General features: G+C 45.5%; 41 protein-coding genes and 1 pseudogene. 24 read left to right on the plus strand and 18 right to left on the minus strand.

From position 1 onward, the window contains the following. Positions 1–208: 208 nt before the first annotated feature. The 7 genes and pseudogenes from QUA54_RS03360 to QUA54_RS03390 form a co-directional block, all read left to right on the plus strand. A pseudogene (locus QUA54_RS03360) lies at positions 209–1,066 on the plus strand (RNA-guided endonuclease InsQ/TnpB family protein); the annotation flags it as partial. 1,161 nt (positions 1,067–2,227) lie between these two features. Then, positions 2,228–2,746 (plus strand): phycocyanin subunit beta, encoded by a 519-nt coding sequence (locus QUA54_RS03365; RefSeq protein WP_015175794.1) that lies wholly within the window; start codon positions 2,228–2,230, stop codon positions 2,744–2,746. A gap of 102 nt (positions 2,747–2,848) precedes the next feature. Next, positions 2,849–3,337: a phycocyanin subunit alpha gene (cpcA, locus tag QUA54_RS03370; protein ID WP_172185445.1), complete on the plus strand. Its 489-nt coding sequence runs from the start codon at positions 2,849–2,851 to the stop codon at positions 3,335–3,337. Between the two features lie 148 nt (positions 3,338–3,485). Further along, positions 3,486–4,301, plus strand: a complete 816-nt coding sequence (locus tag QUA54_RS03375; protein ID WP_333189735.1) for a phycobilisome linker polypeptide — start codon at positions 3,486–3,488, stop codon at positions 4,299–4,301. Positions 4,302–4,520: 219 nt separating this feature from the next. Then, positions 4,521–5,390, plus strand: a complete 870-nt coding sequence (locus tag QUA54_RS03380) for a phycobilisome linker polypeptide (RefSeq protein WP_333202056.1) — start codon at positions 4,521–4,523, stop codon at positions 5,388–5,390. A gap of 115 nt (positions 5,391–5,505) precedes the next feature. Then, entirely contained in the window at positions 5,506–5,790 is a 285-nt protein-coding gene (locus QUA54_RS03385) for a phycobilisome linker polypeptide (RefSeq protein WP_333413260.1), read from the plus strand. A 267-nt stretch (positions 5,791–6,057) separates the two neighbouring features. Beyond that, positions 6,058–6,897 carry a HEAT repeat domain-containing protein gene (locus QUA54_RS03390; RefSeq protein WP_333413262.1) on the plus strand — a complete coding sequence of 280 codons (840 nt, stop codon included), beginning with the start codon at positions 6,058–6,060 and terminating at the stop codon, positions 6,895–6,897. 18 nt (positions 6,898–6,915) lie between these two features. On the opposite strand, the gene QUA54_RS03395 is transcribed toward QUA54_RS03390, so the two are convergent. Beyond that, positions 6,916–7,086: a hypothetical protein gene (locus QUA54_RS03395; RefSeq protein WP_333413263.1), complete on the minus strand. Its 171-nt coding sequence runs from the start codon at positions 7,084–7,086 to the stop codon at positions 6,916–6,918. 18 nt (positions 7,087–7,104) lie between these two features. Here QUA54_RS03395 and QUA54_RS03400 point away from each other — a divergent pair, with 18 nt between their 5' ends. Next, positions 7,105–7,731, plus strand: a complete 627-nt coding sequence (locus tag QUA54_RS03400) for a HEAT repeat domain-containing protein (protein WP_333189741.1) — start codon at positions 7,105–7,107, stop codon at positions 7,729–7,731. Here the strand turns inward: QUA54_RS03400 and QUA54_RS03405 are convergent. Together QUA54_RS03405 and QUA54_RS03410 are read right to left on the minus strand one after the other, a co-directional pair. After that, entirely contained in the window at positions 7,720–8,013 is a 294-nt protein-coding gene (locus QUA54_RS03405; protein WP_015175787.1) for a DUF2103 domain-containing protein, read from the minus strand. The genes QUA54_RS03400 and QUA54_RS03405 overlap by 12 nt on opposite strands. 100 nt (positions 8,014–8,113) lie before the next feature. Further along, positions 8,114–8,581, minus strand: a complete 468-nt coding sequence (locus tag QUA54_RS03410) for a response regulator (RefSeq protein WP_333413266.1) — start codon at positions 8,579–8,581, stop codon at positions 8,114–8,116. Positions 8,582–9,010: 429 nt separating this feature from the next. On the opposite strand from QUA54_RS03410, the gene QUA54_RS03415 reads away from it, so the two are divergent. Next, positions 9,011–9,337 (plus strand): antibiotic biosynthesis monooxygenase, encoded by a 327-nt coding sequence (locus QUA54_RS03415; RefSeq protein ID WP_172185429.1) that lies wholly within the window; start codon positions 9,011–9,013, stop codon positions 9,335–9,337. Here QUA54_RS03415 and cas6 read toward each other — a convergent pair whose 3' ends face one another. Both cas6 and QUA54_RS03425 read right to left on the minus strand, forming a co-directional pair. Beyond that, on the minus strand, positions 9,338–10,219 hold the full coding sequence (cas6, locus tag QUA54_RS03420) for a CRISPR-associated endoribonuclease Cas6 (protein WP_333413268.1): 882 nt from the start codon (positions 10,217–10,219) through the stop codon (positions 9,338–9,340). A gap of 157 nt (positions 10,220–10,376) precedes the next feature. Further along, positions 10,377–11,459, minus strand: coding sequence for a class I fructose-bisphosphate aldolase (locus QUA54_RS03425; protein ID WP_333202041.1), 1,083 nt, complete (start codon positions 11,457–11,459; stop codon positions 10,377–10,379). 224 nt (positions 11,460–11,683) lie between these two features. Here QUA54_RS03425 and QUA54_RS03430 point away from each other — a divergent pair, with 224 nt between their 5' ends. The 4 genes from QUA54_RS03430 (at position 11,684) to QUA54_RS03445 (ending at position 16,066) form a co-directional block, all read left to right on the plus strand. Beyond that, positions 11,684–14,320: a M1 family metallopeptidase gene (locus QUA54_RS03430; protein ID WP_333413270.1), complete on the plus strand. Its 2,637-nt coding sequence runs from the start codon at positions 11,684–11,686 to the stop codon at positions 14,318–14,320. 285 nt (positions 14,321–14,605) lie between these two features. Next, positions 14,606–15,022, plus strand: a complete 417-nt coding sequence (locus QUA54_RS03435) for an NUDIX hydrolase (protein WP_333413272.1) — start codon at positions 14,606–14,608, stop codon at positions 15,020–15,022. A gap of 124 nt (positions 15,023–15,146) precedes the next feature. Further along, positions 15,147–15,731 (plus strand): hypothetical protein, encoded by a 585-nt coding sequence (locus QUA54_RS03440; protein WP_333413274.1) that lies wholly within the window; start codon positions 15,147–15,149, stop codon positions 15,729–15,731. Then, on the plus strand, positions 15,719–16,066 hold the full coding sequence (locus QUA54_RS03445) for a hypothetical protein (protein WP_332957936.1): 348 nt from the start codon (positions 15,719–15,721) through the stop codon (positions 16,064–16,066). The genes QUA54_RS03440 and QUA54_RS03445 overlap by 13 nt, the downstream gene beginning before the upstream one ends. A gap of 5 nt (positions 16,067–16,071) precedes the next feature. Here the strand turns inward: QUA54_RS03445 and QUA54_RS03450 are convergent, their stop codons facing one another. From QUA54_RS03450 to petC, 6 genes are all read right to left on the minus strand, one after another. Continuing rightward, positions 16,072–16,554, minus strand: a complete 483-nt coding sequence (locus QUA54_RS03450; RefSeq protein WP_333124331.1) for a hypothetical protein — start codon at positions 16,552–16,554, stop codon at positions 16,072–16,074. Between the two features lie 51 nt (positions 16,555–16,605). Further along, entirely contained in the window at positions 16,606–17,733 is a 1,128-nt protein-coding gene (locus QUA54_RS03455; RefSeq protein ID WP_333413276.1) for an FAD-dependent oxidoreductase, read from the minus strand. A gap of 226 nt (positions 17,734–17,959) precedes the next feature. Then, entirely contained in the window at positions 17,960–18,403 is a 444-nt protein-coding gene (gene psbQ / locus QUA54_RS03460; RefSeq protein WP_333413278.1) for a photosystem II protein PsbQ, read from the minus strand. 111 nt (positions 18,404–18,514) lie between these two features. Continuing rightward, on the minus strand, positions 18,515–19,366 hold the full coding sequence (locus tag QUA54_RS03465) for an alpha/beta fold hydrolase (protein ID WP_333197473.1): 852 nt from the start codon (positions 19,364–19,366) through the stop codon (positions 18,515–18,517). 105 nt (positions 19,367–19,471) lie between these two features. Then, positions 19,472–20,461 carry a cytochrome f gene (gene petA / locus QUA54_RS03470; RefSeq protein ID WP_333197472.1) on the minus strand — a complete coding sequence of 330 codons (990 nt, stop codon included), beginning with the start codon at positions 20,459–20,461 and terminating at the stop codon, positions 19,472–19,474. 159 nt (positions 20,462–20,620) lie between these two features. After that, complete coding sequence (gene petC, locus QUA54_RS03475) at positions 20,621–21,163, minus strand: cytochrome b6-f complex iron-sulfur subunit (protein WP_333189761.1); 543 nt, start codon at positions 21,161–21,163, stop codon at positions 20,621–20,623. 214 nt (positions 21,164–21,377) lie between these two features. On the opposite strand from petC, the gene QUA54_RS03480 reads away from it, so the two are divergent. Both QUA54_RS03480 and QUA54_RS03485 read left to right on the plus strand, forming a co-directional pair. After that, positions 21,378–21,695 (plus strand): DUF3067 family protein, encoded by a 318-nt coding sequence (locus tag QUA54_RS03480; RefSeq protein ID WP_333189762.1) that lies wholly within the window; start codon positions 21,378–21,380, stop codon positions 21,693–21,695. A 411-nt stretch (positions 21,696–22,106) separates the two neighbouring features. Next, positions 22,107–22,415 carry a carbon dioxide-concentrating mechanism protein CcmK gene (locus QUA54_RS03485; RefSeq protein ID WP_106149684.1) on the plus strand — a complete coding sequence of 103 codons (309 nt, stop codon included), beginning with the start codon at positions 22,107–22,109 and terminating at the stop codon, positions 22,413–22,415. Between the two features lie 196 nt (positions 22,416–22,611). On the opposite strand, the gene pip is transcribed toward QUA54_RS03485, so the two are convergent. From pip to QUA54_RS03500, 3 genes are all read right to left on the minus strand, one after another. Beyond that, entirely contained in the window at positions 22,612–23,559 is a 948-nt protein-coding gene (gene pip, locus QUA54_RS03490; RefSeq protein WP_333197470.1) for a prolyl aminopeptidase, read from the minus strand. Between the two features lie 50 nt (positions 23,560–23,609). Next, positions 23,610–24,455, minus strand: a complete 846-nt coding sequence (gene tatC / locus QUA54_RS03495; protein ID WP_333413281.1) for a twin-arginine translocase subunit TatC — start codon at positions 24,453–24,455, stop codon at positions 23,610–23,612. Positions 24,456–24,592: 137 nt separating this feature from the next. Beyond that, positions 24,593–24,742 carry a hypothetical protein gene (locus tag QUA54_RS03500; protein WP_333413283.1) on the minus strand — a complete coding sequence of 50 codons (150 nt, stop codon included), beginning with the start codon at positions 24,740–24,742 and terminating at the stop codon, positions 24,593–24,595. A 31-nt stretch (positions 24,743–24,773) separates the two neighbouring features. Between QUA54_RS03500 and QUA54_RS03505 the strand changes: the two genes are divergently transcribed. Next, positions 24,774–24,938, plus strand: a complete 165-nt coding sequence (locus QUA54_RS03505) for a hypothetical protein (RefSeq protein ID WP_333413285.1) — start codon at positions 24,774–24,776, stop codon at positions 24,936–24,938. A gap of 258 nt (positions 24,939–25,196) precedes the next feature. On the opposite strand, the gene QUA54_RS03510 is transcribed toward QUA54_RS03505, so the two are convergent. The 3 genes from QUA54_RS03510 to QUA54_RS03520 form a co-directional block, all read right to left on the minus strand. Beyond that, positions 25,197–26,144, minus strand: coding sequence for an NAD(P)-dependent alcohol dehydrogenase (locus tag QUA54_RS03510; RefSeq protein ID WP_333413287.1), 948 nt, complete (start codon positions 26,142–26,144; stop codon positions 25,197–25,199). Between the two features lie 47 nt (positions 26,145–26,191). Continuing rightward, a complete protein-coding gene (locus QUA54_RS03515; protein ID WP_333413289.1) occupies positions 26,192–26,338 on the minus strand; it encodes a hypothetical protein in 147 nt (48 codons plus the stop codon). A gap of 207 nt (positions 26,339–26,545) precedes the next feature. Then, entirely contained in the window at positions 26,546–28,696 is a 2,151-nt protein-coding gene (locus QUA54_RS03520; protein ID WP_333413291.1) for an EAL domain-containing protein, read from the minus strand. Between the two features lie 420 nt (positions 28,697–29,116). Here QUA54_RS03520 and kaiC point away from each other — a divergent pair, with 420 nt between their 5' ends. The 8 genes from kaiC (at position 29,117) to QUA54_RS03560 (ending at position 42,626) form a co-directional block, all read left to right on the plus strand. Continuing rightward, complete coding sequence (gene kaiC, locus QUA54_RS03525; RefSeq protein WP_333413292.1) at positions 29,117–30,814, plus strand: circadian clock protein KaiC; 1,698 nt, start codon at positions 29,117–29,119, stop codon at positions 30,812–30,814. A 25-nt stretch (positions 30,815–30,839) separates the two neighbouring features. Next, positions 30,840–31,166: a circadian clock KaiB family protein gene (locus tag QUA54_RS03530; protein WP_333413294.1), complete on the plus strand. Its 327-nt coding sequence runs from the start codon at positions 30,840–30,842 to the stop codon at positions 31,164–31,166. A gap of 30 nt (positions 31,167–31,196) precedes the next feature. Further along, a complete protein-coding gene (locus tag QUA54_RS03535; RefSeq protein ID WP_333413296.1) occupies positions 31,197–31,586 on the plus strand; it encodes a circadian clock KaiB family protein in 390 nt (129 codons plus the stop codon). After that, the gene (locus QUA54_RS03540) at positions 31,561–34,263 is read left to right on the plus strand and encodes a PAS domain S-box protein (protein ID WP_333413298.1); all 2,703 of its coding nucleotides are present in this window, start codon (positions 31,561–31,563) and stop codon (positions 34,261–34,263) included. Before QUA54_RS03535 ends, QUA54_RS03540 begins: the two co-directional genes overlap by 26 nt. A gap of 141 nt (positions 34,264–34,404) precedes the next feature. Then, positions 34,405–39,093: a PAS domain S-box protein gene (locus QUA54_RS03545; RefSeq protein WP_333413300.1), complete on the plus strand. Its 4,689-nt coding sequence runs from the start codon at positions 34,405–34,407 to the stop codon at positions 39,091–39,093. 249 nt (positions 39,094–39,342) lie between these two features. Then, entirely contained in the window at positions 39,343–40,101 is a 759-nt protein-coding gene (locus tag QUA54_RS03550; protein ID WP_333413302.1) for an SDR family oxidoreductase, read from the plus strand. Between the two features lie 182 nt (positions 40,102–40,283). Beyond that, positions 40,284–41,381: a DJ-1/PfpI/YhbO family deglycase/protease gene (locus QUA54_RS03555; protein WP_333413304.1), complete on the plus strand. Its 1,098-nt coding sequence runs from the start codon at positions 40,284–40,286 to the stop codon at positions 41,379–41,381. 540 nt (positions 41,382–41,921) lie between these two features. Next, positions 41,922–42,626, plus strand: a complete 705-nt coding sequence (locus tag QUA54_RS03560; protein ID WP_333413306.1) for a rhomboid family intramembrane serine protease — start codon at positions 41,922–41,924, stop codon at positions 42,624–42,626. Between the two features lie 253 nt (positions 42,627–42,879). Here QUA54_RS03560 and QUA54_RS03565 read toward each other — a convergent pair. Beyond that, the coding region (locus QUA54_RS03565) for an Ig-like domain-containing protein (RefSeq protein ID WP_445301524.1) at positions 42,880–44,416 on the minus strand (1,537 nt) is incomplete at its 5' end.

Genomic DNA, 44,416 nt, shown 5'->3' on the forward strand with positions numbered 1-44,416 from the left:
ATCGTGAATGTCACCAGCATCAGACCGTTCATGGTCAGGTGAGAGTCCGAACAGCGGGTTAAACCCGACTTACTAGGTGTCAGACTAGGAGCCGGATGCAGTGAAAGCTGCACGTCCGCGTTCTGAAGGAGAGGTGTCCTGTGGTAACACAGGCATCGACTCTAATTGTAGGAGAGGGTGGGAAGGCGACTTCCCACTCGACTTCAACAAGTTGTCGTTCGATAGAGGAACTATCACCTTCACTGATGGGTTTGAAGCAGGAAGCTTCAAGATGTGGGGAACTCGTGACCTGCACTTCTACCAGTTGAAGCAGATTAAGCGAGTGCGTGTTGTTCGTAGAGCTGATGGGTACTACGTTCAGTTTTGCCTTGACCAAGAACGGGTAGAGAAGAGAAAGCCAACGGGTAAGACTGTTGGACTTGATGTGGGATTGACTCACTTCTACACCGATTCGGACGGTCAGACAATCGAGAACCCCCGTCATCTGAGAAAGTCCGAGAAAGCGCTCAAGCGTCTTAGTCGTAAACTTTCTCGCACGACCAAAGAGTCGAAAAACAGAGCCAAAGCGAGAAATCGCCTGAGTCGAAAGCACCTCAAGGTAAGTAGGCAGCGTAAAGATTTTGCCGTGAAGTTAGCAAGATGCGTCATCCAGTCTAACGACTTGGTTGCCTATGAGGACTTGCAGGTGCGTAACACGGTTAGAAACAGAAAGCTGTCAAAGTCTATATCTGATGCTGCGTGGTCGGCTTTCCGTAAGTGGTTAGAATATTTTGGCAATGTGTTTGGTGTGGTAACGGTTGCGGTACCACCGCACTACACTTCTCAAAACTGCTCCAAATGTGGGGAAGTCATCAAGAAGTCTTTGAGTCAAAGAACACATCGCTGTCATCATTGTGGTTTTGTACTGTTACGAGACTGGAATGCGGCAATTAACATACTTGAGTTAGCACTCCGTACCGTGGGGCACACGGGAACGTTAAACGCCTCTGAAGACATCGACCTCTGCATTGGTGAGGTAACTCCTCAATGTAAGCCGAGTCGTGGAAAGAGGAAGCCCAAGAAGTGATTCTTGGAATCCCCGTGCGTTCACGCCGGGGAGGATGTCAATACTAAAAATTAGCAATTCCTTCGACTATTAAACAGAAAAGAAGCCGAGAGCAAGAGTGATTTTAGTCCGGGGATGCCAGCGTGCGCCGCAGGTCAAAACCTACCTGAAAAAAAACTTAATCAAACGCTCGTATCCGAACCCATCTATTCCCGTTGTTAACAGAAAAATGGCGCTGCGGTAACAAATCTCGCTCGCCTATGTTGGTTTTCTCACCCTCTACAATGCTCAGCTTGCCACACGCTTGCGTGGGACTATTCTGTGGGAAGCAGAACATATAACAGATAGATGAAGAAAGTTTTTTTGCAACCGCTGCGGGCACAGAGTAGATGCTTGGTCTTGGCTCAAGTCCAAGGACTCCCCATGATACAAGAGAATCTCCGCGTTATGAAAGACCGGGCCGGGTCTTTCAACTTGCAACCGCTGAGTTTGGTCACTAAATGCTGATATTTCCGGCAAAAGCTGAGGCTGTGGCGAGGGGGTTCACAATCTTTTGGATTTTGCCCACACCGAATTCTGCAGCCCTCCTGACATTGGGCAGAATTTTTGGTTTTTTCCCTATTCCCCCAGCCTTCTTTTACCAAAACTTTAATTTACTTAATACTTCTTAACAATTGGGCTTTTCCAGAGAAAGCCCACAAAGGCGATCGGGCCACGGGACGGTTCCGGGCGGTTCCACCCCCACTGCAGGGCGATAGAAGCAAACTCTTTGTTTAGAGGTACCCTCGCGCATCTACCCTCAGAAGGAGATTTGCCCGCAGTTGCCCCGGAGATGTTTACATTCTTAGAGAGATAAGTTTCTGTAATAATTTGTAATAAACAAAGGCGGGCGAGCGTTGTATAAAGATTATCAGAGGGTTGAAACGACAGGCCAAAGTTAACAAAACACTGATTGACAAGGTTTGTCGCATCTCATAAAAGATGTAAAAAATTCTAAGGTTTCTTAAACGTCCGTTACGATGTAACAATAGTGCAGGTAGCGGAAAGGGAGAACTCGATGGAAGCAGCAGATTAGCTGGCATCCAATTTCAACCCTTACAGGCACTCGTAGCCTGAACAAATTTAACTTAACGGTTTTATACCGCAACCAAACTCAATTAACTCAAGTAGGAGAGTTCTTTCATGTTTGACGCATTTACAAAAGTGGTTTCCCAATCTGACGCTCGGGGCGAATTTCTAGCTCAGGGTCAACTCGATGCTCTCAGCAGCATGGTTTCCGACGCCAACAAGCGGATTGACGCAGTAAACCGCATCACCGGCAGCGCATCCACCATCGTGGCCAATGCAGCTCGCACCTTGTTCGCCGAACAGCCTCAACTGATCGCTCCTGGTGGCAATGCGTACACCAACCGCCGCATGGCAGCTTGCTTGCGCGATATGGAAATCATCTTGCGCTACGTTACCTACGCAACATTTGCAGGCGACGCCAGCGTTTTGGACGACCGCTGCTTGAACGGTCTGCGCGAAACATACCAAGCTCTGGGAGTTCCAGGTGGCTCGGTTGCAGCCGGCGTGCAAAAAATGAAAGAAGCAGCAATCGCGATCGCTAACGACCCCAACGGCGTTACCCGTGGTGATTGCAGCTCGCTGATGTCTGAAATCGGCAGCTACTTCGACCGCGCTGCCAATGCAGTCGGCTAAAAATAGCCAAGCGAACATTTCTTGTAAAGAAGCGAGCATCGCATTTTTGCAAACAATCATTTTTGTACAAAAACAACACAACATTAGGGAGAAACCAGAACAATGAAAACCCCTTTGACTGAAGCAGTAACCGCAGCCGATTCTCAAGGCCGTTTCCTGAGCAGCACAGAACTGCAAGTCGCCTTCGGCCGTTTCCGCCAAGCAGCAGCAGGTTTGGAAGCAGCTAAAGCGTTGACCGCCAACTCTCAGCGCTTGATCGACGGTGCAGCTCAAGCTGTGTACAACAAATTCCCGTACACGCAACAAATGCAAGGCCCGAACTACGCTTCTACCCCAACCGGTAAAGCCAAGTGCGCTCGCGACATCGGCTACTACCTGCGGATGGTAACCTACTGCTTAGTTGCAGGCGGCACCGGTCCGATGGACGAGTACCTGATTGCAGGTGTTGACGAAATCAACCGGACATTTGAATTGTCTCCTAGCTGGTACGTTGAAGCTCTCAAGTACATCAAAGCCAACCACGGTCTGAGTGGCGACGCTGCAACTGAAGCGACTTCCTACATCGACTACGCAATCAACGCCCTGAGCTAGATTTGCGTGATGCCCGGGATTGTAAGCTGCTGTTAGCTTAAGTGTTAGCGGTTGTTTACAATTCCGGGCATCTGCGATCGAAGCCTAGTTTTGCAAATACTTTTTTAAGCAGTTTTCAGTTTTTAAACCAAAAAAGGGAGAAGCAAAGATGGCGGGATTAGGTGCAGCAGAACGGTTGGGAATAAAAGCATTTGAAGAAGCGGGACGGGTAGAACTGCGCCCCCACTGGACGCAAGACGATGCGAAAGCAGTAATTCGCGCTGCTTACAGCCAAGTTTTCGGCAACGAGTATTTAATGTCGAGCGAACGACTTACCAGTGCTGAATCTCTGCTGCTGCAAGGGCAGATTTCAGTTAAAGATTTTGTGCGGTCAATTGCACATTCCGAAACCTATCGGAAAAAGTTTTTTTATCCGAACTCGCAAACGCGGTTAATTGAGCTTAATTACAAGCATTTGTTGGGCCGCGCTCCTTACGACGAGTCGGAAATTGCTTTCCACGTTGATTTGTACAATGCAGAAGGCTACGAAGCTGAAATCAATTCTTACATTGACTCCGTTGAGTATCAAGAAAATTTTGGCGAAAGTGTAGTGCCTTACTATCGGGGTTTTGCGACTCAAAGAGGTCAAAAAACCGTCGGTTTTAACCGGATGTTTCAACTGTACCGGGGTTTTGCTTCTAGCGATCGATCGCAAAACCAAACCCAAGCCCGGCTGACTTGGGAAGTAGCGAGAAATATGGCTTCGCCGATATACACGGCCTCCACCGGAAAAGCCCTTGGCGGCACGTCCGGCGGTTCTCGCGACCAACTCTACCGAGTCACCGCAATGCAAGGTTCGGCTAATTTTTCGCCCCAAGTGCGGCGGACTACTACCGAATACCTCGTGCCTTACGAGCAACTTTCGGGCCGCTTGCAGCAAATCAACAAACGTGGCGGCAAAGTGGTAAGTATTACCACAGCTTAAAGTTTGTGTATTGACGTTTTTTTGAAACGTCTTTAGCAAATTAGGACTAAGGCTAAAAAATTCTTCAATTTTATGTGTATAGGTAAGGTGCGCAGTGCGCACCCTACTTTGAGCAGGCGCGCAGTGCGCGCCCTACTTTGAGACATATTAGCCTTAGTCCTAAAAATCTCAAGTGCAACAAAGCTTTAAACTTTTGTCATTAATTTAGGAGAAAATCTGGTGGCGATTACAACAGCAGCGTCCAGACTGGGAACATCCGCATTGAGCGATGCGCCGAAGGTAGAACTGCGTCCGAACTACACCAAAGACGACGTTGAAGCGGTGATTCGTGCCGTTTACCGTCAGGTGCTGGGCAACGACTATTTAATGAAATCCGAGCGACTTATAAGTTCCGAGTCTTTGCTGCGGGACGGCAGTTTGAGTGTACGAGAATTTGTACGCGCTGTAGCTAAGTCAGAACTGTACAAAACCAAGTTTTTCTACAACAGTTTCCAAACTCGGACGATCGAACTAAACTACAAACACTTGCTCGGTCGCGCTACCTACGACGAATCTGAAGTAATTGAGCACTTAGATTTGTACCAAACAAAAGGCTACGACGCTGATATTGATTCTTACATCGATTCAGTAGAGTATCAAGAAAACTTCGGCGAAAGTATCGTGCCTTACTACCGCGGCTTTAACACCCAGCGGGGGCAAAAAACCGTCGGTTTTACCCGGATGTTCCGGCTGTATCGCGGCTATGCAAACAGCGATACATCTCAACTAGAAGGCAATAACTCTCGCTTAGCTGTCGAACTCGGCACTAACACCGCTACGGCTGTAGTTGGGCCTTCTGGCGGTAACGAAGGTTGGGCATATCGGCCTTCTGCCAGAAACGTAACTCCCAGCAGCACTTTCGGCGGCGCGGCAGCTTACGGCAAAGAAGGGCGGCTGGTGCGCGTGGAAGTTTCGGGCATTCGCACGGGTGGCTATCCCAGCGTGCGCCGCAGCAGCAAAGCTTTCATCGTACCTGTTGAGGAGTTGTCCTCGCAAATGCAGAAATTTCAACGCATGGGCGCGAAAATCGCCAGCATTACTCCAATTTAGTCAGTTGGCAGTTGGCAGTTGGCAGTTGGCAGTTGGCAGTTACTAGCTTTTAGTCAACAGTCAACAGTCAACATTCAACAGTCAACAGTCAGAATTACCAATTACCAAAAAGCTTATGTTGGGTCAAATTGTAGCTGGAAAAAGTGGCAATACAGCTTCTGCTGGTCGCTGCTTTCGGTATGAAGTTGTGGGCTTGCGCCAAAGCGATGAAACAAATAATGTGGATTATTCGATTAGATCGAGCGCGAGTACATTTATCAACGTGCCTTACAATCGGATGAATCAAGAAATGCAGCGGATTACTCGCATGGGCGGGAAAATTGTCAGCATTCATCCTTGGAGTGCGGGTGCAGAATCATCGCATGAATCATCGCATGAATCATCGGGCGATGGTCAATAGTTTGGTTGCAGGGGCGATTAAAATCGCTCCTACACAAGCTAGAACGGGCGATTAAAATCGCTCCTACACAAGCTAGAACGGGCGATTGAAATCGCTGCTACACAAACAAAGTCCACTCTAAGCGGACTAAGAGTTAATGCAACCCGCGCAGGCGGGTTTTGTCTGTTTACTAGCGATTTTAATCGCCGAGTTTCCCCAACCCTTGCCTTGCAGGTTTTGTCTGTATAACAGCGATTTAATCGCCGAATAACTAATAACTAATAACTAATGACTATGGATTATTACGAATCCGACTCACCGCCGGCGGGTGTAGCTGAGGGCGAGTCTTTAACTGTGGAACAGGCGATCGCAAATTTGCACTCCCAAGATTACAGTCTCCGGTATTATGCTGCTTGGTGGATTGGCAGATTTCGAGTCAAGGAACCGGCAGCTATTGCAGCTTTAATTGCCGCATTGCAAGAAGAATCAGAACAAACAAAAATCGGCGACTATTCCCTATTGCGAAATGCGGCGCGGGCACTGGGTAAATTGGGCGACAAACAAGCCTTGCCGGCCCTGATTCGCTGTTTAGAATGCGCCGATTATTACGTGCGGGAAGCGGCGGCTCAAGCTCTAGAAATGCTGGGCGATCGCGATTCTATTGGGCCGCTAATCAAGCTATTGGATGGGAGCGTAGCTGTGGCCGTCCGAGTGCCAGGAAAATCGCACCTCGTGCAACCTTACGACTCGGTAATTGAAGCTTTGGGAACGCTGCAAGCGACAGAAGCAATACCGCTAATTTCACCTTTTTTAGAACATTCTGTGGAGCGGGTGCAGTACGCTGCGGCGCGGGCGATGTATCAGTTAACTGGTGAGCGGATTTACGGAGAGCGGTTGGTAAGCGCTTTGAATGGGGATAATTTGCAGTTGAGGCGATCGGCTTTGATGGACTTGGGGGCGATCGGCTATTTGCCCGGAGCGCAAGCTATTTCTGAAACTTTAGCAGAAAATAGCATGAAATTGATTGCGCTCAAAGGAGTTTTGGAGCATCACCTCAATCAACAAGCATCCCTATCTTTATCAGATGATGCTATCCGCGTTATGGATTTAATGGATAGTTTACTTTAAAAAAAATTAGTTCACAGCTCAAATAGGATTGCTGTAGCGATTCTCAATTGTCTGCCGTACATTCAGGAGACAGCACATTTCAGGAAACAGCAGTGCTGTTTCCCTACCTATTTTGATGAGAATGTTGGTGGGTGAGGGTGCAAAAAGTTCGATCGCGCGATCGACCCAACTTACAATTAAAATGGTCACGGTAAAGCTTACAAATAAATGGCATTAGAACTAATTCAGGCTGTCGAACAAGCAGATTCTTCCGAGGGCTTGTTAAACTCAGTCAAAGCACTAGCGGCGGCTTCCTCACAACAAGCAATTCCTACCTTAATTACAGTGCTCGGTTACAACAACCCAGGCGCTGCTGTTGCCGCCGTTGACGGGCTGATTCAACTCGGAGAAGCTGCGGTGCTGCCGCTTCTAGAACAGCTTGACGGCTACAATTACGGGGCGAGAGCTTGGGCTGTTCGGGCTTTGGCGGGAATTGGCGACCCCAGGGGTTTGGAGATTTTGCTCGATGCAGCGGCGAATGACTTTGCTTTGAGCGTGCGGCGGGCGGCGGCTAGGGGTTTGGGGACGATTTGTTGGGAACTGATGCCGGCAGAACAAATTGCAGATGCTCAACTTCGCGCGGTGAAAACGCTGCAGCAAGCGTCCCGAGACCCTGAATGGGTGGTTCGCTACGCAGCAGCGGGGGGTTTGCAAGCTTTGGCGGGTGCTGCGGCTGTTAAACCCGATTGGTTAGCGGAAGTTTCGGCGAGGCTTGAGGAAATCGCCCAAACCGATGAAACAGCTTCAGTTAGGGCTAGGGCTTTGCTTGCTAAGCAAAAATTGTCACTTGGCTAGGGTTTGGGCGATCGTCTCTTCCAAGTCCCCTTGACTGAGAGTGGTTAATATAAAGACTTCTTGTACGGTTTTGCCCTGTCTGGCGATGATTTTAAATCCCCCGCGGATCGGTACTGACACTCTTAATGTCATGCGGGGGATGTGTCCTTTAACTTTGTTGATGACGCCTGGAGTAACGGTTTGAATGCCCATTTTTAGGGTGAGGCGCTCTAAAATTGGTATCAAACCGGGAAGGTGGGTAGAGTGATTCCAAACTAGGCGGCCTTTGGGTTGTGCGTTCATAAATTTTTAACCAAATTCAACATACCCAGTCTAAGCCACCTCTGGCTGGAAGCAGTTTGAAATTCCCTCAACTTGTGTATCAATAACGTTACTGTGCGTGTTATTGCGAGCAAAGCCACGCAATCTCAAATCGAAATTTTTGATTCCAGCCCCGCAAGCTGAGATTTGATGGTGCAAAATTGTCCTGTATTTTTTGATGTTGTGGGTTGGTAATTGTCGGTTTTTCTAGTTGAGCGGCGATCGCCCCGAGTATTTTTGCGGCGCTGCAAGGTTTCTTGATATAGCCGTCTGCTTTGAGTTCTAGAACCCCTTCCATTTCTGAACCAGTCATAAAAATAAACGGAATGCTGGCGGTTGCAGGTTGCGATCGCAAAACCGCGAAAACTTCTAAACCGTCTACTTCGGGCATCATGACATCAGACAAAATTAAATCGGGAATTTGGGCAGCTAACTCGATACCGACTTCTCCGTTTTCGGCGCCGACAGCTTCAAAACCTCGCGATTTCAGAAGTTCTAATACGGTTTCTCGGATTAAGTCGTCGTCTTCTATGACTAATATTTTTTTCATTTGTTTTACTTTCCTCTTTACTTTGTTTATATTTGTATGTTATGATTCTGGCATTTGAGTATTAAGAACTTCAATAGGGTTATTGCAAAAATCCACTTTTTACGGGCTACTTTTTACTTCAAAGCCTGCGATCGCAACTACGCACGCTTATTCGATCTATCACCAGCTTTACCTTTTGTACTAGCGCTCGAAATCGCTCCGGCGTACCTAGCATTGTGAAGGCTTAAAATCTTGGTTTCAACAGTTTATTTAATAGAGATTGCAGCCGGCCAACTCAAAAAGCTTCTATTTGAGTTGCGATCGCAGCTACGTGTAATTAATAAATCCGCCGATGAGCTGAGCGCGAAACTACAAACTGTGAATTTCACAAATTTCTGGCGATCGGGTAAAATATACCTTGCTGTATCGCGATTTGTTGAGGAAAAGGATATGTCAGAATTTCTAGACTTTCTCAGACATCAGTTTGCTTACGTTGCCATTGGCGAATTTAAACCAGGAAAATTTAAAGAAGCAGAAGAACTTTTTGAAAAAGCTGTTGCAACTTATGCTACAGGTTTTAAGGGAGCATACCTGCTGCAATTGCCCAATACAGACAAAGGTATTGCCATCATTTTTTGGGAAAGCGTAGAAGAGATGGCCGCAAATCAAAGCCAAGCTTATCAGGAAATATTGAAACAGATGACGCCTTTGTTTGCCAAAATTCCAGACACTGATGTTTATGAAATCGTCAGCGAAATTCAGCCTAAAAGTAAATGATTAAAAATCCTGCAACCTGCGTGTCATTCCCATTCCCATCGGCGTCTTTCGCCCGACTCCGCTGTAAAGCGCAAAATCTGCTAAAGTGTTAATTTGCTTGATAGTAGTAGGAGCTAGATCTCCCATAATTCGGTAACTAATATCGCCGACGCAGCCAATAAATTTACTTCGAGAATCCGTACTAACTTCTGTTCGGATATCGAAGAAACTGGGGAAAATAGCTTCGGTGAAAGTAGGTTCGATCGCAATCCGGCTGTACTTGTTCCAGCGATTAACTAAACTGCCAAAAATACTCTCACGAGTGGGCATAGCACTATCGTACACACCTTGCCTAAAATTAGTAGGAGTGCAAAAAGTAAAAGCAATTTGGCGCTCAGTTTCCGAAGCTCTATCGAACAATTCGGCGTAAGTACAAAAGTTGACCCACGGCTGGTTTGATTGCGGTTCGCTCAAAATATTAGTAATGTATATATTTGTCGGGCCAAGATGCCAAGGGCGATCGAAATTGAGTTGCTGCCAAAGTTGAGTTAGGCGATCGAACAAACCGTCATCCAGCAGAGAAATTCGCCACCAAATCGGCGTATTTTCCTGAATAGCTTGCTTGTAATCCCACTGTACAGCCTGCGAAATTGTGCGGGAAGCAGGAGGCAAAACTCTCTTTTGTGGCTGCGGCGTGCGGCTTTTGCAAGCCTCTTTTCTGCTTACTTGAAAAGGGCTTAAAGTGAAAGCTTTTTCATGAGATTGATCGTGCAGGTACGCACTCAAATCGCTGTCTACAGCACTCACAAGGTTCAAAAATAAAGCGTGGAGATGCCGTCCCGTTAAAAACTGAGATGGAATTGGTGCAACTGGCAGCAGGTTTAAAACAACGCTGTGGGGCATTTTAAAATTAAATACTGTGTCTCTATATGTGTTCAGCTAGTATTAATATTACAGCTAAGTTGCAACTTATATTAAGGAATTTTAATCAGGTAAGGTGCGCGGTGCGCACCCTACGTTTAGGTTGTGATATTGAGGCAAATCTCTGCACTATGATTTTTTAGGCGATCGAGATTTCTGGCGACAAATAAACGTCTTGGATTGCGTTGAACAATTTTACACCTTCTTCAAAAGGACGCTGAAAAGTTTTGCGACCGGAAATTAAGCCGCAGCCACCAGCGCGTTTGTTGATTACCGCCGTGCGAATTGCTTCAGCAAAATCGCTTTTACCGGAAGCACCGCCGGAGTTAATTAAACCCATCCTTCCCGCATAACAGTTGAGCAATTGATACCGAGTTAGATCGATCGGGTGATCCGTTGTCAAATCCGAATAAACGCGCTTGTCGGTTTTGCCGTAACTGTGACCGCTAGCTTTAGCAACAGCTTCGTAACCGTTATTGCACTCGGGTAACTTCTGCTTGATAATATCAGCTTGAATTGTCACTCCTAAGTGATTTGCTTGCCCGGTCAAATCTGCTGCAACGTGATAATCTTTGTCTTGTTTAAAAATATCGTTGCGGAGGTAGCACCACAAAATTGTCGCCATTCCGTATTCGTGAGCGTGTGCAAAAGCTTGACTGACTTCTTGGATTTGCCGCGTCGATTCCGGGGAACCAAAATAAATTGTTGCTCCCACTGCAACTGCTCCTAAATTCCAAGCTTGCTCGACAGAAGCAAACATTATTTGGTCGTATTGATTGGGATAAGTCAGCAATTCGTTGTGATTGAGCTTGACAATAAAAGGGATTTTGTGCGCGTATTTGCGAGATACGCTTCCCAAAACTCCTAGCGTTGTCGCGACAGCATTGCAGCCTGCCGAAATTGCTAGTTTGATGATGTTTTCGCTGTCAAAATAGATGGGATTCGGTGCAAAAGAAGCGGCCGCCGAGTGTTCGATTCCTTGGTCTACCGGCAGGATAGATAAATAGCCGGTATTTGCCAAGCGTCCGCTAGAATAGAGTTGCTGAAGCGATCGCAAAACTTGGGGAGATCGATCGGTTTGAGCAAAAATGCGATCGACCCAATCCGGGCCCGGCAGGTGCAACAAATCTTTAGAAACTTTCGCTTGATGGGTGAGCAAGTCTTCGGCTTCGTCGCCCAGCCAAGATTCGAGCGAACTGGGAACTGATAGTGTAGCTGTCATGCAGATTTCCCTCTCTATTTCAATTGCAGGCTGATGATTGCAGACATTAGCCTTGCTGATATTGTAGCGAAAAAATCATATTTTCCATCCCGGCAACGATCGACCCAGTTTTTAACAAGTTAGCGACAACAGCAACTAGGACGCGCTACTCTATAATAAGCTGGCAATTCAGCCGGATCTGCGCTGCCAGCGATCGCCGATCGATTCACAACTTTGCCATCACAATGTCAAATACTTACTTTGATTCTGAAAACGGTCACAAATCCTTCGAGATGCCGGGTGCTCGACCGCATTACAATCCAGATCGCCCCGGTCAAGTAGAGCATATTTTCCTCGACTTAGTGCTGAATATTCCCAAACAAAGCTTTCGCGGCACTTGCAGCATCCGCATCAATCCAGTCCGCAGCGGCATTGACAAATTAACCTTAGATGCTGTAAACCTGAACATTGAATCGGTAAAAGTTGGCGAAACCAAGCAAAATTTCGACAGCGACGGCGAAGTGCTGCAAATTCAACTGCACGAACCAACAGAAGCTTACCAACCAATTACTATTGCGATCGAATACTGGGTCGAAAAACCCCAACGCGGTCTCTATTTCGTCGGTCCCGACAAAAATTATCCAGACAAACCAACACAAGTTTGGACTCAAGGCGAAGACGAAGATTCCCGCTTCTGGTTTCCCTGTTTCGACTATCCCGGACAGTTGGCAACTTCCGAAATTAGAGTGCAAGTTCCCAGACAATTTTTTGCCATCTCCAACGGGGAATTAATTAGCACAAAAAACGACGGCGACGATAAGATTTATCACTGGTCGCAAACCCAGGTACACCCGACGTATTTAATGACGTTAGCAGTCGGAGATTTCGCCGAAATCAAAGACGAATGGAACGGCAAACCAGTTAATTATTACGTTGAAAAAAGCCGCGAAGCAGACGCTAGGCGCAGCATGGGCAAAACGCCTCAAATGATTGAATTCTTCTCTGAAGCATTTGGCTATCCTTACCCTTTTCCCAAATACGCTCAAGTCTGCGTCGATGATTTCATCTTTGGCGGTATGGAAAATACTTCGACAACTTTGCTAACAGATAGGTGCTTGCTAGACGAACGCGCCACCCTCGACAATCGAGGTACTGAAAGCTTAGTCGCCCACGAATTAGCTCACCAGTGGTTCGGCGATTTAGTAGTAATTAAACATTGGTCTCACGCTTGGCTGAAAGAAGGCATGGCTTCTTATTCCGAGGTGCTGTGGACTGACAAAGAATATGGCAAAGAAGACGCGGCTTACTATATGTTAAATGAAGCCCGCAATTATTTAGCTGAAGATAGTTCCCGCTACCGCCGCCCGATCGTTACTCACGTTTACCGCGAAGCAATCGAGTTGTACGATCGCCATTTGTACGAAAAAGGCGCTTGCGTTTATCACATGATTCGCGCCGAGTTGGGCGACGAATTATTTTACAAAGCCATTCACACTTTTGTGCGGGATAACGCTCACAAAACTGTAGAAACGATCGATTTGCTGAGGGCGATAGAAAAGGCTACCGGTCGCAATCTCATGTTTTTGTTTGACCAGTACGTTTATCGCGGCGGTCATCCAGATTACAAAGTTGCTTATTCCTGGGATGGCGACAGCAAATTAGCAAAAGTGACTGTAACACAAACTCAGGTAAAAGACAGCAAAAATGGCAACGGGAACGGCAACAGCAAAGATCTATTCGATCTGAAAATTCCGATAGGCTTCGGTTACAAGCCGGAAAAAGAGGCATACGAGGACAGTTCTGCACCTTCAACCCCGAACCTAAAAACTTTTACAGTGCGAGTCTACGAACGCGAGCAAAGCTTCTATTTTTCCCTAGAAGAGAAGCCTGCATTTATCAGTTTTGATGTCGGGAATAAATACTTAAAAACAGTTGTTTTAGAATATGGAGTTGCGGAACTAAAAGCTCAGTTGCAATTCGATCCCGACCCGGTTTCTCGGATTTACGCTGCTCACGCTTTGGCGAAAAAGGGAGGACTGGAAGCGGTGAAAACGCTGTCAGAAGTTCTCAAGAAAGAGCCGTTCTGGGCTGTGCGGGCGGAAGTTGCCAGTGAGTTAGTAGAAATTAAACTTGACCAAGCTTTTGAAGGTTTAGTAACTGGTTTGAGAGATAAAGATGCTCGCGTTCGCCGTGCTGTGGTGGCGGCGCTGAGTAAAATCAAAACTCACGAAACTTATAAAGCGCTAAGATCGATCTTAGAAAAAGGCGACGCCAGCTATTACGTAGAAGCAGCCGCAGCGAGTGCTATTGGCGGAATATCAGCAGCTAACCCCGACGAAAAACCGACCGACGAACAGGTACTGAAAGAGCTAAAATTCGTGCTGAAAGAACGTCAGGGGTGGAATGAGATCGTGCGATCGGGTGCGATCGTCGGTTTGGCACAGATGAAAACTTCTGAAGATGCGCTGAATCTAATTTTGAAATACACTGCTGCGGGTACTCCGCAAGCTTTGCGCTTGGCTGCAATTCGCTCTTTGGGCACAATTTCGACTGGTCAAACGAAGGTCAATTTAGAACGGATTTTGCAGCGATTGGCAGAATTATCTAAAGAGACGTTTTTCTTGACTCAAGTCTCTGTAGTAGCGGGATTAGGACAAATGCAAACTCGCAAAGCAATTCGCATTTTGGGTTCTTTAGCTGACCAAACTCCCGACGGCCGCGTCCGCCGCATGGCTGATGAAGCTGTGCAAAGAGTGCAGAAAAATGCTGGTTCTGATGCAGCGGTAAAGCAGTTGCGGGAGGAATTAGACCAGGTGAAAAAGGAGAATCAAGATTTGAAGAGTCGGATGGAAAATTTGGAGGCTAAGGCGAAGAAAGATTAGACGTAAAACCGCATACCGGCGCAGCTAAAGGCAGATATTGTCGATCGGCTTTTATCTGCTTGTCGGTAGAGGATTGCGCCCGGTTATTATAATAATATTATTGTTCAGTGGGAGTGCAGGGGAATTTCCTATTTTCCACAGAGGGGAAAAGCCAACTATCTCTATTCTCGACTTTGTTGTCTCAACTGGGGAATTATTTAGAATCTGGAGGCGATTTTTATTTTTTAGTTGTAAACCTTTGATGAACTAGCAGCAGCTTTTGCACCCAGAAATATTGCAGAAATCATGAGTATAAGAACCGCTGTATTGGTAGAACAATCCGGGGTAATTCCCTATCGTATTGAAGACGGAGAAATTGAAGTAATGCTGATTACTTCTTCGGCTAGCAAGCGCTGGGTTATTCCCAAAGGATTAATTGAATCTGACATGACTCCCCAAGATTCCGCCGCCAAGGAAGCTTGGGAAGAAGCAGGTTTGTTGGGTAAAGTGTTCCCGGATTTGCTTGGAACTTACGAGTATCAAAAGTCCGGGTGTACTTGGCTGGTAGGGGTATTTTTAATGCAAGTGCAAGCAGTTCTGGAAATTTGGCCGGAAGCTAGCAAGAGAAAGCGGCAGTGGGTAAGTATTCCTAAAGCAATTAAGCGGGTTAATGAACCGGAACTAAAACTCATTTTGGCGGATTTGTCGAATAGGTTCTGGTGAAGATTCGCTCGGTAAGGGCGGGTTTACCAATACTTTGGTTTTCAACCATAAATTCGGGTGAACCCGCTCAAAGAACAAAATGACTGAAGACTATATGCTGTAAGATTCTGGAGATGCGATCGCCATGCCATCTCCTGTGATGACCAACCTTAACCCGATTAAAATTCTCTCCCTCAATGACCTGCGCGACAACAAGCCCGAACGTCCAGGCTGGTCACTTACCTTCGGAGCCATCTGTGCAGATGCCGCCGCCGTTTGCCTCGACGATGGAGGACACTCTATCCCTGTGAAGCTGACAATCGAGGGGATTCAACCCTGTGAAATCCAAATTCAATGGGATGCGATCGATGATACCATCCGTCGCTTCAATGCCGATCGGGAAGTTGCCACTGAATATGGAGCCTACGGTATCGCAGCGTTGATCCTGCCTCACCTCACTGGACTCACCATCATCGAACGCTCTGTCAAAGGTAAAGGGTTAGGTTTTGACTTTTGGCTTGGTTCGCTCGAAGATCCAGGCACGCTATTTCAGCGTAAAGCCCGCTTAGAAGTCTCCGGGATTCGTAAAGGTTCTGACAGCATTATTCAAGCCAGAGTTAACATAAAATTAGAACAAATCCGCCCTTCAGATGACGTAGCTCCTGGCTATGTATCTGTAATTGAGTTCGGTACTCCCAAAGCACGGATCGTCAAAAAATGCAGACCGTAGAAGCCCTTCACCACGAAGCAATGGAACTGGTCGATAGAGCTGTTCTGGCCCGTCAGTGCGGTGATATCGACCAAGTGACTGCACTCACCAGAGCCGCCTTTGCGAAAGAACGGGCGGCAGCGGATTTAGTAGCAAACGAATGGGATTTTGAGCCTACTCGTTCTATACTGCATCGGAGCGCCGCCGTACTTGCCATTGAGTGTGCCCAACTCCGGGAAGCAGAACGGCTGATTGGACGCGCCCTCGCAGGCAACCCTCCCACGGACATTGCGGATGAACTGCGTGACCTGCTTATAGAAGAAATTTACTCGCAGCGCCAAGCGATTGGAGCTTAATTTATTTAAGCGTTAGCTGACAGAAAAGGAATGCTTTCGGCTAAGTTATCCTTAACTTCAATTCCCTGTTTTCTAGCCCAAAACTGGCTCAAAAAATGAATTTGCCGCAAGCCGACAACTAAATTTAAACCGGGTACAAAAATCCACCAAACTGTTAGCGGTTCTTTGATTCCTTCTTGGCGGTACAATTCGTTAACTGTGTTGTAAAGTTTGAACTGCACGATGTAAATCCAAGCAATACCGAGCAAGGAAAACCAACCAAACCATCCGGGAACGTCAGGATCGAATATCCGCAAAGCCTGGGGAACGGCTACTCCTAAAACAAAGGGCAGCAAGCAAAGGGTTCCCGACCAACCGCTGCCGTTATAGCGACGCAATTCTTCTTGAATAATCCATTTGTACCATCCGTAATATAGCAGCAAGCTGACGGCAGACAGCAAAATTACTCGCCACAAAGACCGGGGTTTACCTAAAGGTTTGTCGGACATTTTTTGATGTAAGATATGAATCGCTATCTTGATTGTATTAACATTTGTTAATTATTGCAAAATCATTTCTCGAATCGATCGCGCTGTTGCAGGGGCCAGCAGAACACCGTTGCGATAGTGGCCGCTGGCGATGAAAACGCGATCGTTACCGGGAAGCGTCTCGATAATTGGTGCCGGCCGCCCTTCCGGCCGCGGGCGCAATCCCGACCATTTCCTGATGATTTCAGCTTCTGCTAAGCCCGGACAAAGTGCGATCGCCCTCGCCATCACTTGCCCCAACATATCAGCATTCGCCTGAATTTCCCCGCCATTTTCTGAAAACTCAACTGTCGCCCCCACCCAATATTCCTGATTATCCAAAGGCACAATGTGAACGTCATCGCACGTAATTACCGGGCTAAAATCTGGGTTTCCTAAAGGATTGGGCGATCGCAAATGCAGCGCTTGTCCTAACACCGGGCGAATGTCCACCAACTGATTTAACGATGCAGTCACAGCAGCAGAACCCAAACCAGCGCACACAATTAGTCGATCGAAATTTTCAATAACAGGCAAGATGCCTGTTCCACTAGACATATTGACAGTAATGGAAGATGGGAGTTGAATCTGAGACACCTGAGAATTCAACTGAGTAATTCCTTCAACTTCCACCCCAAATTCAAAAGTCGCCCCATTTCGTTCAGCAGCATCAACCAAAGCCAAAGTTAGCGCCGTCGGATCGACTTGCCGGTCTTGAGGCGAATAAATCGCAGCAATAATGCGATCGTTTAAGTAGAGATGAGGGCAGCGATCGCGCACTCGTTCCACATCCCAAATTTCTAATTTCCAACCTTGAGACTCGCGAGTTGCTATCAATTTTTCCCACTTACTTAAATCCTCTCCCTCCGAACAAAGCATTAAAATTCCTTGTTTGTTAAAAGGAATTTTTCGCCCCGTAACTGCTTCCAATTCAGGAATCAAAGTTTCGTACCGCTGAAGGCTGGTTTCCCTCAACTGCCAATTTCTGCCCTTAGTTTTGTGGCTGATAACTCCCATCAAAACACCGAGGGCAGCGCCAGTAGAACCTTGTGCCGGCGGCTGTTTGTCGAACACAGTAACTTTCAGTTCGGGAAATTGACTTAGTTCAAAGGCGATCGAAGCCCCAACAATACCGCAACCAATAATTGCAACACGAATCATTCAATTTTAGATTTTAGATTTTAGATTTTAGATTTTATAGAAGTTTTTCGTAGTTTTTCGTAGGGTGTACACGGAACACATTATCTTGTCAATACTCCGTGCGCACGGAGTACCCTACTAAAGATTAGTAGGGTGCGCACGGATCAAATTATCTCGCTGATCCGTGCGCACCCTACCTTGGTGCATTATCTTGGCGATCCGTGCGCACCCTACAAACCCAAAGTTATTAGGCTTTAGGAATTAGCTGTAAGAAGGTATCGAAATCATTCACGGCTTTTCGATAACTAGCCGTGATTTTCGCATAGTCAGCCGCTTTAGCAGCGTTGTCAATCTCTACCAAATCAGCAAACAAACTTTTAGTCAAATCAACAGCTTGTTCTTGAGCTTTCGGCAACAAACTACCAGACACGGTTCTCATGGCGCTGCGCAATTCGCCGAGAGGCCCGTGAATGTAAGTTCTGGTATCAACCCAATTTCGGTTTTGAATTAGGGTTCCCAATTTGTCCATGCGCGATCGCAACTCTGTCAGGGTAGGAACAGAGCGCTGAATTTGCTGGATTTGGGCTGCTGTGTAAGTCGTTGGAACTTTTGCTTCGACACTACTGCAACTAACCAGAAATGCCATCAAAAACGCCATCATCAAGGCAAAAATTGAACGGGGACGAGTCATATCGATTTTAGATTTTAGATTTTAGATTTCTAGTTCTCAGGCTCTGCCTGGGAATGCAGCTCGGCGAGGAGCTGGTTCACTGACCTAGCACCGAGAGTTATGTACAAAATATTATTTTACCTCCTGGCGGCGCAGAAAAGTTATCAGAGCATCGCCAACTTTTTCTGACCAATGTTCTTGAGGATAATGCCCCGCTTGTTCCAGTGTGACTAACTCTGCATTTTGCAGGGAACCGACTAGCTTTTGAGCTGGTTCAACACTCAGCCAAGGGTCTGTCAAACCCCACACAAATAAAGTTGGTCTAGTCCAGGCTTTCAAGCCGGATTCAATTTCTGCCATTGACTGCGGCAATTGAATATTGCGGACTGTATTCATGAGCGATCGACCGGCATCCGAACTCTTCAAAAACGGGCGGCGGTAAACATCTAAATCTTTGTCTGATATCGTCTGGCGGCTGCCGCCTTCGAGAGTTCTGTCAACCAAAAGCGGGTCTTGCGTCATCATGTCGCCAATAAAAGGCAGTCCCAACTGCTGCATTTTCCAAGGCAACTTGATATCTGCTGAAACTGGTGTATTGATGATAGCTAAACGCTCAATTTTATCGGGATTTCGCAAAGCGTATTGAATGCCTGCTGAAGCTAAAAATCCTTGGACAACGAGGTAAAATCTGTCTAATTCTAGAGTTTGAATAAAGCCAGCGAGGGCGTCAACAAAAGCATCGGGAGTATAGGCAAAGTCGCGCTTGTCTGGTTTTGTCGATCGCCCGTAGCCCACCCAATCTGGGGCGATCGATCTAAATCCCTGGGCAGCCAAATCCGGCATTATTACAGTCCAGGTAAAACTCTGGGACGGCAAACCGTGCAGCAGCAGTACGGGTAATTTACCAGTTTCGTTAACCGGATTTGTTTCCCGATAAAACCATTGCAGCGGGCCTACTTCAACTATTTTCTCATCAATTGACATTATTTTACTTGTTATTTATTAAACAATAAGGCGGGGAATACCCGCCCTACTTACATAATAGTTGGGTGTGCACAGAGTACCTTACCCAACTAATTACAGCCGCACTTAGAAATTCATTTCAGCAGCTTGAACTTTTTCGACCTGTTTCTTCTTGAGAACCAGCATAATTTGAGCCAGCATGGTCAAAGCCACGAAAGCCATCAATCCTTTAACTCGATCGGCACTTTGCAGCACAATCTCCACGTCTTTTTGACCGAAGCCGCCCACATTAGGATTGCTCGTCAAAAGTTCGCCTGCTGCAACTGTTTGTCCTTCGGTAACAATCAGTTCTGGGCCTGCGGGAATCGTATCAACAACGGCTGCACCTTCGGCAGGTTGAATTGTCACTTGATAACCGCCATCTTCAGGTTGAGCAATCTTAGAAATGGTGCCAGCTACCGAAGCATTATAAACACTATTATTGCTCTTTTCGCCAGTAGGATAAACCTGACCGCGACCGCGGTTGCCTCCGACATAAATTTGGTATTTGCCGTAGTGAACCGACTTGTCAGTTTCCGGATTCGGCGACAAAACGGGGAATACCAATTCTTTGTACTGTTCTCCCGGCACCGGGCCCACTAAAACAATATTTTCTTGGGTTTCGCTGTAAGGTTGGAAGTAAAGATCGCCGACTTTTTCCTTCATTTCTTCGGGAATTCTGTCAGCGGGAGCAATCTTGAAACCTTCGGGCAACATCACAACTGCGCCGATATTCAAGCCGCCTTTGGTGCCGTCGCCGACAACTTGTTGAACGTTAGTATCGTAGGGAACCTTGACAATAGCTTCAAACACTGTGTCAGGCAAAACAGATTGCGGCACTTCAACTTCAGTCACTTTTGCACCGAGGTGACAGTTAGCGCAAACAATGCGGCCTGTTGCTTCGCGGGGAGTAGCGGGTGCGGTTTGCTGGGCCCAGAATGGGTAAGCAAATGCTGCTTGGGGAAGCGCGATGTCGCTGGTGAGGAAAAATCCTGCTGCTGCGATCGCAATTAAGGCTGTTTTCGCGATCGTCCTGGCACTGCGGCGAAATATCGCAGATAAATTAGTTTGTGGCATCAGAGTATTCAATCTCAAAGGTCAGACAATGCGTGAATTTTAGATTTGGAATTTGGAATTTTGGATTTTGGATGATTAGACTGTTTTAGGGATGCAATTATCTGTAATTTTCACCGCCGATCCCCAATCTAAAATCTAAAATCTAAAATCCAAAATCATTTAAGACCACCAAGGTGCTTCGCCGGTGCGGAAATCAGTTTCTTTCCAAGGGGTAAAAGCGATCTTGTCATCTGCGACAGTGGCGTGGGCCAGGGCCAGAGACAAAGGCGCTGGGCCGCGCACCACTTTGCCCTCATTGTTGTATTGAGAACCGTGGCAAGGACAGATAAACTTGTTTTCGCTAACATTCCAAGGCACGACGCAACCCAAGTGAGTGCAAACTGCATTGATGCCGTAGTCGGCGAGAGATTGGTCATTTTCCACCACAAGATAAGTGGGGTCGCCTTTGAGACCTTGGGCTAAAGTGCGATCGCCCGCAGGGTGCGAAGCCAAATATTCGCTAACGAGGATGTCGTTGCCCAAGGCATCTTTAGCTGTCACTCCGCCGCCAACTGCCCCACTCGACGGAGGAACAAAATATTGGACAACGGGATAGAGTGCGCCCAGTGCAACACCTGTGACTGTACCGAACGTCAGCAAATTCATAAATTGGCGACGCCCCATATCGGGGACATCGGGATTTCCAGCAGAAGATTGAGCCATGACCTGCCTTTACGGTTTTAAGTTACGTTTGTTTGTTAGCTGTTAGCGAACCTGTACGTGCAGAGGAAGGAGGATAATTGCCGTTAATCTGCTCGCACAAATTTTAGGCCGCGAAAATTCCTTTTAAGAATGCGCCTTCCAGCCTTTATTAGAGTATTATTACATTTTTTGAACTTTGTCTTTTATTGTTTAATGGATTAACTCAGGAGCAACCATGACGGGCAAGGATTTACACCAGCTACTGCTAGAAAAATGGGGAAAGTCTTACGATATCAGATTGCGGCGGACGCGGGGCAAGATTTTTGTGCAAGTTATGTGGAAATATCTAGAACAGGCATCTTTTCCGATGACGGAGGCTGATTATTTCGAGCATTTGGATGCGGTGGCCAATTACCTCAACGGCTGGGGCAGCACGGCACAGGTGAGAGAATTTATCGTAACTACTCGCGATCGCCCGCGCTTGGGCAAAGCTGTCAGCGTTCCCCTAGATTTGGGTGAAAGAGCCTCGGAGTGGTTGCTAGACGAGTTTTGAATCACTCAGTCGATTTTAGATTTTAGATTTTAGATTTTAGATTGACTCCACAGCCGGGATCTGAGGGAGTTGCCTAAAGTTTTGTGTCGCGCCGCGGCTGGATTAGTTGAGTCCAAAGTCCCGAAAATCGATCTGCGAGCTTGTCATACGACTTGCCGCTGGTGAGAAACTAAGATGTCGCGCATCTAATTTGCACAGGTGTTTTGATTCAAAGTCTTGTGTGGCAGGCTTTGCTGCGCGCCCCCTGCTGTGGGATTTAAATGCCGCAACAGCTTGTGGGGCTTTTTAGGGGCTTTTTTAATTTTGGGCGATCGTCCTTCATTCTTACCAAAATCATCCGAACCAATTTCTGTCAACAATTTCACATACAATGAGTGTCAGATATGTTGTGAAATTTAGGAGAATGTTGTAATGGGTGTTGCAGTTGGAATGGTTGAAGTCTTAGGATTTCCCGCTGCCGTAGAAGTTGCAGACTCAATGGTGAAAGCAGCCCGAGTTACTTTAGTTCGCTATGAAAAGATAACCCGCGCTTACTGGACAATTATAGTTCGAGGAGATATCTCTGAAGTCCAAGCAGCCGTTGCTGCTGGAATTGAATCAGTTAAAAAGGTCGATGGCGGAAAGTTGCTATCGTATCACATAATTGCTCGTCCCCACGAGAATCTCGATTACATTTTGCCGATCGGCTATACTCCCGAAGTAGAACAGTTCCGAATGTAGTCAAAGTTTTGATCAAACTTTGGTGTTGAATTTTAACTTTTAGTAATTATAGAGGCGCGGGCGATCGCGTCTCTATATTTTTGATCGACCTTAAAATTGAGCGATCGCCCAATACTCAGCAAGAAATTACCATCACGCCGAAAATATTTATAGGACTAATTTTAAATTAGCAATTAACCATTAGCAATTTGGATGACTACCAGTCTGCGAACTTATCTGTTGCCTCCATTAAACAGGTGCGAATTCCCGGTTCGCTCATCGAATGTCCGGCATCGGCAACTACAATGAACTCAGCTTCAGGCCAAGCACGATGCAGTTCCCACGCCGACATCATCGGGCAAACAACATCATATCTTCCCTGAACGATAACCGCCGGAATCTTGCGGATGCGATCTATATTTAAAAGCAATTTATCTTCTGGATCGATAAATCCCTTATTGATAAAATAATGGCACTCAATTCTGGCAAACGCCTCCGCGAAAGCATCAATTCCAAACCTTTGCTTTAAATCTAAATCTGGAAATAATCTACTCGTACTCCCTTCCCAAATTGACCAAGCACGAGCCGCTTCTAATCTAATTTGATCGTCTGGACTCGTCAAGCGTTGGTAATAAGCTGTTAGCAGATCATCCCTTTCATTTATGGGGATAGGTTTAACATATTCCTCCCAAGCATCCGGGAAAATATAACTTGCTCCTTCTTGATAAAACCAGCGAATTTCTTTTTGTCTCAACATAAAAATGCCCCGCAAGATTAAACCCTTGCAACGGTCGGGATGGGTTTGACTGTAAGCTAAAGATAGAGTGCTTCCCCAACTACCACCAAAAACAACCCATTGATGAATATTTAAATATTCTCGAAGTTTCTCAATATCGTTGACTAAATCCCAAGTGGTATTTTCTTGCAATTCTGCATGAGGTTTACTTTGACCGCATCCGCGTTGATCAAACATCACCAAACGCCACTTTTCCGGGTCAAAATATTGTCGATAAAAAGGCGGACATCCACCTCCTGGTCCCCCGTGTAGCAATACAATAGGTTTTCCCTCTGGGTTACCAGATTCTTCAAAATGAATGGTATGGAGGTCAGAAACTTTGAGTTCTCCTTCGTTATAAGGGTGTCTAGGCGGGTAAAGTTCTCGCATTTTTTCAAGGATTTATAACTCGATCGTGTTTATTTTACATCATTAAGAAATCACCGTCCTAAAAGCTTTACCAAACCAACCCCGCCAAAATACAAGCCGAGCACCGCACCTCCTAAAAGACTTTGCGTTAAAGGGTCAGTAGAAGGCGTTAAAACTGCTCCCAAAACGGCCGCTCCCAAGACTACATACCGCCAGCCGGAGAGCATTTGGTTGGAAGAAACTATGCCCAAAACGCCGAGCAATACTTGGACGATCGGGATTTGAAAAGCTAAGCCGGTGCTGAACATTAACAGCAGCACAAATTTAAAGTATTTGTCGATCGACCACAACTGCTCTACAACATCCGCCCCATAAGTAACAAAGAAGTTAAGCGCCGCCGGAATCAGAGCGATGTAAGCAAATACTAATCCGCCCACAAATAGGAAACTCGAACCGAAAAACACAGGCCCGAGCAACCTGCGTTCTTTGCGAGTCAAGCCGGGGAGAACAAACAGCGCTATCTGGTAAAAAATAAACGGACTGGCGAGGAGCAAACCGCTGTATCCGGCTACTTCGATAGAAACAAAGAAATACTCGCCGGGAGCTAGTTGCAGAAACTTGACGGGCCCGGCCGGTACTTCTAGCAGTTGCACGATGGGTTTAACTGTAAAAAAGCAACCAATTACAGCGATTGCTACTGCAATTAGCGAGTAGAAAAGTCGCTGCCGCAATTCTTCTAAATGGTCGAACAAAGACATCTCAACTTCGTCGGGAAGTTCGTCGAGAAATTCGTTTTCTAAGTTGCGGGAACCCATCGCACCGCCTGCGATTGGTGCAATGCTGTTTTCCGGGCTAATTGCTTCGAGATTGTTGTCGGAACCTTGTTCGGATGTCTCCAAGTTTGAGGGAACAGTCATAGGAATTTTTGATTTTATTTAGGTTTTAGGTTTATTAGTCACGGACGCAGGTGGATTCAAAAACCAGGTTTATGGGTGAATTTACCTCGCTCACAACGAAGATTTTGCCTAGAAACCGGGTTTTTTGGGCAAGCGTCCTATTTATGCAAACTGCGGGCGATCGCTCTTTTACTGTAACTCCAACCGCGCATTTTTTGGTGGACTTTTGCCACGTACCGCATATAGTCATCGGGCTGGGATTCTGACACTGCTTTGAGAATGCAGGTTTGCGATCGCTCTTGTGTCATTTTCCGCTTCCCAGTACAATCCTAAGTATCAGTGGCTGTAGAAACTGTCGGGCTTGCCTTCTTTTTTCCCTGCCGCTATAACACGGTCTGGCTTGCAGTTTCCGGCAAAAACTTCCTAAACTTGCCGTATCACCAATCAGGCGTCATTTTTAACGGCAAGCACGGTTTCCTCTACGTCTTTACCGTTGAATGTTAAGTCGATTTCAAACTGTTTTTATCCCTCGGGAAATATGGCGACGTAGTAGGAAAGTCCGTGCTGCCACAGCTAAGGTATAATGCGCCAGTCTAGTTTTTCGTCGGTGTCGAAATAGGCGATAGACTCGGCGATTTGTCCTAGTTTAAATTTAACCATCCTCGCCGAATGTAAGCTTGAGTTTCTTCCGGTCGCGATTGGATTATCCGGTTCCAATCAGAGAGTTGTATTTCTAATTGCTTTTGGTTAAACATAATTTTTTTAACTGTCAATCCCGATCGCAATTTTGCCGACAGCGCGGCAAGTTTCGCTGTAAACGTGGGCTGCTGCTACTTCTTGTAAGCTGTAAGTGCGATCGACAATCGGCTCAACTTTACCGGATTCTATTAATTCCCGCAAAACCCCTAAATCGCTGGTATTGGCATTGGCTACAATTAATTTAGCTTTTTTACCCGATACAAACCAGCTCGTTAACATCGGTGCGAAGTTGTCAAAACTTGGCAAAGTCGAGATATAAACTCCCTCAGGTTGCAGGACTTTTTCGCATTCAGCAAATGTTCTTGTCCCGACAGCATCCAAGATTATATCATATTTATCCGGCTGTTGAGTAAAGTCAACTTCCGCGTAATCCAGGACAAAATCTGCTCCCAAACTCTTGACAAATTCTCTGTTTTTAGCGCTGCAAACTCCTGTTACTTCCGCATTCATTGCTTTTGCGACTTGCACGGCAAAAGTTCCGACTCCGCCGGAAGCCCCGTTAATCAATACTTTGTTTCCTGCTTGAATTTGACCCAAATCCCGGAGTGATTGCAAAGCTGTTAAACCGGCAATCGGTACTGCTGCTGCTTCTGCATGAGTGATGTTTTTCGGTTTAATTGCCGCATCGGATTCTGGCACGGCAGCGTATTCGGCACAAGCACCCCCATTGATGGGATTTAAGAAAGTATAAACTTCATCTCCGGGTTGAAATTGGGTTACTTCTGGGCCGACTTCCACGACAACTCCCGATATGTCAGAACCGACAATTCGAGGAAAGTTAAATCCTGTCAATAGTTGCAGGTGTCCTTGCCGGATTTTCCAGTCTACTGGATTGACGCTGCTAGCGCGAACTCGCACTAACAATTCATTGGATTTGGCGATCGGCTTTTCTAATTCTCGGTACTGCAATTCCTCGGCTGGACCGTAGCGATCGAACGCAACTGCTTTCATGGCAAATTTTCCGGTTTATTTCTAATAGAACACTCAATCCTGTACAATTACAGCACATTCCATCTCAAGGTGACACAGTAAATTGAGTCAGGCTTGTAGCAGCGGGCGATCGACTTTCTTGAAACATCCATACAGGGCGCAGGGGTCAGGCTATCAGCCCGCTGGCTGAGTGCGATCGATCGGCTGTACGTCATTTTACAGGCTGGCGATCGGATTTCTTACCTTGTTTATTGGTAATTACCTGTTCAATGAATCAGATTTAACTCACGCCCGCAACGAATTTTCCTCAAGGCTTTAGCAAAATATCAGGTTATTCTATCTGCCCAAAATACCCATGCCTTACTCACTATCTCATTATCAAGGTTTTATCCCAGAGTGACACAAGAGAGATAATGGGACGGCTAGCGATTAAAGTTAATAGGGACGGGACGGCCGATCCCATAACCCTGAGCATAATCTACTCCAATCTCCTGCAATTTTTCTAAGATAGTCTCGTCTTCGACAAACTCAGCTATAGTTTTAAGATTCATCGCATGGGCAATACCATTAAAGCCTTCAACTATCGCTTGAGAAATCAAATTCTGACTAATATTCTTAACAAAAGTACCATCAATTTTTAGATAATCAACTGGTAAATTGATCAGATACGCAAAGGAACTCAACCCACTGCCAAAATCATCTAAAGCAAAGCGACAGCCAATCTTTTTGAGTTCGCTCATGAAATATCTGGCTTGCTCAAAATTCGCGATGGCTGCGGTTTCCGTGATTTCAAAACAAATGCTCTGAGGAGGAATTTGGTAGCGAGGAAATTGTTCGATTAAAAACATCATAAATTGATTGTTACTAATGCTAGCGCCAGAAATATTGATCGTATATAAGCCATCAGTAAGAACCTGTTGCCCGGATAAATTATGATAATTAGAGAAAAAAGTTTCGATTACCCAACAATCGATCTTAGTTATCAAGCCATAACGCTCGGCGGCGGGAATAAACTCATTGGGAGCGACTATTTCTCCATTTTCGTCTAGCATTCTTAGCAAAATTTCATAATGCTCTAATGATGGGCTAGAGCTAATAGAGACAATCTTTTGGAAGTAGAGACGAAAATGATTGGTTTCCAACGCTCGGCTGATTTTGGAAACCACCAGTCTCTCACCACGTTGTCTAATTAGTTCGCCATCATCTAGGCTATAAACATGAATACAGTTGCGACCTTTGGCTTTGGCGGCATAACAAGCTGCATCAGCCGCTCCCAGAACAGGCATTAAATCTTGGCTGGTTTGGTCAATGGCAACAACTCCAATGCTGACCCCGATGATAAAGGTTTTGTTATTCCAAATAAACCGAAACTGATGCACTAGATCTTTGAGTTTTTCCGCAATCAGAGCTGCTTGAGATAGTGGACATTGAGTGAGCAAAAGACCAAATTCATCACCTCCCAAGCGAGCCAGCGTGTCATTAGCGCGCACTCCCTTTTGTAACAGTGCAGTGATTTGGCGCAGTAGCTCATCGCCAGCAATATGACCTGCGGTATCGTTAACTACTTTGAACTGATCTAAATCTAAATAACAGAGAGCGTGCTGCTGATTGCTAACTTGAACAGAAGCGATCGCCTCAATTAGCTGCTGTTCAAATCCTCTACGGTTGATTAAACCCGTCAGGGCATCGTGACTGGCTTCCCAATAAAGTTGCTTGGCAAGATAGCGCGATTCGGTAACATCATGAAAGACGATGACTGCCCCGATAATTTCGCCTTGGCGGTCTCGAATTGGTGCTGCTGAGTCCTCAATGCCGTACTCCGTCCCATCGCGAGCAATGAGAATAGTATGGTTAGCTAAGCCCACAATTTTCCCCTTTGACAGAGCTTGAGTTATAGGATTCTCTGCTGGCTTTTTCGTTACTTCATTAACGATTATGAAAACTTCAGACAGAGGCATTCCTTCAGTTTCCTCCGATGTCCAGCCTGTTAGTCGCTCAGCAACAGGATTGAAATATCTAATATTACCTTGAGCATCAGTAGTAATGACGGCATCGCCAATCGATTGCAATGTCACCTGAGCCAATTCCTTTTCGGCAAAAAGGGCATTTTCGAGGCGTTGATGTTCCTCAATCTCTTTAATGAGGCGCAAATTTTGTTCTTGAAGGCTTTTGCGGAGTCGTTGGATAGTCAGGTGAGTTTCGACACGCGCCAATACCTCTTCGACTTGAAACGGCTTGGCAATATAATCTACTCCTCCTGCGGCTAGCCCTTGCACCTTATTGAAAGTGTCATTGAGCGCACTCAAAAAAACAACTGGAATGTCTGCGGTGCGAACTTCAGATTTTAATTGTCTGCAAACTTCATAGCCATCCATATCTGGCAACTTAATGTCTAGTAAAATTAATTCCGTCGCTGGAGATTGGGCGGCTCTGAGCGCCATTGCCCCTGTCGTCGCACTACGAACCTTATAACCGTGTTCGCTCAATGTATCCCTCAGCAAACGCAGGTTTTCAGGTAAATCGTCAACGATTAAAATGTTGCCTAGATAGCTGGTAACTGAATCGCTAATCATATTCAGTAAGACTGTTAGTGCAATCCATTAGGTATGGGTCAGTTGTTTTGGTAAGTGGGTCTGATAGAATGTTGGTAACATTTTTTTGGGAACAGGCTAGCTTGTAACAATTCGGCTGCCTATCTTTTGTTACCATAAGTTAGCTCAATCTTTACTCGATCGTGGTTGCAGCCGGGTTATCACCCGCCCTGATCTATAGAAAGACTCTATTGCCCGCCTTCTCTCAATTGTTGCGATGTAATCCGCCACCTGCTGGCGCTTCCCTCAAGAAACGAAAAGCTATGGATACTCGATCGACAAAAAGTGATATTGTTAATCATACACGGGTAATAAAGACAATAGCACAGATTCCTAGACTGTCACAGGTAGGATAGTTGTGGGCTTATGTAAGTCCTATCAAAAATCATTTTTTATTTTATTATGGAAAAAAATCAACATCTACAATTATCCAAATGCCCAACGGGTATTCAGGGGCTTGATGAAATCACAGATGGAGGTTTACCCCAAGGCAGACCAATCTTAATCTGCGGGTCAGCGGGTTGCGGTAAGACATTATTTGGTGTGGAGTTTCTAGTGCGCGGCGCAACACTGTACGGGGAACCTGGAGTTTTACTTACCTTTGAAGAAACTGCGGCAGAAATCACTAAGAATGTCACATCTTTAGGCTGGAATTTAACTGAATTGAGCGCTCAAGGCAAAATATTAATCGATCATATTTATATTGAAGCCAGCGAAATTGAGGAAACAGGAGAATACGACCTAGAAGCCCTATTTATTCGTCTAGGGTATGCGATTCAAAAAATAGGGGCTAAACGGGTAGTTTTAGACACGATAGAAGTCTTGTTTGCTGGTTTAGCCAATGCCAACATTCTCCGAGCAGAATTGCGCCGTTTATTTCATTGGTTAAAAGACCAAGGTGTGACAGCCGTAATCACTGGGGAGAGAGGAGAACTGACCTTAACCCGTCAAGGTTTAGAAGAATATGTTTCGGATTGTGTGATCAAATTAGATCAAAAAACCGTTGGAGATATCGCCACAAGAACCATCCAAGTTGTCAAATATCGCGGCTCTCGCCACAGTAATAATGAGTATCCGTTTTTAATTGAAGAAAATGGCATTTCGGTCTTACCAATTACTTCTTTAACGTTAGACCATGAGGTTTCTAACGAGCGCATCTCAACGGGCATCCCGCAACTTGATGAAATGTTTGGCGGGCAGGGCTACTATCGGGGTAGCAGTATTCTTGTTACAGGCAGGGCAGGAACGGGGAAAACGACTCTTGCCGCTTATTTTGCCCAAGCAACCTGCCTGAGGGGCGAACGGTGTTTATATCTCGCCACTGAAGAATCCCCCCAACAAATTCTCCGTAATTTAAACTCGATTGGTCTTGACTTAGCCCCCTATGTAGAGCAGGGATTATTGCAATTTGATGCGGTACGTCCCACTAACTATAATTTAGAAATGCGTTTGTTTAAAATCCATCGCTGGGTCAAAGAATTTCAACCAAGTGCGATCGTAATCGATCCGATGAGTAATCTCATTTTGAGTGGAAGCTTTATGCAAACAAAAAGCTTTTTCATGCGCTTAATTGACTACTTAAAGAGTAAGCAAATCACCGTTTTCTTGACCGATTTAACTCCCGGTGATACTGACCGCGACCACGAACAGACAGAAATGGGTGTTTCCTCTCTGATGGATACTTGGTTAGAACTCCAAACCCTCAAGGTCAATGGGGAGCGCAATCGGATTCTCTATGCCCTCAAATCTCGCGGCATGATGCACTCAAATCAAGTACGAGAATTTGTGCTCACCAATCAAGGGGTAAACTTGGTGGAGGTTTACTTGGGAGATGGCAAGGTATTAACAGGAACGCAACGAATCAATCAATCACTAGAGGAACAATCTGCCGCTCGAAAACGGCGACAGAGTTTTGAACTCAAAAAACGCGAGTGTGAGCGAGAAAAACATCTCATAAAAGCTCAGATAAAAGCTCTGCAAATGCAATTAACCAATCGAGATGAGGAATTCACTTTGCTGATAGAAGAAGAAGAAGAATATCAAAAAACGGTGGTGGATAATCGAACCTCTATAGGAAGATTACGCCATCTTAACCCCTAAAATCTATTTTCTAAGGAGAAAAAACATGACCGATCATTTATCAGATACCGCTAACACAAAAAGAGCAGAGATTTGGCAACTGCGCTTATATGTGGCGGGACAAACCCCTAAATCTCTGCTTGCTTTTGCCAATTTGAAGAAAATCTGTGAGGAATATCTTAACGGTCAATATAGCATTGAAATTATTGACTTAAGTAAACAGCCCTATCTCGCCATAGAAGATAACATCGTTGCTCTACCGACCCTCGTCAGAAAATTGCCAGAACCGATTAAAAAGATTATTGGTGATTTATCGAATACTGAAAAAGTTTTAGTAGGACTGCACATAAGTCCTATTATGGATGAACACTAACTCAATATTTAGGCACTAACGGCACTAACGATGATTGACTCAGAAGATTTTAACCTAATAACCACAGAACTTTTTGAACAGGCTTTGTCCCAATCGCAGGAACAGTATTATATCCTACGTCTTTATATTGCAGGTACAACGCTCCAATCGGTGACGGCGTTGCAAAATATCAAAAAAATTTGTGAGCAGCATCTCCAAGGACGTTATGAATTAGAAGTTATTGATATTTATCAACAGACAGAAGCCGCTATTGCCGAGAATATTGTGGCTGTTCCCACCTTGATTAAACAGTTACCTACGCCCTTACAAAAGATCATTGGCAATTTATCGAATACGGAAAAAGTGTTAATGGGTCTTAATCTTGTGCCTAAAAATATCATTGAAGAGGAAAGCAATGAAGGACTCCCAAGCTCCTATTGAAAAGTTGCGCCAAGAAGTCGAAACGCTACAGCAGCAATTGGCCGAAGTGCAGGAACGCCTAAATGTGACGGAAGAAACGTTGCAGGCTATTTGTTCTGGCGAAGTTGACGCTGTTGTTGTTTCTACGCAGCAAGGGGAGCGAGTTTTTACGCTTCAGGGGGCAGATTATGTTTATCAGTGTTTAGTTGAACAAATGGGGGAAGGAGCAGCAACTGTCTCTTCTGAAGGCTTGATTTTGTACTGTAATAAGCGACTCTCAGAACTCTTAGATTTTTCTTTAAAAAACCTGATTGGCTCTAGCTTAGAAACCTTTATTGCCCCCAAGGATAGAAAAGCGTTTTTACTACTTTTACAGGAGGTTCAAGAAAAAGAAACTCTCACCAGAGAGTTATCTTTGATCGCGGCAACAGGAAATAAGGAAGTACCTGTCAAATTATCGCTTAAACAATTTAAAATAGATGAGCTTTTAGTTAATAGTATTATTATTACTGATATTACAGAATCGAAAATTAAAGAAGCTGCTAAACTCAGTCAAATTCTCAACAGCGCGATCGCCGTTATTAATAATTTTCGTCTTTTGACCGATGGGACGTTTAAAATCGATTCTTGGATAGGAGGAACCCAACAGCTTTTTGGCTATAGCTTAGAAGCCGTGCAAGCCGACTCTTCCCTAATTACGGCGAATATACTACCTGAAGATCGAGAAAAGGCTCTTGTCTCATTGGTGCAAAACATTAAAGGAGGGCGATCGGGCATCGTTGAGTATCGTTTTTTGCATGGCGATCGCACTATTCGCTGGCTTTCCTCAAACTATGTCGCTGAATGGGATCGAGAACAAGATTGTTGGGTGGGCATAGAAATTATTACGGATATTACCCAACGCAAAGAAACAGAGCAAAAAATTGCCGAACAAGCAGCCTTAATCGATCTTACTACTGATGCCATTTTTGTACACGATCTAGACGACCAGATTTTATTTTGGAATAAAGGAGCTGAACGTTTGTATGGTTGGACAGCAACCGAAATTATCGGGCAAAAAACTAAAACCTTATTTAACCAACCAATTGCTCAGACTAAGGCTATAAAAACAACTAGCGAACAAGGTATTTGGCAAAGTGAAATAAAACAAAATACCAAATCAGGCAAGAATATTATCGTAGAAAGCCGTAGAATCCTGGTAGAAAATCAATTTTTAAAGCTCAAATCTATTCTCGTAATTAACACTGATATTACCGAAAAAAAACAACTTGAAAAACAATTTTATCATGCCCAGAGATTAGAGAGCTTAGGAACGTTAGCAAGTGGAATTGCCCATGATTTCAATAACATTCTTACCCCGATTTTGAGCGTTACTCAAATGCTTGCTCTCAAATTTCCTAACCTGGATGATAAGACAGAAAGACTGTTTGCGATTCTTTCTAGCAGTGCTAGACGTGGGGCAGATTTGGTCAAGCAAATTCTTCTTTTCAGTAGAGGAACGGAAGGTAATTATGTAATATTACAGCTAGGCGACCTGCTCTTAGAAGTGATCGGTATTACTAAACAGACATTTCCTAAATCAATCGCAATTTCAGCGGAAATACCTACTAACGGACTGTGGAGAATCTCGGCTGATTCTACCCAAATGCACCAAGTATTTATGAATCTGATGATTAACGCCAGAGATGCGATACCAGACGAAGGAACTTTGACTATTTGCGCTGAAAATCGTCTATTAGGTAAACATGATGCCCTGATAAATTTGGAAGCAAAAGTAGGTTCTTATGTGGTGGTGACGGTTTCTGATACGGGAAGCGGCATCCCACCCGAATTGTTAAACCGAATTTTTGACCCGTTTTTCACGACCAAGGAAATTGGCAAAGGAACGGGACTAGGATTATCAACCGTGGCGGGGATTGTCAAAACTCATGGCGGTTTTGTCAAGGTTGATAGCGAGTTGGGCAAGGGGACCGAATTTAATATTTTTTTACCTGCTATAGAGGGAGAGGTGAATGTCATACCCCGAGAAAAATTAATGCCCAGAGGTAAGGGCGAGTTGATTTTAATTGTGGATGATGAAGCCTCTATTCAAGAGGTAACACAAACCGCTCTCGAAAACTATAACTACAGAACAATACTCGCTAGTGATGGGATTGAAGCCTTCGATCTCTATACCGAACATCAACAGGAAATCAGTGTTGTTTTAATGGATATGATGATGCCAAACCTGGATGGTGTTACCACAATTTGGGCGTTGCAAAAAATCAATCCTCTGGTGAATATAATTGCGACTAGCGGACTCGTTAACAATAGAAAACTGGCATTAGATGCTGATGTAAAAAACTTTTTATTGAAACCTTACACGATCGGAGAATTATTGCAAATGTTAACGGATATACTGTCGTTAGACGAGGATAAACTAGATGACATCTCGCCCATTACCTCTCAAGTTCCTTCTCCCCTGGCGAGGGTTGAATTATCCAAGGACGCTTTAGCAACAATGCCCTACGAATTGTTACAGCAAATGTATGAAGCGGCTTACTATTGTGATGCAGATGTCCTGCTGGAATTAATTGAACAAATACCGTCTTCTCAAGGGGCGATCGCGAATGCCCTCAAAGATTTAGTGCTAAATTTTAAAACGGATATCATTATGGAATTAACTGATTTATCTAAATTAGGGCTAAGGAACGATTAAAGCAGGTAAGCAAGGAGCCTCAATGCACATTAGTCCAGATGAGAGCGTGTTTTTGGCAAAGGGGATTCGTGACAATTAACGTCACTTTGCTTCTTGTAACATCAGGAAAACCTTTTCTCAACCCAAGCAGCCGATTTATTTATGAACAAGCACATTTCTCAACTGACAAGTGTATTCGTCATTGCGATCGGGTGTGTCGTCCTGCTCGGTTGGCAATTTGACATCTCCCTACTCAAAAGTGGTTTTCCCGGTATGACTTCGACCATGAAAGCAAACACGGCACTTTGCTTTTTGCTGGCTGGAGTTTCTTTGAGATTATTGCAGTACCAAAGACCAACCCGACTGCACTATCGAATTGCTCAAGGGACGGCCGGGTTGGTAATTGCGATCGGGCTGCTGACGCTGAGCGAGTATCTCTTTGGTTGGCATTTGAGTATCGATCAGTGGCTTTTCCGGGATGTCGCGTCTTCGGCGACTCCTTATCCGGGGCGAATGGGAGTGAATACCGCCTTAAATTTTGTGCTGATGGGAGTAGCACTATTACTGCTAGGGAAAAATTCGCAACGGGACACTTGGTTGGCTCAGATTTGCAGTAGCGTTGCGGCTTTAATTTCTCTGCTAGCTTTATTTGGACACATCTTTGAGGTCAATATTTTCACCCAACTGATCTTAATTACAACTACTCAAGCCTTAAACACGATCCTCACCTTTTTCATCCTCTATGGAGGAATTTTATTGCTCCGACCCAAGGAAGGGTTAATGCAAGAAGTCACCAGTCCGCTAGTCGGCGGAGTCATGTTGCGGTGGTTCCTGCCTTGGGCGATCGTCTTTCCATTGACAATAAACTGGTTAGTTTTTGAAGGGCAAAAATTACGCTGGTATAGCCCTGAATTTGGCAATACAATCCGCTCAACTATAGTGATTTGCACGTTCTCAATTCTGAGCTGGGGGACGGCTCGATTTCTCAACCAGATAGATAGCAAGCGCCAACAAACCCAAGCAGAGCTGCAAAAACTTAATGAAACTTTAGAAAATCTTGTGACTCAACGGACAGAAGCTGTACGAAAATCACAGGCTCGTTTTGCTGGAATTCTAGAAATCGCCAATGATGCAATCATTTCAGTCGATCGCACTCAACGCATTACCCTGTTTAATCAAGGGGCGGAAAAGATTTTCGGCTATAAAACTGAGGAAGTTTTAGGGCAACCCCTGAGCTTACTACTGCCAGAACAGTTTAGGAATGCTCACCAGCAGCATATCCAACAATTTGCTCAATCTTCTGGTATAGCGCGAAGGATGGGAGAACGAGGTGAGATTTGGGGTCGCCGTCAAGATGGCACTCAGTTTCCTGCTGAAGCCTCAATTTCTAGGCTGGAAATAGGAGACGAAACGGTATTTACGGTTATGCTGCGCGATATCAGCGATCGCAAACAGGCTGAGGAAGAATTACTTCAAACAACGACGCTGCAAAAAGCTATTTTAGATAGTGCCAACTACAGCATCATTTCCACCGCCCTAGATGGTACGATTCTTACCTTTAACAAAGCCGCCGAGAGATGGCTGGGATATAGTGCCGAAGAAGTTTTGGGGAAAGCAACACCTGCGATGCTTCACGACAAGGAGGAAGTCGTGCATCGCGCCCAAGATTTATCTGTCCAAATGGGAATCTCCATCGAACCAGGATTTGAGACTTTTGTTGCCAAGGCACATCTTGGAGAGACAGACGAGTACGAATGGTCGTACATCCGCAAAGATGGTAGTCGCTTTCCGTTACTCCTCTCGGTGACAGGTTTATATGACCCAGAAGGCAATATCACAGGGTTTCTCGGCATTGGAACCGATATTACCCTCCGCAAGCAAGCAGAAGCATCACTGGCACGCATGGCAGCGATTGTGGAATACTCTGGTGAGGCAATTATTAGCAAGTCCTTAGACGGCATCATTTTAAGCTGGAACAATGCAGCAGAAAAAATCTTTGGCTACAAGGCTGAAGAAATCATAGGACAATCGATCGCCATTCTAATTCCACCCAATCTGATTTACGAAGAACAGCAAATCCTCGAAACGATTCGACAAGGAGAAAAGATTAAAAACTATGAAACTGTGCGCGTACGCAAAGATGGACAACTTATCCACATCTCTTCCACCATATCACCACTAAAGGACACAACAGGCAGAATTGTTGGGGCTTCTGTAATTAAACGCGACATCAGCGATCGCAAACGAGCTGAAAACGATCGCAAACAAATTGAGACAGCTTTACGAAACAGTGAAGAGCAGTTTCGCCATGCGTTTGAAGATGCCTCGATCGGGATGGCGATCCTTTCCCTTGACGGGCATTGGCTTAAAGTCAATCCTGCCCTGTGCCAGATTGTTGGCTACTCCTCAGAAGAGCTGTTAACACTAACTTTTGAAGACATTACCTATCCTGAAGATTTAGCAGTGGATATTAATAATAGGCGTAATCTATTAGCAGGAACGATTTCAACTTACCAACGAGAAAAACGTTATGTGCATAAGCAAGGAGATATTGTTTGGATTCTGCTGAATGGATCGGTAGTACAAGATGAGCAGGGAAATCCACTGCATATTATTGCTCAAATTCAAGACATCACGGCTCGAAAAAAAGTTCAAAAGACACTCGAACTGCAAGGCATTATTATGAATAATATGGCAGGGGGAGTGTGTTTAGTCAAAGCCTCAGACTTGACGATCGTCTACACTAATCCTAAATTTGATGCGATGTTTGGCTACCGAGAGGCCGAACTCGCAGGTCAACCCGTTGGTGTAATAAATTATGTCGATACACAGATTACACCCGACGAAACCGTTGAAGATATCGTCACTATAGTCGATCGGGACGGGGAAGCGAAATATGAAGTCTACAACAAAAAAAAAGATGGCACACTCTTTTGGTGCAGAGTTCATACCTCTAAGTTTGAGCATCCTGAATACGGAACTGTATATGTTGCCGTTCAGCACGATATAACAAAGCTAAAACTGTCTGAACAAGCCTTGCAAGCTACCACAAACCGCCTCAACTTTCTCCTCAACTACAGTCCTGTCGTTATTTTTAGCAGTAAAGTTGATGGCGAGTATGGCCCAACATTCATCAGCGAAAACATCAAAGACGTAATCGGCTACGAAACCAAAGAATTTTTAGAACAGTCTGGATTTTGGATCGATCATCTGCATCCAGATGATGTAGACCAGGTGCTTAATGGACTAACAAATCTATTCACCGATGGTTTTTATTTTCAGGAATTCCGTCTTCTGCACTCAGATGGGAATTATCGCTGGATACTCCAACAACTCAAGCTAATTCGCGATCGTGAAGGGAGACCAGTGGAAATTTTGGGATATTTAATTGATATTAGCGATCGCAAACAAGCTGAGGTGGAAATTCGCCAAGCGAAGGAAGCAGCAGAAGCAGCCAACAAAGCCAAGAGTGTCTTCCTCGCGAATATGAGCCACGAACTCCGCACCCCCCTCAACTCGATTTTAGGATTCACGCAATTGATGAGCGATGAGAGCGCTCTGACTCCTTCTCTCCAAGAGCGCTTGCAGATTGTCAATCGTAGCGGTAAACATTTGTTGGACTTGATTAACGATATTTTAGATTTATCCAAAATCGAGAGCGGACGGATGACGCTCAATCCTTCTGACTTTGATTTGACAAATTTGCTGACTTCTCTTGAAGAAATGCTGCAACTTAAAGCCCATTCTAGAGAATTGCAACTAATTGTAGATCCCGATCCCGATCTTCCCCAATTTGTGCGTACCGACAAGAAAAAACTATATCAAGTCTTGGTCAATCTGCTCGGTAATGCGATTAAATTTACCAAGCAAGGAAGCATCACCTTACGAGTAAGAGCAGCACAAAGAGACAAAACCTCTCGTCACCTATGTTTTGAAATTGAGGATACAGGCGTGGGAATTGCTCCAACAGAAATTGACAGCCTATTTAAGTTATTCGTGCAAACCCAAGCTGGGAATAATTTGAGTCAAGGCACTGGGCTTGGTTTAGCGATCAGTCAAAAACTCGTCCAACTCATGGGCGGTCAAATCCGGGTTAAAAGCACTTTGAACCGAGGTAGCACTTTTTCCTTTGAGATTGGTGTACAGTTACCTCAAGCAGAATCCTTACCCCCAGAATCAATTAATCAAAGAGTAATTGGTTTAGCTCCTGGACAACCAACCTACCGTATCCTTGTTGTTGAAGATTTAGCAGAAAATCGCCGCTTGTTAGTCGAGATCCTGACCTCCATTGGCTTTGAGGTGAGAGAAGCAACACAGGGAGTTGAGGCAATCTCACTGTGGGAGAGTTGGTTGCCGCACCTGATTTTCATGGATCTGCGAATGCCAATCATGGACGGCTACACAGCTACTAAATGTATTAGACAACGCCCTAACAACCAAGAAACTGTCATTATTGCTTTAACTGCCAGTGTTTTTGAAGAAGAGCGAGAGGACGTTCTCATGGCTGGCTGTAACGAATTTATGAGCAAGCCATTTCAGCAGAAAGAAATTTTTGACAAACTCGCTAAATATTTGGGAGTGCAATATATTTACGAAGCCCTAGGAGCAACTCCAAACAAACTATTAGCTGAAAGGCTGTCTGTAGAAGATATATCCGTGATGTCCCCTCAGTGGTTAGAACAAATGTATCAAGCCGCTTACTATCTCGATACCGAAGTTATGAACGAATTAATCGTACAAATTCCCGAATCTAAAGCAGGTTTGTCCAAGGCACTAACGGATTATATCAATAATTTTAATTCGGACAGAATTATGGAGTTAATTCGACCTCTGCTGCCGAATCCACTGTAGTTATCGAGTTTAAGGATAAAGAAGCTATAGTGCTGTAAGCAGTGCCTATATTTCCAATAGAAACCAACATGGGAAAGAATTCGGAATTTTTTGGACAGGTTTATTGCAGATATCCATCAGTATGAGGCAATGGCATACACATTGGATGGAATGTGCTGTATCATATAGCAATTCTATTTCGTGTGTGAAGGGGGTTTATTTTTTTTATGAACCGCAGAGGGTACAGAGAAAGAGAAAAGAGATAGAGAAATGATTGATTTAACAGGCAAGGTAATTTTAGTAACTGGCGGCTCGAAGGGGATTGGTGCAGTGACGGTGCGGACTCTGGTTAATGCAGGGGCTGAGGTGATTTTGCATTACTCTCGCAGTCAAACTGAAGCTGAAGCGGTAGCAGCAAGTGTTGCGCGCGATAGATGTTATTTATTGGCTGCAGATTTGATGCTGGAAAACGCGGCCTCGACTTTGTGGCGAGATGCTTTAAAATGGCGGGGTCATATTGATATTATAGTTAACAATGCTGGAATAATGCAGTCAGCGGGAATAGAGGACGAGTTCGATATTTGGTCGTCTGCTTGGCAGCAAACTCTACAAGTTAATTTAGTTGCCGTTGCCGACTTGTGCCGCGAAGCAATTATTTATTTTAAAACTCGAAGTGGAGGTACAATTATTAATATAGCAAGTCGCGCTGCTTTTCGCGGGGATGACCCGAATTATCTGCACTACGCCGCGTCAAAAGGTGCTGTTGTTGCTTTAACTCGCAGCATTGCTAGAGGGTTTGCGGCTGATAATATTTTGGCTTTTACAGTTGCACCGGGATTTGTCAGTACAGAAATGTCTAATCAGTTTATTCAAAAGTGCGGCGAAGCGGATATTATTCGCGATATCCCGATCGGCAAAATCGCTCCTCCTCAAGATGTTGCCAATGTTATCGCGTTTTTAGCGTCGGGTTTGGCTGCGCACGCTACCGGGACTACGATCGACATTAATGGAGCCTCTTACGTGCATTGATGCGATCGCACAACTTGCACAAAATATCTAATTGTAGGGTGCGCATCGGGCACTTTACGACTACCTCCAAAGACTCACGAAAGCACATTTTTCCTAGAACCAATTTATCACTTTAGCCAGACGCGAAAACAGCAACAAATGAATTAAGTTTAGAGAAAAGACTACTTGAAGGGAAACTGATTATGACAGCCGATAACAATGGCCAAACCAAACGAGTTGCCATACTCATCGAAAATGGAGTTGAAGATTCGGAATTTCTCGTTCCTTACAATGGCTTAAAACAAGCAGGATTTGAAGTAGTTGTCCTCGGTTCGCGGACAAACGAAAAGTATGCAGGGAAACAAGGAAAACTTGCCATGCAAGCAGACGGAACTACCACAGAAGCAGTCCCCGCAGAATTCGATGCAGTGATAATTCCCGGCGGTATGGCTCCCGATACAATGCGGACTAATCCCAATACAGTACATTTTGTACGTGAAGCATTTGAGCAAGGAAAAATCGTCGCTGCTGTTTGCCACGGCCCGCAAGTTTTGATTGAAGCAGACTTGCTGAAAGGCAAAAATGCGACTGGTTTCTTGGCAATTAAAACAGACATGATCAATGCCGGAGCTAACTACATCAACGAAGCTTTAGTAGTTGACGGCAACTTGATAACTTCCCGCCAACCGGGAGATTTAGCCATATTTACCACCGCAATTCTGGCTCGCCTCGGTTACGGCGGAAAAGAAGTCGCTTTGCCAGAAGAAACTGACACAAATGCAGAATGGTGGAAATTAGCTAATGGTTGGGGTGGCTCAACACAAGGCGACATTGTTAAAGGTTTGAATACCGCCCTCGCAGGGGAACGCTATGCTTGCGAAGCCTTTCAAAATTATGCGGAAAAAACCCAAGACAGCGATTTGCGATCGCTCTTGAGAGAAATGATTCAAAATAAACAGAACCACATCCTCGCTCTCGAAAAGCGCCTCAACGATTTCGGCGAAAAACCCTCAATTCCCGCCCAAATTGCTGACAAATACGCTAAATTAAAAGCCTCGATGCAAGGAACCGATGAAACGTTCTTGCTGCGGAGCACTCTGGGTGATTTGCAAACCGGTGTTGTCGATATCAACAACCTGCGGGTGAAGTTCACAGATCCCGTATCAACTGCCATTTTGACAGAGATAGAATCGGATTTGTCCAAGTGCGAGCAAGTCGTTGCTAAACTCTACCGCGCCCGTGCAGTTTCCCAGGAAATTAAGTCGCCTAAACCTTCGACTAGCCCTGCTGTAAAAATGTAATTAGCAGGCGGATAAATAAGTTTGTAGTTTTGTTGAGAGGTGAAAACCCGTACCAATATCGCAACTACAAACTTGCTCTGCAATCCTACAATCTACGCTTTTGCGGTAAAATAAAACCCTACACTAAAAAGCAGATATTCAACTAACTGCAAGGTGAAGGGTTTTATTAAATGGGTTTTATTTTTGTTTCAGCCGGACACGGGGGGTTTGAAGGAAGCTTGCGGCCTCGGGGGGCGGTACAAGCCCCCGGATTCATCCGTGTAGAAATAAAAAATATAGTATCCGATAACCAGCCCCCGGATTCATCCGTCAAGTCGCTTTCTTCAATTCTAAAATCTAAAATCTAAAATCTAAAATCGATTAACCACCCCCCGGATACATCCGTTAAGTCGCTTTCTTCAATTCTTCAATTCTAAAATCTAAAATCTAAAATCTAAAATCTAAAATCGATTGGCTTGTTTCCTCTTCCTTTAGACAGGAGACACCTGGGCTATAAATGCGCTACTGTGTTGCCAATATTTTGATGAGGAAAAAAAGGCTGTGGTTCCCTTACGCGATGACAATCCCATTAGTATCACTCCCTACGTCACCTACGGGCTGATTGCCGCAAACATATTAGTATTTTTGTACGAACTCAGTTTAGGCGATCGACAATTAACCCAATTCTTCTACTCTTGGGCCGTAATTCCTTGCCAGTTAAGCAATATGTGTCGGGTTGCTCTGCCACTTTCGCCATTTCCCGAATGGACGACACTAATTAGTTCCCAATTCCTGCACGCAGGTTTTCTCCACATTGCCGGAAATATGTTATTTTTGTGGATTTTTGGCAACAACGTAGAAGACCGTTTAGGACACGTCAAATTTATAATATTTTACCTTACTTGCGGCGTTTTAGCATCACTAACTCAGTGGTATTTTTCCTCAGCATCGCCCATTCCGTCCCTGGGTGCTAGCGGCGCGATTGCAGGCGTCATGGGAGCTTACATTCTCAGATATCCCCAAGCAAAAGTTCTGACACTGCTTCCCTTGGGAATCTTTATTACCACCGTCAGAGTCCCCGCTTTCTTCTTTCTAGGGTTTTGGTTTGCACAGCAAGCATTGAGCGGCTTGGCTTCCTTAAATGCCCCGGCAAGTGTCGGCATGGAATCCGGCGGAGTTGCTTACTGGGCCCACGCCGGCGGCTTTGTTTTCGGCGCTATTCTCGGCCCTTTATTGGGATTGTTTTCTGAAGATAATCAGATTTAATTTTTTACCACACTGAAAGAAATTAACGCAGATAAACTGGTAACGAAATCGGCATTTATCTGCGTTAATCTGCGGTTTCAAACCTCTTATCTTTCTCAAAGTTCGGTGCTATGCTTTGCCCTTTTTTGGGCTTGTTTTCTGAAGATAATGAAATTTACCTTTTCACCACAGATTAACGCAAATTAACGCAGAGAAACGATCCACAAAATGGCGTTTATCTGCGTTAATTTGCTGTTAAAAACCTCTTATCTTTTTAGATAAAAGTAAAGTCAAATTCCGAAAGAGAAGAAACCCCCGTTACACCATTTAACTTCGCCAAAATGCGGGAGTCGCTGCCGGTGGCGTTATTGCCATTGCCGTCATAAATGATGTAAGTATTGCCGCCGGAATCGTAGGCAAACAAGAAAGCAGTTCCTCCCAGAATATTTGCAGAAACAGTGGTCTGCACTTCCAGCAGAACTTGGGTGTTACCGCTGAGATTGGCAAATCCGGGGGCAAAATTAAACTGATCGGCGATCGGCACACCGAGGCCGTTAAAATCAGTAATCACATCGTATCCGCCCGCCGCGATCGCAGCATCGATCGCCGCCGAAGAAGCCGCATCAAAAGCCGGCCCACCTTGTGCAGGGCTGGTATAGCGGAATTGATTGCTGCCGCCGCCCCCCGTCATGGTATCTGCGCCGAGGCCGCCTACAAGCACGTCGTTATCCAAACCGCCGTCCATGCTATCGTTGCCGCCTTGACCGTCAATTGTATCGCTGCCCGCTAAACCGTTCAGATTGTCCGGCAAAGAACCCCCAACCAAATTGTTAGGCCCGCTATCAGCCGGCAATATTTGAACGGTGACAGTACCTACGCCCGGAACTGTCCCGAACCCGTCGCTGACGCTGTAGGTGAAAGCAGTTGTACCCGCTACGTTGCCGGGGATGAATTGCACTTGAGAGACAAGATTTACAGCTATCCCCAGTTGCGGTGTGCTGACATTGATAATGCTGAGCGGCCCTTTTTGCGGGCTGGAATCGTTCGCCAGCACGTCGATGAAAGTGGGCAGCAAATTATTCGTACTCGTAAATACGATGCCGTCATTGACAGCAATGGGCGACAGGGTAGTTGGAACAGTTACGGAGGTATCGAAAGAATTGATGTTAATCGCTACTGACGCTGCTGCCGTGCCGCCTTGGTCGTCAGCTACGCTGTAGCTGAAAGAACCGGCTTGCCCGATCGCGTTTGTTCCCGGTTGAAATGTCAGCCCGAGTAAATCCTGAACTGTTAACTTTTGGTTCACGGTGAGGGGGTTCGTACCCGTAATTACCTGACCAAAAGTAGGATTGGGAAGTCCGACTACCGCGATCGACAGCGGCTGGCCTTCCGGGTCGCTGGGCGCCGAAATGCTCAGAGACAGAGGCAAATTCTGCAAACCAGTCACCGTCTTGCCCGCTTCCACGATCGGCGGCTGGTTAGGAGTCGGAGATGTAAAACTGGGCGGAGTCGGCCCCCCGCCCAAAGGCGGAGGAGTTGGGGTTGTCGCCGTTGGAGTCGGGACTATGGAAGGACTCGGACTCGGGGTTGTCCCGCCCGCAGTCGGAGTCGGAGTCGGACTCGGAACCTGTGTCGGCAATGTCCCCGGTGCCGGAGTCGGACTCGGAGTTGTTCCCGGCGACGCAGTTGGACTCGGAGTTGTCCCCGGTGATGGTGATGGACTCGGACTCGGTGCCGGAGTTGGAGTCGTCGCGGCCGGAGTTGGAGTCGTCGCGGCCGGAGTCGGAGTCGTCGCGGCCGGAGTTGGAGTT

Source organism: Microcoleus sp. MOSTC5 (assembly GCF_036701825.1).
GTDB classification, from domain to species: domain Bacteria; phylum Cyanobacteriota; class Cyanobacteriia; order Cyanobacteriales; family Microcoleaceae; genus Microcoleus; species Microcoleus asticus.

Coding starts and splice junctions, on each gene's coding strand:
- QUA54_RS03365 (WP_015175794.1), top strand. CDS start 2,228: ATGTTTGACGCATTTACAAAAGTGGTTTCCCAATCTGACGCTCGGGGC.
- cpcA (WP_172185445.1), top strand. CDS start 2,849: ATGAAAACCCCTTTGACTGAAGCAGTAACCGCAGCCGATTCTCAAGGC.
- QUA54_RS03375 (WP_333189735.1), top strand. CDS start 3,486: ATGGCGGGATTAGGTGCAGCAGAACGGTTGGGAATAAAAGCATTTGAA.
- QUA54_RS03385 (WP_333413260.1), top strand. CDS start 5,506: ATGTTGGGTCAAATTGTAGCTGGAAAAAGTGGCAATACAGCTTCTGCT.
- QUA54_RS03390 (WP_333413262.1), top strand. CDS start 6,058: ATGACTATGGATTATTACGAATCCGACTCACCGCCGGCGGGTGTAGCT.
- QUA54_RS03400 (WP_333189741.1), top strand. CDS start 7,105: ATGGCATTAGAACTAATTCAGGCTGTCGAACAAGCAGATTCTTCCGAG.
- QUA54_RS03405 (WP_015175787.1), bottom strand. CDS start 8,013: ATGAACGCACAACCCAAAGGCCGCCTAGTTTGGAATCACTCTACCCAC.
- QUA54_RS03410 (WP_333413266.1), bottom strand. CDS start 8,581: ATGAAAAAAATATTAGTCATAGAAGACGACGACTTAATCCGAGAAACC.
- QUA54_RS03415 (WP_172185429.1), top strand. CDS start 9,011: ATGTCAGAATTTCTAGACTTTCTCAGACATCAGTTTGCTTACGTTGCC.
- cas6 (WP_333413268.1), bottom strand. CDS start 10,219: ATGCCCCACAGCGTTGTTTTAAACCTGCTGCCAGTTGCACCAATTCCA.
- QUA54_RS03425 (WP_333202041.1), bottom strand. CDS start 11,459: ATGACAGCTACACTATCAGTTCCCAGTTCGCTCGAATCTTGGCTGGGC.
- QUA54_RS03430 (WP_333413270.1), top strand. CDS start 11,684: ATGTCAAATACTTACTTTGATTCTGAAAACGGTCACAAATCCTTCGAG.
- QUA54_RS03435 (WP_333413272.1), top strand. CDS start 14,606: ATGAGTATAAGAACCGCTGTATTGGTAGAACAATCCGGGGTAATTCCC.
- QUA54_RS03440 (WP_333413274.1), top strand. CDS start 15,147: ATGCCATCTCCTGTGATGACCAACCTTAACCCGATTAAAATTCTCTCC.
- QUA54_RS03445 (WP_332957936.1), top strand. CDS start 15,719: ATGCAGACCGTAGAAGCCCTTCACCACGAAGCAATGGAACTGGTCGAT.
- QUA54_RS03450 (WP_333124331.1), bottom strand. CDS start 16,554: ATGTCCGACAAACCTTTAGGTAAACCCCGGTCTTTGTGGCGAGTAATT.
- QUA54_RS03455 (WP_333413276.1), bottom strand. CDS start 17,733: ATGATTCGTGTTGCAATTATTGGTTGCGGTATTGTTGGGGCTTCGATC.
- psbQ (WP_333413278.1), bottom strand. CDS start 18,403: ATGACTCGTCCCCGTTCAATTTTTGCCTTGATGATGGCGTTTTTGATG.
- QUA54_RS03465 (WP_333197473.1), bottom strand. CDS start 19,366: ATGTCAATTGATGAGAAAATAGTTGAAGTAGGCCCGCTGCAATGGTTT.
- petA (WP_333197472.1), bottom strand. CDS start 20,461: ATGCCACAAACTAATTTATCTGCGATATTTCGCCGCAGTGCCAGGACG.
- petC (WP_333189761.1), bottom strand. CDS start 21,163: ATGGCTCAATCTTCTGCTGGAAATCCCGATGTCCCCGATATGGGGCGT.
- QUA54_RS03480 (WP_333189762.1), top strand. CDS start 21,378: ATGACGGGCAAGGATTTACACCAGCTACTGCTAGAAAAATGGGGAAAG.
- QUA54_RS03485 (WP_106149684.1), top strand. CDS start 22,107: ATGGGTGTTGCAGTTGGAATGGTTGAAGTCTTAGGATTTCCCGCTGCC.
- pip (WP_333197470.1), bottom strand. CDS start 23,559: ATGCGAGAACTTTACCCGCCTAGACACCCTTATAACGAAGGAGAACTC.
- tatC (WP_333413281.1), bottom strand. CDS start 24,455: ATGACTGTTCCCTCAAACTTGGAGACATCCGAACAAGGTTCCGACAAC.
- QUA54_RS03500 (WP_333413283.1), bottom strand. CDS start 24,742: ATGACACAAGAGCGATCGCAAACCTGCATTCTCAAAGCAGTGTCAGAA.
- QUA54_RS03510 (WP_333413287.1), bottom strand. CDS start 26,144: ATGAAAGCAGTTGCGTTCGATCGCTACGGTCCAGCCGAGGAATTGCAG.
- QUA54_RS03515 (WP_333413289.1), bottom strand. CDS start 26,338: ATGACGTACAGCCGATCGATCGCACTCAGCCAGCGGGCTGATAGCCTG.
- QUA54_RS03520 (WP_333413291.1), bottom strand. CDS start 28,696: ATGATTAGCGATTCAGTTACCAGCTATCTAGGCAACATTTTAATCGTT.
- kaiC (WP_333413292.1), top strand. CDS start 29,117: ATGGAAAAAAATCAACATCTACAATTATCCAAATGCCCAACGGGTATT.
- QUA54_RS03530 (WP_333413294.1), top strand. CDS start 30,840: ATGACCGATCATTTATCAGATACCGCTAACACAAAAAGAGCAGAGATT.
- QUA54_RS03535 (WP_333413296.1), top strand. CDS start 31,197: ATGATTGACTCAGAAGATTTTAACCTAATAACCACAGAACTTTTTGAA.
- QUA54_RS03540 (WP_333413298.1), top strand. CDS start 31,561: ATGAAGGACTCCCAAGCTCCTATTGAAAAGTTGCGCCAAGAAGTCGAA.
- QUA54_RS03545 (WP_333413300.1), top strand. CDS start 34,405: ATGAACAAGCACATTTCTCAACTGACAAGTGTATTCGTCATTGCGATC.
- QUA54_RS03550 (WP_333413302.1), top strand. CDS start 39,343: ATGATTGATTTAACAGGCAAGGTAATTTTAGTAACTGGCGGCTCGAAG.
- QUA54_RS03555 (WP_333413304.1), top strand. CDS start 40,284: ATGACAGCCGATAACAATGGCCAAACCAAACGAGTTGCCATACTCATC.